This window comes from Gilliamella bombi, assembly GCF_900103255.1.
Classification (GTDB): Bacteria; Pseudomonadota; Gammaproteobacteria; order Enterobacterales; family Orbaceae; genus Gilliamella; species Gilliamella bombi.
In genome coordinates this window covers 1-57,671 of sequence record NZ_FMWS01000015.1, presented here as the reverse complement: position 1 = coordinate 57,671, position 57,671 = coordinate 1, and the positions used below count along the sequence as shown (strand labels likewise).

Annotated in this window: 47 protein-coding genes, 1 tRNA gene, 1 other RNA gene, 2 pseudogenes and 1 riboswitch (1 of these 52 running past the window's edge); of the genes and pseudogenes, 24 read left to right on the top strand and 27 right to left on the bottom strand. The window is 35.8% G+C overall.

The features are described 5' to 3' along the window. Positions 1-75: riboswitch (FMN riboswitch) on the bottom strand (it extends 103 nt beyond the left edge of the window). Positions 76-184: 109 nt separating this feature from the next. From B9N71_RS03595 to eco, 5 genes and pseudogenes are all read right to left on the bottom strand, one after another. Next, positions 185-943, bottom strand: a complete 759-nt coding sequence (locus B9N71_RS03595) for an ABC transporter permease subunit (RefSeq protein ID WP_143422020.1) — start codon at positions 941-943, stop codon at positions 185-187. A 243-nt stretch (positions 944-1,186) separates the two neighbouring features. Further along, a pseudogene (locus B9N71_RS03590) lies at positions 1,187-2,056 on the bottom strand (ABC transporter permease subunit); the annotation flags it as partial. 321 nt (positions 2,057-2,377) lie between these two features. Further along, positions 2,378-3,514: a putrescine ABC transporter ATP-binding subunit PotG gene (potG, locus tag B9N71_RS03585; RefSeq protein ID WP_081296719.1), complete on the bottom strand. Its 1,137-nt coding sequence runs from the start codon at positions 3,512-3,514 to the stop codon at positions 2,378-2,380. A 101-nt stretch (positions 3,515-3,615) separates the two neighbouring features. Further along, positions 3,616-4,725, bottom strand: a complete 1,110-nt coding sequence (locus tag B9N71_RS03580; RefSeq protein WP_085164164.1) for an extracellular solute-binding protein — start codon at positions 4,723-4,725, stop codon at positions 3,616-3,618. A gap of 339 nt (positions 4,726-5,064) precedes the next feature. Then, positions 5,065-5,559 carry a serine protease inhibitor ecotin gene (eco, locus tag B9N71_RS03575; RefSeq protein ID WP_085164162.1) on the bottom strand — a complete coding sequence of 165 codons (495 nt, stop codon included), beginning with the start codon at positions 5,557-5,559 and terminating at the stop codon, positions 5,065-5,067. Positions 5,560-5,659: 100 nt separating this feature from the next. On the opposite strand from eco, the gene ydiK reads away from it, so the two are divergent. Both ydiK and pssA read left to right on the top strand, forming a co-directional pair. Next, on the top strand, positions 5,660-6,712 hold the full coding sequence (gene ydiK, locus B9N71_RS03570; protein ID WP_085164160.1) for an AI-2E family transporter YdiK: 1,053 nt from the start codon (positions 5,660-5,662) through the stop codon (positions 6,710-6,712). A 181-nt stretch (positions 6,713-6,893) separates the two neighbouring features. After that, positions 6,894-8,249: a CDP-diacylglycerol--serine O-phosphatidyltransferase gene (gene pssA, locus B9N71_RS03565; RefSeq protein ID WP_085164158.1), complete on the top strand. Its 1,356-nt coding sequence runs from the start codon at positions 6,894-6,896 to the stop codon at positions 8,247-8,249. Between the two features lie 207 nt (positions 8,250-8,456). Here the strand turns inward: pssA and B9N71_RS03560 are convergent, their stop codons facing one another. After that, positions 8,457-10,007, bottom strand: a complete 1,551-nt coding sequence (locus B9N71_RS03560) for a hypothetical protein (RefSeq protein WP_085164156.1) — start codon at positions 10,005-10,007, stop codon at positions 8,457-8,459. Positions 10,008-10,416: 409 nt separating this feature from the next. On the opposite strand from B9N71_RS03560, the pseudogene B9N71_RS13305 reads away from it, so the two are divergent. Next, positions 10,417-10,599: pseudogene (locus tag B9N71_RS13305) on the top strand (transposase); the annotation flags it as partial. Between the two features lies 1 nt (position 10,600). On the opposite strand, the gene B9N71_RS03555 reads toward B9N71_RS13305, so the two are convergent. Beyond that, on the bottom strand, positions 10,601-11,755 hold the full coding sequence (locus B9N71_RS03555; protein WP_143422010.1) for a hypothetical protein: 1,155 nt from the start codon (positions 11,753-11,755) through the stop codon (positions 10,601-10,603). 398 nt (positions 11,756-12,153) lie between these two features. Here B9N71_RS03555 and B9N71_RS13700 point away from each other — a divergent pair, with 398 nt between their 5' ends. Further along, positions 12,154-12,282 carry a hypothetical protein gene (locus B9N71_RS13700; protein WP_503100223.1) on the top strand — a complete coding sequence of 43 codons (129 nt, stop codon included), beginning with the start codon at positions 12,154-12,156 and terminating at the stop codon, positions 12,280-12,282. A gap of 169 nt (positions 12,283-12,451) precedes the next feature. Here B9N71_RS13700 and truB read toward each other — a convergent pair whose 3' ends face one another. From truB to B9N71_RS03500, 11 genes are all read right to left on the bottom strand, one after another. Next, on the bottom strand, positions 12,452-13,360 hold the full coding sequence (gene truB / locus B9N71_RS03550; RefSeq protein WP_085164151.1) for a tRNA pseudouridine(55) synthase TruB: 909 nt from the start codon (positions 13,358-13,360) through the stop codon (positions 12,452-12,454). 64 nt (positions 13,361-13,424) lie between these two features. Next, positions 13,425-13,802, bottom strand: coding sequence for a 30S ribosome-binding factor RbfA (gene rbfA, locus B9N71_RS03545; protein ID WP_065560170.1), 378 nt, complete (start codon positions 13,800-13,802; stop codon positions 13,425-13,427). A 66-nt stretch (positions 13,803-13,868) separates the two neighbouring features. After that, on the bottom strand, positions 13,869-16,508 hold the full coding sequence (gene infB, locus B9N71_RS03540; protein WP_085164149.1) for a translation initiation factor IF-2: 2,640 nt from the start codon (positions 16,506-16,508) through the stop codon (positions 13,869-13,871). Positions 16,509-16,525: 17 nt separating this feature from the next. Further along, on the bottom strand, positions 16,526-18,001 hold the full coding sequence (gene nusA, locus B9N71_RS03535) for a transcription termination factor NusA (protein ID WP_034910699.1): 1,476 nt from the start codon (positions 17,999-18,001) through the stop codon (positions 16,526-16,528). Then, a complete protein-coding gene (gene rimP / locus B9N71_RS03530) occupies positions 17,994-18,479 on the bottom strand; it encodes a ribosome maturation factor RimP (protein WP_085164147.1) in 486 nt (161 codons plus the stop codon). The genes nusA and rimP overlap by 8 nt, the downstream gene beginning before the upstream one ends. A 191-nt stretch (positions 18,480-18,670) precedes the next feature. Further along, positions 18,671-18,747 (bottom strand) — tRNA-Met (locus B9N71_RS03525). Positions 18,748-18,965: 218 nt separating this feature from the next. Beyond that, the gene (gene trpA, locus B9N71_RS03520) at positions 18,966-19,772 is read right to left on the bottom strand and encodes a tryptophan synthase subunit alpha (RefSeq protein WP_085164145.1); all 807 of its coding nucleotides are present in this window, start codon (positions 19,770-19,772) and stop codon (positions 18,966-18,968) included. Next, on the bottom strand, positions 19,769-20,962 hold the full coding sequence (gene trpB, locus B9N71_RS03515; RefSeq protein ID WP_065590104.1) for a tryptophan synthase subunit beta: 1,194 nt from the start codon (positions 20,960-20,962) through the stop codon (positions 19,769-19,771). Before trpB ends, trpA begins: the two co-directional genes overlap by 4 nt. Positions 20,963-20,988: 26 nt before the next feature. After that, positions 20,989-22,371 (bottom strand): bifunctional indole-3-glycerol-phosphate synthase TrpC/phosphoribosylanthranilate isomerase TrpF, encoded by a 1,383-nt coding sequence (gene trpCF, locus B9N71_RS03510; RefSeq protein WP_065590105.1) that lies wholly within the window; start codon positions 22,369-22,371, stop codon positions 20,989-20,991. 15 nt (positions 22,372-22,386) lie between these two features. After that, complete coding sequence (gene trpD / locus B9N71_RS03505; protein ID WP_085164143.1) at positions 22,387-24,018, bottom strand: bifunctional anthranilate synthase glutamate amidotransferase component TrpG/anthranilate phosphoribosyltransferase TrpD; 1,632 nt, start codon at positions 24,016-24,018, stop codon at positions 22,387-22,389. Continuing rightward, the gene (locus B9N71_RS03500) at positions 24,018-25,580 is read right to left on the bottom strand and encodes an anthranilate synthase component 1 (RefSeq protein ID WP_085164141.1); all 1,563 of its coding nucleotides are present in this window, start codon (positions 25,578-25,580) and stop codon (positions 24,018-24,020) included. Before B9N71_RS03500 ends, trpD begins: the two co-directional genes overlap by 1 nt. A 360-nt stretch (positions 25,581-25,940) precedes the next feature. Here B9N71_RS03500 and B9N71_RS03495 point away from each other — a divergent pair, with 360 nt between their 5' ends. Together B9N71_RS03495 and B9N71_RS03490 are read left to right on the top strand one after the other, a co-directional pair. Then, on the top strand, positions 25,941-26,849 hold the full coding sequence (locus B9N71_RS03495) for an SPFH domain-containing protein (protein ID WP_085164139.1): 909 nt from the start codon (positions 25,941-25,943) through the stop codon (positions 26,847-26,849). Between the two features lie 107 nt (positions 26,850-26,956). Next, positions 26,957-27,421, top strand: coding sequence for an NfeD family protein (locus tag B9N71_RS03490; protein WP_065560179.1), 465 nt, complete (start codon positions 26,957-26,959; stop codon positions 27,419-27,421). Between the two features lie 53 nt (positions 27,422-27,474). Here the strand turns inward: B9N71_RS03490 and yqfB are convergent, their stop codons facing one another. The 5 genes from yqfB to B9N71_RS03465 form a co-directional block, all read right to left on the bottom strand. Further along, positions 27,475-27,783 (bottom strand): N(4)-acetylcytidine aminohydrolase, encoded by a 309-nt coding sequence (gene yqfB / locus B9N71_RS03485; RefSeq protein WP_085164137.1) that lies wholly within the window; start codon positions 27,781-27,783, stop codon positions 27,475-27,477. Positions 27,784-27,826: 43 nt separating this feature from the next. Further along, entirely contained in the window at positions 27,827-30,109 is a 2,283-nt protein-coding gene (gene bglX, locus B9N71_RS03480) for a beta-glucosidase BglX (RefSeq protein WP_085164136.1), read from the bottom strand. A 210-nt stretch (positions 30,110-30,319) separates the two neighbouring features. Continuing rightward, positions 30,320-30,811 (bottom strand): YajQ family cyclic di-GMP-binding protein, encoded by a 492-nt coding sequence (locus B9N71_RS03475; protein ID WP_065560184.1) that lies wholly within the window; start codon positions 30,809-30,811, stop codon positions 30,320-30,322. A 104-nt stretch (positions 30,812-30,915) separates the two neighbouring features. Further along, on the bottom strand, positions 30,916-31,740 hold the full coding sequence (gene dapD, locus B9N71_RS03470; protein ID WP_085164133.1) for a 2,3,4,5-tetrahydropyridine-2,6-dicarboxylate N-succinyltransferase: 825 nt from the start codon (positions 31,738-31,740) through the stop codon (positions 30,916-30,918). 730 nt (positions 31,741-32,470) lie between these two features. Continuing rightward, positions 32,471-33,802, bottom strand: a complete 1,332-nt coding sequence (locus tag B9N71_RS03465; protein ID WP_143422008.1) for a hypothetical protein — start codon at positions 33,800-33,802, stop codon at positions 32,471-32,473. Between the two features lie 715 nt (positions 33,803-34,517). On the opposite strand from B9N71_RS03465, the gene B9N71_RS03455 reads away from it, so the two are divergent. The 4 genes from B9N71_RS03455 to B9N71_RS03440 are packed head-to-tail and all read left to right on the top strand — an operon-like array spanning position 34,518 to position 36,297. Beyond that, complete coding sequence (locus B9N71_RS03455; RefSeq protein ID WP_085164125.1) at positions 34,518-34,994, top strand: prepilin-type N-terminal cleavage/methylation domain-containing protein; 477 nt, start codon at positions 34,518-34,520, stop codon at positions 34,992-34,994. Continuing rightward, positions 34,988-35,551 carry a prepilin peptidase-dependent protein gene (locus tag B9N71_RS03450; RefSeq protein WP_085164123.1) on the top strand — a complete coding sequence of 188 codons (564 nt, stop codon included), beginning with the start codon at positions 34,988-34,990 and terminating at the stop codon, positions 35,549-35,551. The genes B9N71_RS03455 and B9N71_RS03450 overlap by 7 nt, the downstream gene beginning before the upstream one ends. After that, positions 35,535-35,969, top strand: a complete 435-nt coding sequence (locus tag B9N71_RS03445) for a DUF2509 family protein (protein ID WP_085164121.1) — start codon at positions 35,535-35,537, stop codon at positions 35,967-35,969. The genes B9N71_RS03450 and B9N71_RS03445 overlap by 17 nt, the downstream gene beginning before the upstream one ends. Beyond that, positions 35,962-36,297, top strand: a complete 336-nt coding sequence (locus B9N71_RS03440) for a prepilin-type N-terminal cleavage/methylation domain-containing protein (RefSeq protein WP_051634165.1) — start codon at positions 35,962-35,964, stop codon at positions 36,295-36,297. Before B9N71_RS03445 ends, B9N71_RS03440 begins: the two co-directional genes overlap by 8 nt. A 22-nt stretch (positions 36,298-36,319) precedes the next feature. Here the strand turns inward: B9N71_RS03440 and B9N71_RS03435 are convergent, their stop codons facing one another. Next, positions 36,320-37,069: an alpha/beta fold hydrolase gene (locus B9N71_RS03435; RefSeq protein ID WP_085164117.1), complete on the bottom strand. Its 750-nt coding sequence runs from the start codon at positions 37,067-37,069 to the stop codon at positions 36,320-36,322. 136 nt (positions 37,070-37,205) lie between these two features. Here B9N71_RS03435 and B9N71_RS03430 point away from each other — a divergent pair, with 136 nt between their 5' ends. The 14 genes from B9N71_RS03430 (at position 37,206) to B9N71_RS03365 (ending at position 52,749) form a co-directional block, all read left to right on the top strand. After that, complete coding sequence (locus tag B9N71_RS03430; protein ID WP_085164116.1) at positions 37,206-39,143, top strand: exoribonuclease II; 1,938 nt, start codon at positions 37,206-37,208, stop codon at positions 39,141-39,143. 204 nt (positions 39,144-39,347) lie between these two features. Continuing rightward, a complete protein-coding gene (locus B9N71_RS03425; RefSeq protein ID WP_034910662.1) occupies positions 39,348-39,587 on the top strand; it encodes a YecH family metal-binding protein in 240 nt (79 codons plus the stop codon). A 202-nt stretch (positions 39,588-39,789) separates the two neighbouring features. Beyond that, on the top strand, positions 39,790-40,452 hold the full coding sequence (locus tag B9N71_RS03420; RefSeq protein WP_085164115.1) for a hypothetical protein: 663 nt from the start codon (positions 39,790-39,792) through the stop codon (positions 40,450-40,452). 18 nt (positions 40,453-40,470) lie between these two features. Beyond that, positions 40,471-42,033 carry a glucan biosynthesis protein G gene (locus tag B9N71_RS03415; protein ID WP_085164114.1) on the top strand — a complete coding sequence of 521 codons (1,563 nt, stop codon included), beginning with the start codon at positions 40,471-40,473 and terminating at the stop codon, positions 42,031-42,033. A gap of 35 nt (positions 42,034-42,068) precedes the next feature. Then, on the top strand, positions 42,069-44,429 hold the full coding sequence (gene mdoH / locus B9N71_RS03410) for a glucans biosynthesis glucosyltransferase MdoH (RefSeq protein ID WP_085164113.1): 2,361 nt from the start codon (positions 42,069-42,071) through the stop codon (positions 44,427-44,429). 64 nt (positions 44,430-44,493) lie between these two features. Next, entirely contained in the window at positions 44,494-45,468 is a 975-nt protein-coding gene (epmA, locus tag B9N71_RS03405; protein ID WP_244178510.1) for an elongation factor P--(R)-beta-lysine ligase, read from the top strand. A 62-nt stretch (positions 45,469-45,530) separates the two neighbouring features. Beyond that, positions 45,531-46,823 carry a DNA recombination protein RmuC gene (rmuC, locus tag B9N71_RS03400; RefSeq protein WP_370738297.1) on the top strand — a complete coding sequence of 431 codons (1,293 nt, stop codon included), beginning with the start codon at positions 45,531-45,533 and terminating at the stop codon, positions 46,821-46,823. 66 nt (positions 46,824-46,889) lie between these two features. Further along, the gene (xseB, locus tag B9N71_RS03395; RefSeq protein ID WP_034910657.1) at positions 46,890-47,135 is read left to right on the top strand and encodes an exodeoxyribonuclease VII small subunit; all 246 of its coding nucleotides are present in this window, start codon (positions 46,890-46,892) and stop codon (positions 47,133-47,135) included. Further along, positions 47,122-47,997 carry a (2E,6E)-farnesyl diphosphate synthase gene (gene ispA, locus B9N71_RS03390; protein WP_370738296.1) on the top strand — a complete coding sequence of 292 codons (876 nt, stop codon included), beginning with the start codon at positions 47,122-47,124 and terminating at the stop codon, positions 47,995-47,997. Before xseB ends, ispA begins: the two co-directional genes overlap by 14 nt. A gap of 27 nt (positions 47,998-48,024) precedes the next feature. Further along, positions 48,025-49,881: a 1-deoxy-D-xylulose-5-phosphate synthase gene (dxs, locus tag B9N71_RS03385; protein WP_085164106.1), complete on the top strand. Its 1,857-nt coding sequence runs from the start codon at positions 48,025-48,027 to the stop codon at positions 49,879-49,881. A 7-nt stretch (positions 49,882-49,888) separates the two neighbouring features. Beyond that, on the top strand, positions 49,889-50,173 hold the full coding sequence (gene zapA / locus B9N71_RS03380; protein ID WP_065589209.1) for a cell division protein ZapA: 285 nt from the start codon (positions 49,889-49,891) through the stop codon (positions 50,171-50,173). 65 nt (positions 50,174-50,238) lie between these two features. Continuing rightward, positions 50,239-50,419, top strand: a non-coding RNA gene (gene ssrS / locus B9N71_RS03375) — 6S RNA. Between the two features lie 29 nt (positions 50,420-50,448). Then, entirely contained in the window at positions 50,449-50,994 is a 546-nt protein-coding gene (locus B9N71_RS03370; protein ID WP_085164104.1) for a 5-formyltetrahydrofolate cyclo-ligase, read from the top strand. 294 nt (positions 50,995-51,288) lie between these two features. After that, on the top strand, positions 51,289-52,749 hold the full coding sequence (locus B9N71_RS03365) for a catalase (RefSeq protein ID WP_085164103.1): 1,461 nt from the start codon (positions 51,289-51,291) through the stop codon (positions 52,747-52,749). A 951-nt stretch (positions 52,750-53,700) separates the two neighbouring features. Here B9N71_RS03365 and rlmB read toward each other — a convergent pair. The 3 genes from rlmB to B9N71_RS13225 form a co-directional block, all read right to left on the bottom strand. Then, positions 53,701-54,462, bottom strand: coding sequence for a 23S rRNA (guanosine(2251)-2'-O)-methyltransferase RlmB (rlmB, locus tag B9N71_RS03355; protein ID WP_085164101.1), 762 nt, complete (start codon positions 54,460-54,462; stop codon positions 53,701-53,703). Between the two features lie 27 nt (positions 54,463-54,489). Next, complete coding sequence (rnr, locus tag B9N71_RS03350) at positions 54,490-56,949, bottom strand: ribonuclease R (RefSeq protein ID WP_085164100.1); 2,460 nt, start codon at positions 56,947-56,949, stop codon at positions 54,490-54,492. Between the two features lie 425 nt (positions 56,950-57,374). Further along, positions 57,375-57,671 (bottom strand): hypothetical protein (locus B9N71_RS13225; RefSeq protein ID WP_208610421.1); only part of this gene is annotated, 297 nt, incomplete at its 5' end.

Sequence of the window (57,671 nt, the reverse complement as noted above, 5' to 3'; positions counted from 1 at the left end):
ACAGTTAACAAAATAAATTAAGCGCTCGTGGGCTATACCACCGGTGGGGACTTACACCCCGCCCTGAGAATTTTGCCAAAAAATTGACGAATCACACTATAATACAAAATGATAAAAAAGACACGGAGTTTTAAAATGAAATATTGCCGCAAACAGCGGCAATAATAGAAAGAGCAGAGTTTAATTAATGCCTACGAGTTTCACTTATGCGACGCCGTTCGGCTTTACGCATCCATAGCCACGAAATAAAGCCAATAATACCAACAATTAGCAATATAATTGTTGCTAAAGCATTAACCTGAGGATCAACCCCTAAACGTACTTTTGAAAATATCAATTTAGGTAACGTCATAGCACCTGGTCCAGTCACAAAGTTAGCAATAACCACATCATCAAGTGACAATGTAAATGCTAAAAGCCAACCTGACACTAACGCTGGTGCGATCATTGGTAGTGTAATAATAAAAAATACCTTTAAAGGATTTGCACCAAGATCTAATGCAGCTTCTTCAATTGACTTATCTAATTCACGCAACCTAGCACTAATTACCACAGTCACATAAGCTGTACAAAATGTAGCATGAGCCATCCAAATAGTTATAGCGCCACGGTCTTTTGGCCAACCAAGTACCTGTCCCATTCCCACAAATAACAACAGCAAAGCCAAACCAGTAATAACATCTGGCATAACCAGCGGTGCTGTAGTCATAAACGAAAATAAATTAGAGCCTCGGAATCCTCTAAAACGAATGATAGCATAAGCCGCTAATGTACCAAGCACAACAGCAAAAGTTGCAGCACCTGCAGCAATAGACAAACTTAGCCCAACAGCTTTAAGTAATGTTTCGTTATTAATTAACTCAAAATACCATTTGACCGAAAAATCCGCCCAAACTGTCACCAAACGCGAGCTATTAAACGAATAAACAATCAAAATAACCATTGGGATATATAAAAACGAAAATACCACCAAAAAGATAAGTCCTTTCAAACACCGGAATAGCAATGCAATGGTAACTAAAACGGTAATAATGAAACTAAAAACAAAACAGCTATAGTAAAAGCTCCATTCACCCAAAAGCGATAATCCCGATGATGAAATTAAAATACTCAATAAAATCGCACCAAGCAATGACGAGATAAAAACAATCAAAGCCGATCGCATAATAACGGGCAAATTGTTCATCTATTTACCTCCCATTTGTCGATTTTGGAATTTATTGAAATAATAAATAGGCACAATCAATATCATCAACATCACACTAGCTACAGCCGAGGCAGCTGGCCAGTCATGATTATTAAAGAACTCAGTCCAAAGCTGTGTACCAATCATAATCCCTTCTGAAGGGCCTAATAATTCAGGGATCACATACTCACCTACAGCAGGAATAAACACCAACATCCCTCCAGCAATCACCCCATTTTTGGTTAAAGGTACAATGATCTTAAAAAATGTTTTTATCGGTTTACAACCTAAGTCTAATGCTGCTTCGATTAACGTTGAATCGACCTTACTTAACGACGTATAAATTGGCAATACCACAAATGGTAAATAAGAATAGACAATACCAATATATACAGCAAAGTAGGTTTTCATAATAATCAAAGGCTGATCAATAACCCCTAACCACATTAAAAAATGATTTAATAAACCATTAGGATTCAAAATGCCAATCCACGCATAAACACGAATTAAAAACGATGTCCATGAAGGTAAAATGATTAACAACAATAAAATATTACGGGTTGACTGTTTGCATTGAGAAATAGCCCAAGCCAATGGATAACCAATTAAAATACAAAGCACGGTTGAAATCGCAGCAATCTTAAGTGATTGCAAATACGAATCAATATAAATCGTATCGCTAATTAGATTTAAATAATTGCCAAAATTTAACGTAATATTAAGCAAACCATCGTCATAACTTAACAAATCAGTATAAGGTGGTACAGCTAAAGCAATTTCAGAAAAACTGATCCTAAATACGATTAAAAATGGTAGCAAAAACAGTAATAGCATCCATAAATAAGGGATCACAATTACGGTTAACCGTCCATAAAGAGTCATTAAATCCGAATCATCTCGTTGTTGACGCAATTTTTTATATGTATAAAAAATTACAACTAACCCTGCTGGAATAAATAAAATACTGCCAGCAATAATAAGCCGATAAGCAAATTTAGACGACCTATAATGCGCTAAAAAACAACCAAAGCATGACAATAAAAAGCTCAATGTCATTGCGGTAAATAGCGCATCTAAAAATAAATTGTCAAATGCACCTGTTGTTACAAAACGCCAATAAACATTGAGCAACACAAATGCATTTAACAACAATCCCAATACAATGGATCGCATTATGATATCCTCTTTTGTTTATTCAGTAAGCACAACACAACTGTCAACTTCCCAACTTAAGTTAACTATATCACCCCAAGTTGGCATTCCTTTACGATAACGATGCTCATTTTGCAATTGTGCAATAATAACTTGCCCACTTGGCAATTTGACATGATAAATCGATAAATCCCCAAGATAAGCGATTTCAACAACTTCACCTGTAGCGCAGTTATAACCATCTTCAGGTAATTGCTCACATAATTGGATTTTTTCTGGGCGCAGAGCAACTTTAATCGGCACACCTTCCACAGCTGGAGAATCATAATCTACTTTAAATGGATGTTTAATAGTAGGACAACTCAAAATCAAACCATCTTCTAACGTATCTTGCAAGATACCATCAAAGATATTAACCGAACCGATAAACTCAGCACTATAACGGCTATTTGGATGTTCATAAATTTCTTCTGGCTCACCAATTTGCACAAATTGACCTTTATTCATAATGGCAATACGACCAGCCATAGTCATAGCTTCTTCTTGATCATGGGTAACCATAACGCAAGTTGCCCCCACTTGTTCTAAAATGCTCACCACTTCAAGTTGCATTCGATCACGAAGTTGTTTATCAAGTGCACCCATTGGCTCATCAAGTAACAATAATTTTGGTCGTTTGGCTAAGCTTCTTGCTAAAGCCACGCGTTGGCGCTGACCACCTGATAATTGGTGTGGTTTACGTTTGCCAAATTGCTCCATATGTACAAGCGCTAACATCTCTTCAACTCGATGTTTAATTTCGCTATTGCTTAATTTATCTTGCTTTAAGCCAAAGGCTATATTTTGTTCAACCGTCATGTGAGGAAATAAAGCATACGATTGGAACATCATATTAATAGGACGATTATAAGGCGGAACCTGTGATAAATCTTTTCCATCTAAAATGATTTGCCCCGAAGTCGGTTGCTCAAAACCAGCTAGCATACGCAATAGTGTTGATTTACCGCTTCCAGATGCTCCTAATAATGCAAAAATTTCACCTTTATATATAGTCAAATTTACATCATCAACGGCATAATAATCATCATTAAAAACTTTTGTTAAATTTTTGATCTCCAATAAAGGAGTTATCATCTTTTTTTTAGGCTGTACCTGATTTGTTGTTTTATCGTTCACTCTTTTTTCCTCATAACAACAAGCCAAAAAAAACGAGACGGAAAGACTCACAGCCTCTCCGTCTTGGATTATTAGTTAAGATTCGATATACAAAATATCGATTATTTACCAGTTTTGAGCTTAGTCCACGTGCGGGTAATTATACGCTCAAGTTTTGGATCTTTAACTTTTAAAGTGAATAGTTTTTCCATCACTTCTGGTTTTGGATAAACTGCTGGATCATTTTTCACTTCTGGTTTTACAAAATTTTCATTAGCAACCTGATTAGCGCTAGCAAAGTTAACATCGTTAGTAACTTGTGCTGCAATTTCTGGTTTCATAACAAAATTTAAAAACTCATGAGCTTCATCTGGGTTTGCTGAATCTTTTGGAATAGCAAAGGTATCAAAAAAGACTAAAGCACCTTCTTTTGGTATTTGATAACCAACATGCACACCGTTATTTGCTTCGTTAGCTCTATCTCGTGATTGTAAAATATCGCCAGACCAACCCAAAATCACACAAATATCGCCATTAGCTAGATCGGTAATATATTGTGAAGAGTGGAAGTAACGAATATTTGGACGAACTTTTTCTAACAGCTCATAGGCAGCACCAGTATAATCCTTGGCATCTGTACTATTTGGATTTTTACCTAAATATTGAAGAGCACTAGCAAAAATTTCGGTAGGTGCATCTAAAAATGCCACACCACAATCTTTTAGTTTTTCCATATTCTCTGGTTTAAACACTAAATCCCAGCTATCAACTGGTGCATTATCACCTAGACGCTCTTTAACTTTATCAATGTTATAGCCAATCCCTGTTGTCATCCACACATAAGGGATAGCATATTTATTATCAGGATCATGTGTTGCCATTAATTTCATTAGATTAGGATCTAAGTTTTTCCAATTAGACAATTTACTTTTATCTAACGGAAGATAGATATCAGATTTAATTTGTCTAGCTAAAAAGCTATCTGAAGGCGAAACCACATCAAAGCCAGAATGACCTGCCATTAATTTACCTTCAAGAGCTTCGTTAGAATCATAAACATCATAAACTAGTTTAATACCAGTCGATTTTTCAAAATCCGAAATCGTATTAGAACCAATTTGCCCTGCCCAATTGTAAAAATGTACGACACGATCTTTAGCTATAGCAGATTGAGATAACGCTAGTGAAACACCAGCCACGATTGAAAGAATTGTTTTACGTTGAGTAAACATGCTCACCACTTCTCCTCTAGTTGTAGGGATATTACATGTTAGACACAAGCCCATTGCAAAGACACAACGGACCCCCAAATTTTACTATCGACATTGTTAACAATAATAAAAATTATCAAAGTAACAACCATCTAGCGAAACCGAGGTAATCAGGCAATCACAAGTCATTAATAACATAAATGAACTAGTAGAGCTAACCTTGCATTACGAGGGATAAAATACCTTTTTTTTTAAAGATGTCCACTTAAAAAATCAAATATTGAAAGTTTAAGGATTGAGTGGTTGTATTTTAACCACCCAAGGAGTAAGGAACAACCAATTAACAATTAGATAACAAAATTATTCAGCACTTGCTTGCATAATTTTAGCATTTGGTTGCCACACACGATATTTAACTTGCAAATCGTTCGGAACATAAAAGACTAACGGTAATTGGCTGTTATAGCTAAACAAACCTAAATTATGGTTGATTGTCACAAATTGATTTTTATTAGTACCTTCAGGGCAAGCCATTAATGTTGAAATGTTACCAACAGTCTTTTCAACTACGTAATAAGAGTATCCCCAACCTTTAAGCTCTTCTTGCTTAACTACACCACCTAAATTTTGCAAATTACAATCAACATTCATTTCTTTACCAATGATCACCTCAACTTTCGCATTGTTTTCATTAGCAATAGTTGGTAAATGAATAGCATAACGAGTATAGCCAACTTGAGCTGCAGGGAATGGCGCTATATCATTGACACTTTGTGCAACAGGTTGCGTTTTTTGTGAATTTGCGCATGCTGTTAATGCTACACCTAATAATGTTAATAACAATAATTTTTTCATTTTTATCTCCTTTAACTAATTAATCATAAACACCATCGTATTAATTTTCAGTGATAATGCGTATAATAACACCATCTAGATTAATAAAATTGGTGTAAAAATGCCAGCAGAAAAAAATACTACCGATTTACTTAAATTGATTTTAAACCTGTTAATAATTGGTTTACTAATCATTATTACCTATCGTGTTGTTGAAGTTTTTTTATTCGGTTTCTTCTGGGCGGTGATGGTCGTAATTGCCACTTGGCCCTTAATGATAAAAATACAACGAAAATTATTTAACAAACGCTGGCTATCACTACTAGTAATGGCTCTGATATTAGCCTTTGTTTGTATTATACCTTTCATATTAATTATTAGCTCGGTAGCACAAAACGGTCACCATCTTATTGAATGGGCAAAAACGCTATCTCACCAAAAACTACCAACACTTGACTGGCTTGAAAGCGTACCTGCCTTCGGCTCTGAACTACACCAAAAATGGTTAAACTTAATACAAACTGATGGCTCTGATTTAGTTTCAAGCATACAACCTTATATTGGCACCATGATAGGTTGGCTACTTGAGCAAGCCACCAATATTGGACTATTTATCTTTCATGCTGGTGTAATGATTATTTTTAGTCTATTACTATTTTTAAAAGGCGAAAGTATCACCAAATACGTTTACCTACTAGCCAACCGATTATCAAAACAATATGGCGAAATCACTGTCACATTAGCAGGACAATCCATTCGAGCTGTAGCTCTTGGTGTTGTGGTTACTGCCATTACCTTAGCCTTAATTGGTGGATTAAGTTTTATATTAACCGACATGCCGTTACCAGGTATACTCACTCTAATTTTATTTATTTGTTGTGTCGCACAAATTGGTCCCGTGATTGTAATGCTTGGGTGCATTTTTTGGCAATTTTGGGCGGGCAACACCATAGCTGGTATCGTATTAATTGTTGTGGCAATTATCTTAACCACCTTAGATAGCGTAATGCGAGCTTACTTAATAAAAAAAGGTGCCAATTTACCGTTTTTACTTATATTATTTGGTGTGATTGGTGGCTTACTTGGCTTTGGCATAATGGGATTATTTATTGGTCCTGTCGTACTAGCTTTAACTTACAAAATAATTCAAACTTGGGTTGATGAACAATCTTAAACAATTTATTATCACCCAGTAAGAAGCATAAGCGCATAAACAAGTTGCTAAATACGCTACATAACTTAAAGCAACTGAGCTAAAATGCATACAAATTAAAAGGAGTGTTATTTTTACTGGCTTAGCTTATATTAGAAAACAAGTTTCTAAAGTAACTTGACAGTTATAATGACAAAAAATCATGCGAATACCATTTATAAAATACAATCACCAAAAGCATCTTGACGAATTAGGTAAAATTCAGCAAGATGCCAAGCAATATCATATCTGCTATACCCCAAAAGCATATCGACTGGCTTTAATTGAAAGTATAAAAAGAGCTCAGCACCGAATTTATATAGTTGCGCTCTATCTAGAGCAAGATGAGGCAGGTCAAGAAATTCTTAATGAACTGTACCAAATCAAACGGCAACGCCCTAATTTAGATATCAAAATATTTGTTGACTGGCACCGTGCACAGCGCGGAAGAATTGGCGAAGACAAAGCCCATACCAACGCAAATTATTATTACCAACTAAAACAGCAATATCCAGATATTGACATTCCTATTTATGGTGTACCTGTCAATCGTCGTGAAGTACTAGGCGTACTGCATTTAAAAGGTTTTATTATTGATAATACTGTCATTTACAGTGGAGCTAGCATTAATAACGTATACCTACACAAGCGTGAAAAATACCGTTACGACCGTTATCACTTTATTACTAACCCACTATTAGCAAACAGCATGGTGCAGTTTATTCACGACCACTTTTTACCATATCAAGCGTTGCAACTACTTAATACTGGCACCCATAAAACCCGCAAACAAATTAAGTCTGAAATTAAAGAGCTACGCCAACACTTAATGAATACCAGCTACCAATATAACAGCAATACCGACAACAACACCTTATCGGTTGCACCAATAATGGGGCTTGGTCGCAATAACTCGCTCAACAAAATCATCCATCATTTAATCAACGTAACCGAACAAAAAATCATATTTTGCACGCCGTACTTTAATTTGCCTAACATCCTAGTTCGCGATATCATTCGTTTGCTTCGTAAAGGTCGCCAAGTTGAACTGATTATTGGTGATAAAGAAGCAAATGATTTTTATATTCCACCAGACCAACCTTTTAACATATCAGGTGGATTACCCTACTTATACGAAATCAATTTAAGAAGCTTTATTGAGCGCCTACAATCTTTTATTGACAAAGAGCAACTTATCATACGTCTGTGGAAGGATGGAGAGCAAACCTATCATCTTAAAGGTATCTGGGTGGACAATACTTGGGTACTTATAACAGGCAACAACCTAAATCCACGCGCTTGGCGACTTGATCTGGAAAATGGCATATTAATACATGATCCAAAGCAAGAATTAAGCCATAAATTTAACCAAGAACTTGACACTATTCGTCAAAAAACCACATTGATCACACATTTTCAACAAATCCAAGCGAGTCAATTTTATCCAAGTCAAGTTCATAAGTTGATAAAGCGACTGAGCCGCATTAAAGTGGATAGGATTATTAAGCGGTTGTTGTAAAGGTAAGATGTTTTGAAAGAAAAGGTTTCTTAAAAAACATAATAAAAACAATATTTTTTCAACTAATTTTGAGAAAAAAGCGCTTTTGCTGTTTAACAACAAAAGCGCAAATTTGATCTAGACTTCATATTAAAGGTCTACAGATAGGTGCGTTCTAATCATTGCAGTAAGGCAATATCGCCTTTAACAAGAAAAGCACATATAGAATTAAGGGGTAACACAAGCCATAAAGTGACTATTAGCTGTACTCTGCAGAAAAATTCCCCCATCGGCTGAATAAACACCATATAGACTGCCATTATATGAATTAGCCCAATATCCTGTATCATTAGCCCAGTTGTTACCAATACTGAGATTCCAATCACTACCTTCATAGAAATTATTCATAGTATTGGCAGTAAAACCCCACTCGTTAAATAGTCCGCCAACCCATTTACCGCTAATATCTTTATAACTGACTTTTCGTTGACAGTTATTAATACTTCTTCCAGGTAAACCTTCTGTCCAACCAGCTCCATTCCCATTGGTATAGTCATTTATATCGGGAATTCGATAACCATTACCTAAATTACGACAAAAGTTTTGAGCATCCGCATATCCATATCTTACTGTGATTCCTGGTTGAGAGATATACCAACGTTCTATCTTAAAGCTATACAGTAATTTTGTATGATTTACATCAGAGTAAAGCTTAAATAACGAAGGGGAAAAAGCCTTATTACTTGAATTTATGGAAGGGCCTTTTAATATAATCTTTAGTGCTTGTTCGCCACCAGGATAAAGGTTACCATCTCTAATACAAGTTCTACATATCCTATCAATGTCAATAGCCCAATGTTGTGTATTCTCTTTGCTTAACGATAATGATACACCACTACCGCTAACCGCACTCACCGTTGTACCATTTGCAGCTATAACTTGTTCAGGAGAGATTCCTCCCAATAATAAATAGAAATATAACCTATCAGATCCTGTCGTCGGAAAGTTTTCTGCTATATTGCTATTATTTGTGACTTTAAACCCTTTTAACGAAACCCAATTTGGACCATCCATATCCCAAATGGTAGTACCAAAAGCATGGTCATCGTAAGCTAAATTTGGTTGCGCATAGCAAGCAACTGGCCTATTCATATTGGCATTAATATAGTAACTATGCTCATTACCCGTAAAATTGCTACTATTGGGAACACCATACTGCGTCGATAAGGTGCTTGCAGTTGCTGTTAAGGTGAGTTTATAAGGCCCATCACAAAGATTTAGCCGTCTATTCGGATTTGCTTTAACTTCTCCTGTAATATCTGTACCATTTTTATCTTGCCATTTTATGGTTAAATTTCCTGTTGCATTTATATTATCATCGCCATCATCGTCTCGACCATAATTATAAGGTGAATCCATTAATTCGCTTAATTGAATTCTTGGGTAATTTACCAATGGTACTATTGCTTGTATATCAGCAAATGTATCTGTTATATTTGGCATTTCAATTGGTGCATCTACGTTAGATTGATCTATTACTGCATTGGGATAAAGTGCACTATTTGCTCCCTGAGGAATATAACTAATATTTGGTAGTCTTATACCCAATAAATCTTCCATACTAGCAACTTTAGTTACACCATCAATACTTAAATATGGTGCAGAGCCGTGAATGACCTGTGATGTCTTTGCCGATAACGCCTGCGAGCTCAGCGAATAAGGCAATAAAAGCAATGGAGCAAAAATCAGCGGTGACTTGGATAGCAATCTAGAAATCAAAGATATCCTTGCCAACAACTTTATCGATTTCGATAGATTTGGTGATAAAAATAAGAATCGAATCTGTTTTTGACTACTGTGAAATTGAAAAAGATTTAAGGCGTAGGGTTGCCAGTGCCTGGTGCCTATTATGATAGCGCATAACATTCTACCTGTCAAGTAATTTGTTGTTTTATTTGTGTTTTTATGATTATTTGCTTATTTAATAAGCTGTATTATACTAAATAATGCGTCGAAATTATAGCTGGTTAAACACTAAAGAGCTAGTATTTTGTTAATTTATTGTAATGTCTTGAATACGATTGAAACATTACAAAAAACTTAGCATAAATATTTTGTAACTATCCCCTGAAATAGTACAACCCAAAAGTAGAAAATTCTCTATGATAAAAATAAAGGGGATTTAATTATGAAAAAAATGACTGAACATCAAATCGTCGCTATTTTAAAAGAAGATGAAGCGGGTATTCCCGTTAAAGATCTGTGCCATAAATATGGCATGGGTAATTCAACTTTCTATAAATGACCGGAAAAATACGGTGGTATGGAAAGCTCAGATATTAAACGTCTAAAAGAACTAGAGGCGGAAAGTGCTACAAGCGACTCGTGCCATCCGTTTTCAGTCCAGTTTGTTTTTGTATTGCTATAAACTTCTTTTCTGACACTTCCACAATACATTCAGCTACTTTTGTATCCTCTTTTACATGGACGATAGATACTCTTAAGTAATTACCAAAATTGGTTTTTAATAAACTCTCATAATAAATACCGACGCACTGATTATAAGGCCACTTGTTATCATTTTCACATCGTTCAGCAATACTTTCTCTTAGTTCTGATGCATCAAAATCAGGGTCTTCTACCAAATTTGCTTGACCTGTTTTTGAACAGGTACAAATTAAACAGTCTTGCTGATCATTCGTTTGATTTTCACCAAATACTTCTAATGGAATCAGTAAAGATGGAGCGGGGGCTGGTTGATAAAGTTTTTTATAATTGACGGTAAAAGATTTTTGATTACATTTCATGATTAACCTATCATTACCAAATAAGCTAACATTTTCTATTGCTTGACATTGATTTGAGGCAAGTAAATAGTAAGCCAATTTAATTACTTTATCATAGGGGAATTGGGATGTATGTTGTTTTTGAAATTTAATAATACTATCACTAATATGGGATTTTAGTTCACTATTGTTCCTATCTAGAATAGGTATAACATATAGTTGATCATAATATTTACCATATCTGGTTCCATCAACAGGATCAGTATAGATAATGCTATAATCATTATCATTGAGTAAATTAACATAAGGATATTCTGGAACAAAATATTCTTCATAGTCATCTAACCCTCCGCCAAACCAAGGATTAATAAATGAAGAATTACCTTTTTTGGTAGCCAGCGCATAACTTAGTATGCTGTTATCTGGATTTTGGCAGGTTAAAATAATGTACATTTGGTCGTTGGTAACAAAAGAGTGTTTAAATTTATGACAAATTGGTTTGCCATAGTTGGGGTTGTAATAATAAAATTTTTTATCGGTTGTTGCATAGCCTTCAGCGAAATTCTCTCTTAACTTTTGAATCCGTTTTTCATCTGATGTCCCAGTATCTTGATAGAATGGTTTTAAAGTATCGCCAAGTAGTTTCTCTTTAAGGTTTTTTTTTGCCACTAAATAATTTTGCGTTTTATTTTCTATGATTGAGTTATTTATTGGGATAAAAAAGATAATCGCAAATAACATTGTAATTGTTATATATTCACCTTCCTTTTTGTTGGATTTGATTAGTAAGTAAGATACACCGACAAGAGCATTAAAAATAAATAAAACAATAATTATAAACGTTGTTATTTTTTGATCACTAAGTATAAGATTACTATCTTGACCAAGTCGAGAAAAAATAATAAGGCATTCAATTGTAAGTAAAATTGTAACAAAAATTCGCATATTCTAATTTTTTCAACTATTACATAGTTCCACATATTATAATGAAAATAATGATATTCACAAAATAGAATGAAGTAACCGTAAAATTGTGGTTAAACAAGGCATATTTTCTAAACTAAAAGAAATAAATATTGCAGCAAATTCTGCGGCAACAAAAGTATTTCCTAATATGTCGATTAAAACATTAAAAATGTATGAAAACAAATACACGTTTTCAAGTTGAAGGATGGCAAATGACTGCCCAACTTGAACAAAGCAAAAGAATAGAGATTTTTAATGAAAATATTGTTCATTTTGAAAAAGTAAATGTAACTATCCTCTAAAATAGTACAGCAAAAAGTAGTAAATTCGCTTTGCTAAAAATAACTGAGTACCAAATCGTCTTTATATTAAAAAATAATTTAGGCAAGAATTTTCTGAACCTAATTTAGAATCACAACTTCTGCTGTACTATTTGCTTGTTTTTTGCGGTTAGCTTTAAACTAAGCAAGACTACTTGATGAATGTTGCTATTAAACGCTTTGGCAATAATTTGTTATTTTGCATTATACCAGCGCCAATAAATTGCTTGCCTTGATAAATTCGCACTAAGGTTTCAACTTGCGTGGAGCTTTCAAGTTCAATGGTTCGTCCTAATAATATATCTTTACCTTGCGTATCGCTAAGGGTAACTTTTGGGCGATCTTGCAATGGGCTGTCAACGGGCATTAGTAGATCATCTTTAAGTTCGATATTTTGTAGCTGTTCTAAGGTGACCATGTTTTCAATCGGGTAATTGGAAACTTGTAAACGCCTTAAATAAATAACATGTGCTCCGCAACCCAATAATTCCCCTAAATCATCAATAATGGTTCGGATGTAGGTGCCTTTTGAGCAGTGTATTTCTAACGTTAATTCGTTTTTTATTGCATCAAATTGGATAAATTGATTTTCGTAAACGGTAATTGGTCTAGCTTCACGTTCAACCACAATACCTTGGCGAGCATATTGGTAAAGCGGTTTTCCTTGATATTTTAATGCCGAAAACATAGTTGGCACTTGTAAAATATTACCGCGAAAATGAGTTAAAGCTTGGTTGATTTGTGATCCAGTCACTTTAACAGGTTTGGTACATATAATTTGACCATCAGCATCAGATGTGTCGGTTCGTTCTCCTAGTTTGGCGATCACACGATAACGCTTATCTGAATCCAATAAATATTGTGAAAATTTGGTTGCTTCACCAAAACAGATAGGAAGCATCCCTGTCGCTAGTGGATCAAGAGCTCCCGTATGCCCTGCCTTTTTAGCATTAAATAACCATTTTACTTTTTGCAACGCATCATTTGATGTCATGCCTTGCGTTTTGTCTAGCAACAAAACGCCGTGAAGATCACGGCGAGTTTTTTTTATATTCATCATTTTTTATACTGAAACACATAGTTACCGGAAACTTTTTTACATAGTTCAGGACTATTTTTTAATATTAATCTTTATGACGCTCATTATCTTGTTTGATAACATCCGCCACCAAACTCGACATTTGCATACCTTTAACGAGCGACTCATCGTAAAAGAATTTTATCTCTGGAATGATTCGCAAACGCATCGCTTTGCCAATTAAGGTTCGAATGTAACCTTTAGCATCATTAAGTACCGTTAATCCTTGTTCAATAACTTGTGGATCATCGTCATTCAAAAAAGTCACAAAAACTTTGGCATACGAAAGATCACGCGAGATATCAACGCCTGAAACGGTTACCATACCAAGACGAGGGTCTTTGATTTCTCGTTGTAAGATAATTGCAATTTCTTTTTGTAATTCATGCCCAACTCGAGATGAACGATTAAATGCTTTTGCCATATCTATTTTCCTTATAAATGAATAAGCAAGGACTATACCTTGCTTATAACATCAAATACGTTGTAATTAGATCGTACGTTTGATTTCGATAGTTTCAAAAACTTCAATCGTGTCGCCAACACGAACATCGTTGTAGTTACGCACACCAATACCACATTCGGTTCCATTACGTACTTCGTTAACATCATCTTTAAAGCGACGTAATGATTCAAGTTCGCCTTCATAGATAACGACGTTATCACGCAATACACGAATTGGGTTGTGACGTTTAACAACACCTTCGGTTACCATACAACCTGCAATTGCACCAAATTTAGGTGATTTAAACACATCACGCACTTGAGCAAGACCAATAATTTCTTGTTTGTATTCTGGTGCAAGCATACCGCTCATGGCTTGTTTAACTTCGTCAATTAGATCATAAATAACAGAGTAATAACGTAAATCTAAATTTTCTGATTCAATTACTTTACGTGCTGAAGCATCGGCACGAACGTTAAAGCCTAAAATGATCGCATTTGATGCAGCAGCCAGTGATGCGTCAGTTTCGGTTATACCACCCACACCTGATCCAATAATTTTAACTTTAACTTCATCTGTTGATAGTTTAAGTAATGAATCAGAAATCGCCTCAGCAGAACCTTGAACATCTGCTTTTAGAACAATATTGAGTTCAGAAACATCGCCTTCTGTCATGTTGGTAAACATGTTTTCAAGCTTCGCCTTTTGTTGACGAGCAAGTTTTACATCACGGAATTTACCTTGTCGATAAAGCGCAACTTCACGAGCTTTCTTTTCATCGCGTACAACAGTAGCTTCGTCACCAGCTGATGGTACTCCAGACAAGCCAAGAATTTCAACTGGTATTGATGGACCAGCTTCAGTCACTTCTTTACCTAGTTCATTACGCATCGCTCGGATACGACCGTATTCAAATCCACAAAGTACGATATCACCTTTATGCAATGTACCTGATTGAACAAGTACTGTTGCAACTGAACCACGACCCTTATCAAGGAATGATTCAATCACAACGCCGCTTGCCATACCTGTTTCGTACGCGGTTAATTCAAGCACTTCAGCTTGTAGTAAGATGGCTTCAAGTAGTTGATCAATACCAGTACCTGCTTTAGCAGACACATGAACAAACTGAGTATCACCACCCCAATCTTCTGACATCACGCCATATTGTGCAAGTTCGCCTTTTACACGCTCTGGATCAGCTTCAGGTTTATCAATTTTGTTAACAGCAACAACAATTGGTACATTTGCCGCTTTAGCATGTTGGATTGCTTCTATAGTTTGAGGCATTACACCATCATCAGCAGCAACAACAAGTACTACAATATCCGTTGCTTTAGCACCACGCGCACGCATAGAGGTAAACGCCGCATGACCTGGAGTATCTAAGAAAGTTATTTCTCCATTTGGAGTTTTAACATGATAAGCACCGATATGTTGTGTAATTCCACCAGCTTCGCCTGAAGCCACTTTTGCTTTACGAATATAGTCAAGTAAAGAGGTTTTACCATGGTCAACGTGTCCCATAATGGTAACTACAGGTGCACGAGAAACTTTTTCTGCACCTGTATCACGATCGCTCATAAGAGATTCTTCGAGCTCATTTTCACGACGAAGTACTACTTTATGTCCCATTTCTTCAGCCACTAATTGTGCTGTTTCTTGATCGATAACTTGATTAATAGTTGCCATTGCCCCCATTTTCATCATAGTTTTGATCACTTCGGAACCTTTTACTGCCATTTTATTCGCTAATTCAGCAACGGTAATGGTTTCACCAATAACAACATCACGATTAACCGCTTGGACAGGTTTAGTAAAACTTTGTTGCAACGTGCTTTTACCTTTCTTTTTATTATGGCCGCCACGAGTCACAGCTCGAGCTTCTTCACGTTCCGCTTTGCCTTCTGATAGCTTGTTGCCTTTTTTCTGTTTAGTTTGTTTAGTATTTCGACCACGTCCACGAGCGCTTTCAACTTCACGATCAGTTTCATCTTCTGCTGCTCTAGCGTATTTAGAGGTTGTCACATGATAATCTTCATCTTCTGTATGATCACTATCATCAACTTCATTATATTGTTCTGCTAGCTTACGAGCTTCTTCAGCCATACGCTTGGCATCTTCCTCTAATTTTCGACGATTTTCTTCTTCCGCTTTACGTTTAATTTCATTCGCTTCAGCTTCCAATCGTGCTTTTTCTTCTTGCGCTTTTTTTACTTTTGGATCAACTGCTCGTTCTTGTGCCGCTTTCGCTTTTTCCTCTTGAGCACGCTTTTTCGCTTCTTCTTCAGCTTTCTTTTCTTTTTCTTCCGCTTCTTTACGCGCTTTTAATTCTGCTTCTTGGCGAGCTTTTAGTTCTGCTTCTTGGCGAGCTTTTTCTTGCTCCGCCGCAATTTCAGCTGGATCGCGTTTAACAAAAGTTCGTTTTTTACGAACTTCTACTTTTATTTCTTTGCTTTTGCCACCACCGCTCGACACATTTAAGGTTGAGTGCGTCTTACGTTGCAATGTTAACTTTGTTGGACCTTGCTGAGGTTTTAAATGAGCAAGCAAAGCTTCTTTCTCCTTTTGTGTGACAGTGTCTGTTGCAGATTTCTTCATACCTGCATCAGCAAACTGTTGCAAAAGTGTTTGCACTGGTGTATTGATTTCTTGAGCCAGTGTTTCTATTGATACTTTGGTCATGTATTACTTTTCCTCAATTATTCATCTGCAAACCAACAAATATTACGAGCAGCCATAATAAAATCGCCAGCTTGTTCGTTTGTTATACCTTCAATTTCAGCTAAATCATCAGTACCTTGTTCTGCTAAATCTTCCAAAGTAATGATGTCATGTTGTACTAATTGATAAGCTAACTCTTGTGTCATACCAGGTAGATTTAGCAAATCTTGAGCTGGTTGTTTTTCGCCACTATTTGCTAGTGCAAGTGTTGTTAATGCATCTTTTGCTCGCGTTCTTAATGCTTCAACAAGATCTTCATCAAGTTCTTCAATTTCAAGCAATTCGTCAACTGGCACATAGGCAAGTTCCTCAAGTGAGGTAAAGCCTTCTTCAACTAATAGCTGTGCAAGCCCTTCATCAATATCAAGATGTTTCATCAAATTATTGATTGCAGCAAAAGATTCTGCATGATGTTTTTCTTGTAAATCTTCGTTACTCATCACATTTAGTGTCCAGCCAGTAAGCTGTGAAGCTAAACGGATATTCTGACCATTTCGACCAATGGCTTGTGGTAAAGTTTCAGCATTGACGGCTACATCCATGGTGTGTTTGTCTTCATCAACAACAATTGAAACAACATCTGCCGGCGCCATAGCATTAATTACGTATTGTGCAGGATTATCGTCCCATAAAACAATGTCAATACGTTCTCCACCAAATTCATTAGATACTGCTTGTACGCGCGCACCACGCATACCAACACAAGCACCAACAGGGTCAATACGACGATCATTACTACTAACTGCGATTTTAGCACGTGAGCCAGGATCACGAGCCACGCCTTTGATGTCAATCATCTCTTCACCAATTTCAGGGACTTCAATACGGAATAACTCTTCCATCATTTCAGGGTTTGAACGGCTAATGCATAATTGTGCAGGTTTATTATTTTGTTCTACAAGATATAAAATACCACGGACACGATCGCCTATGCGGAAGTTTTCACGCGGTAACATATCATGGCGTGACATCATTGCGTCTGCATTGTTACCTAAATCAAGAATCACGCTATCGCGATTGGTTTTTTTGACAATTCCAGTCACAATATCACCAATACGATTTCTAAACATGTCAATGATCATTGCACGCTCAGCTTCGCGTACCTTTTGTACAATAACTTGTTTTGCTGTTTGTGTGGTTATACGGTCAAAAGCAACGGATTCAATTTGCTCTTCAACGTAATCGCCAAGTTTAACAGATGGGTCTTCGTATTGTGCAGCGTCTAATGTCATTTCTTTAGTTGGTTGCGTAACTTCATCAACAACAAGCCAACGGCGGAAAGTGTCGTAATCACCTGTTTTATGATCTATTTTAACAACAACGTCAATATCAACATTATGCTTCTTTTTTGTGGCCGTTGCTAATGCGGTTTCTAAAGCTTCGAAAATTTTATCACGCGTAAGTGCTTTTTCGTTTGATACAGCTTCAACAACAGCTAAAATTTCTTTATTCATCCTTTACATCCGTACTCTGTTTAAGGTTAAAATTAGGTACAATATTCGCTTTTTGAATATTACTAAAAGCAAATACTTCATCTTTATCATCTACAGTTAATGTAATCATTTGGCTATCGATAGACTTAATTCGTCCTTTCCATTTGCGGCGATTAGCAACAGGTATACGTAGACTGACTGTAACTTCTTCACCAATAAACCGCTGATAATGCTCAAGCGTAAACAAAGGTCTGTCCATTCCTGGTGATGAAACTTCAAGATTGTAAGCATCTTTGATCGGGTCTTCTACATCAAGCACCGCACTGATTTGACGGCTTGCATCAGCACAATCATCAACCGTAATACCATTTTCACTATCAATATAGACTCGTAGTATAGGATAACGACCACGAATATATTCAACTCCGACTAATTCAAAACCAAGTGCATTAACTGGCTCTTGGATAATATCGGTTAATTGTTGTTCTATATTAGCCAAACAAACCTCCACAGCAGAAAATAAAAAAGGGCATAAAGCCCAACATTCTTTTTAAACTTACGCTTAAATCACTACACGAAAAAAAGCCTCGACATGCGAGGCTTACATTCAAAAACTAACTATAATGAAGCCACTTTATTCGAACTTTCAGACAATAACAGGATAGATTGGTTTATGAATGAAAATTTAAGTGGTTGCGGGGGCTGGATTTGAACCAACGACCTTCGGGTTATGAGCCCGACGAGCTACCAAGCTGCTCCACCCCGCGATAGATGAATGAGAATTATACGGCATTTTAAATAAAATGCAACTGCAAATCACACTGATTTTATCAGTAAACTTAAAATTATTAAAAATATGTTACACGTCAATTTTAATATATATACCACTTAACTTAAGCATAATTGTTTAACTTATATTGGCACAATAATTCCATTTTCAAGCCTATTATTGTGCCCACTATTTAGTACTATAAAGTAATATAAATTACTTGCTAGTTGCCTGTTTCATTGATTGAACAAATTTGGTTAATTGGCTAAGCATTTGTTCGGGATTGTCGAGGTTTTTCTCAATAATTTTTACTGTTGCCGATCCGCTAATTGCCCCAACTGCACCGGATTTAATCGCTTCGCTAACTTGAGTTGGTTCTGAAATACCAAACCCTTGTAACGCAGGTGGAGCGCCAAACTCAACTAATTTTTTGATCAGATGGGTAAGCGGTTTGTTAGCTCGATTTTCAGTACCAGTAACACCTGCTCGTGATACCAAATAGGTATAACCTTTGCCTTGCTTAGCAATACTTTGAATGACTTTATCATCAGCATTTGGTGGACAAATAAAAATCGGTGCTATATTGTATTTTTCGGCGGCCACTGTAAATTCTTGTGCATATTGAGCTGGCAAATCAGCAATCAATACTGAATCAACTCCCGCTTTGGCACACTTGGCATAAAAGTCGTCGATACCATTTTTGAAAACTAAATTAGCATAAATAAGTAATCCTATTGGAATATTGGTGTATTGCGCTCTGACATTGGTTAAAATTTCAAAACACTTTTCAACTGTTATTCCTGCTTTAAATGCCCGAATATTGGCATTTTGAATAGTTGGACCATCGGCCATAGGATCTGAAAATGGGATCCCTAGCTCTAGTGCATCAGCGCCAGATTCAATTAAAGTGTGAATGATTTTAAATGACAGTTCTGGCGTTGGATCACCAACTGGAACAAAAGGAACAAAAGCACCTCGTTTTTCGGCTGTTAATGTTGCAAACAGTTTTTGATAACGGCTCATTCTATTTCTCCTTTTGCTTTTAAAATATCATAAACGGTAAAGATATCTTTATCGCCACGCCCTGACAGGTTAACTATTAGTAGCTGTTCTTTAGTTGGATTTTCTTTTATCATTTTCATAGCATAAGCTAATGCGTGTGATGATTCTAACGCAGGAATAATACCTTCATGCCGTGATAACGCTTTAAATGCATCAAGCGCTTCATCATCAGTAATTGAAACATAATCAGCACGACCAATACTATCTAAATACGCATGCTGTGGACCAACTGATGGAAAATCTAACCCTGCCGATATTGAATAGGATTCTTCAATTTGTCCTTCTTCCGTTTGCATCATCGGTGATTTCATACCGAAATAGATGCCAAGCTTACCATGCTTTAACGAAGCGCCATGTTCGCCACTTTCAATCCCATGACCTCCTGGCTCTACACCAATTAATTTGACGGATTTATCATCAATAAAATTAGCAAACATACCAATTGCGTTTGAACCACCACCAACACAGGCAATGACTGCATCAGGCAAACGTCCTTCTTTTTCAAGGATTTGTTGTTTAGCTTCACGGCTGATCATCTGTTGAAACTCACGTACAATAGTTGGAAAAGGATGCGGACCTGCTGCCGTACCTAACATATAATGCGCTTTTTCATAACTGCCAGACCAATCACGTAATGCCTCGTTACACGCATCTTTTAAAGTCGCTGAACCAGTTTCAACTGGGATGACTGTTGCGCCCATCAACCGCATTCTAAATACGTTAGGTGCTTGGCGTTTAACATCTTTTGCACCCATATAAATTCGGCATTTTAAGCCAAGTAGTGCGCAGGCTAAAGCTGATGCAACACCATGTTGCCCTGCACCTGTTTCGGCAATGATTTCGGTTTTTCCCATTCTTTTTGCAAGTAAGGCTTGCCCTAATACTTGGTTGGTTTTGTGCGCACCACCATGCACTAAATCTTCTCGTTTTAAATAAAGCTTAGTTTTTGTTCCTGCAGTTAAATTTTTACATAATGTCAGTGCGGTTGGTCTACCTGCATAATTAACTAATAGGTCATTAAACTCTTTCTGAAAGTTTGGATCGTTGATTGCAGAGATGAAGGCATCCTCAAGTTGCTCAAGTACTGGCATTAATATTTGCGGGACATATTGCCCACCAAATTCGCCAAAGTAAGGATTTAATTTAGACATAACCATTCCTTTTTTAAATTAAAAAATTAAATTTGTTCAAATACTGCTTGGATTTTCTGTTTATCTTTAACTCCTGGTGAAACTTCAACCCCTGAATTAAGATCAACACCAATCACATTCGTCGCTAAAGCTGATTTAATATTTTCTGGATTAATGCCTCCAGCTAAAATGACATTATTTAGATCTTGATTATCAAGTAGCGACCAATCAAAGCTTTTTCCTGTACCGCCTGCACCATGATCAAAGATATAACGAGACACTAATGGATTGGCATGTTCAGGTACAGCACCATCAATACTTAATGCTTGCCAAATTTGACAAGTTTTGGGTAATTCTTGGCGCAATGTTTTGATATAGTTTGCATCTTCATCTCCATGCAGTTGCACTGCATATAAAGATAACTGTTTTGCTATTTGGCATACGGTTTCAATATCTTCATTTCGAAATACACCAACCCAATTAAGTGGCGCTGCTGCAATAACTGTTCGAGCTTTAATTGGCTGTATATAACGTGCTGAATTTGTGACAAAAATCAAACCACCATAAACTGCACCAGCTTGATAAGCACTAACAGCATCTTCGGGACGTGTTAAACCGCATACTTTATTTTCGCCTAACATCACCTTACGAATTGCCAAAGTTAAGTTTGGTTCAGACATTAACGCACTGCCAATTAAGAATCCATCTGCAAAACGACTCAGTTCTTTAACCTGATTGTGAGTATAAATACCCGATTCACTAATAATAATGCGATCGTTAGGAATTGATTTGGATAAGGCCTTTACCCGATTTAGATCAACCGTCAAATCCCTTAAGTTACGATTATTAATACCGATTACTTTCGCACCCAGTTGGATGGCTCTTTCAACTTCGTTTTCAGTACTAGCTTCTGTCAATATCCCCATATTGAGCTTATGAGCAATGTTACTTAGATGACGATATTCATCATCCGTCAATACAGATAGCATTAATAGTACTGCGTCAGCTTGATAATAACGCGCTAAATAGATCTGATATTCATCAATAATAAAGTCCTTACAAAGCACGGGTTGTGTGATTTCATTACGAACTATGGGTAAAAATTCAAAGCTACCTTGAAAATATTTTTCATCAGTTAATACTGAAACTACTGATGCATAATCTTTATAAACTTTAGCAATAGCGGCTGGATCAAAATCATCCCGAATCAATCCTTTTGATGGCGACGCTTTTTTACACTCTAAAATAAAAACCGTTTTAGGTTGATTTAACGCTTGATAAAAATTGCGATCACTAGGGAATATCGCTGATTTAAAGGTATTAATTGGCTTTACTGCTAACTGCTCAGTTAACCATGTTTGTTTATCTTCAATGATTTTTTTCAATACTGTTGCCATTTCAACATTTTTTACTAATGCTGCAATTGCCATGTTATTCTCCACTTATTATCTTGCTGCTAGTTGTTGTAATAATGCATAAGGTTTACCACTTTGCATCATTTCAATTGCCCGTTGTGCATTTTGTTTTAAATTTGACTCGCCAAATAAGCTCATTAACATCGCAACATTAGCGGCAATTGCTGATTGGTGTGCTGGTTTTCCGTGACCTTGTAAAATGGCAATTAACATATCACGATTCTGCTCAGGTGTACCCCCTTCAATATCTTTTAAGGTAAATGTTGGCAAGCCAAAATCGTCAGGTTTAAGCGTAAAATAACGAATTTCACCATCTTTAACTTCAGCAACGTCAGTTTTACCATGAATAGCAACTTCGTCCATTCCTGCACCATGCACCACATAAGCATGTTTATAATTAAGCATTTTTAATGTTTCAGCAATCGGTTGGATTAAATCTGGATGATACACGCCTAATAAAATACGTTTAGGACGAGATGGATTAATCAATGGTCCTAACACATTAAAAATGGTCCGAGTTTTTAATTGTTGGCGTATTGGTGCTGCATGGCGAAAACCTGAATGATATTGCTGGGCAAATAAAAAGCACACGCCAAGTTCATCTAATGCCTGACGAGATGTTTGTGCTGACATATTTAATTTAATGCCTAAGGCAGAAAGCACATCGGAAGAGCCTGATTTACTTGATACACCACGATTACCATGTTTAGCCACTTTATAACCTAATGCTGCAGCCACAAAAGCACTAGCTGTTGAGATGTTAATGCTATTGGTGCCATCACCCCCAGTACCAACAATATCAGTAAAATCATAATCTGGAGAATCAAAAAGATCGGCATTCTCAAGCAATGCTAAAGCTGCCCCTGCTATTTCATCCGGTTTTTCACCACGAACTTTCATACTAATTATTGCGGTAGCCAATACAGTTGGTTCAATCTTACCTTGAATAATTAAATTAAATAGTATTTTACTTTCCTCTTGTGTAAGGGTTTGCCCTAAATATAATTTATTAACAATAGGTTGAATATTATACTCTTGCTTATCAACAATAGCTTCCTGTTTTGGCTTCTCTTGTTTTTGTGGAGGATTTAGTGCCCATTTAATAGTTTGTTCTAATAATTCTACACCTTGAATGGTTAATATCGATTCTGGATGAAATTGAAAACCACAAACCCGATCCTCATCATTACGAACTGCCATTACAATATTATTGCAAAGCGCATTGATGGTTAGTGTTTTTGGAATATTTTCACCTTTTAAAGAGTGATAACGAGCCACCGGTAGCGGATTTGGTAATCCTTTAAACATCGCTTGCTCATCATGCTCAATTAAAGATGCCTTACCATGCAAAATATCGCCAGCTGGCACAATCGCTCCACCATAGGATTCCACAATAGCTTGATAACCAAGGCAGATACCAATAATAGGCAATTTACCTTTTAAACGTTTTAACAGTTCTGGCATGCATCCAGCGTCACTTGGTGCTCCTGGACCTGGTGATAACATTAAAATAGGGTTTTGCATTTGTGACAATTTTTCAATAATTACATTTGCAGGGATAGTATTTCGATAAATCGTCACACAATGCTTACTATTACGTAATTGATCGACCAAGTTATAAGTAAAAGAATCAATATTATCAATAAATAAGATATTAGCCATTAGAATACACCTTCTACATTATGCGCTGCCATGATAGCTCGAATAACTGCACGTGCTTTATTACGTGATTCATCAGATTCTGATTGTGGCTTTGAATCTAGCACCACACCACTGCCTGCTTGTACTGTCGCTATGCCATCTTCGACATAGGCACTTCGAATCACAATACAGGTATCAAGATCGCCATTCGCGGTAAAATAGCCAACAGCACCACCATAGCTACCACGTTTAACTTTTTCTGATTCAGCAATTAATTGCATCGCACGAACTTTGGGTGCTCCTGTTAATGTTCCCATATTCATAGTGGCTTGATAAGCATGAAGCGCATCTAAATCACTGCGTAACTGACCAACCACACGCGAAACTAAATGCATCACAAAAGAGTAACGATCCACTTTTAACAAATCTTTGGTATAACGGGTACCGGGTTTACAGATACGCGCTAAATCGTTGCGTGCTAAATCAACTAACATCAAGTGTTCGGCTAGTTCTTTTTTATCGGTACGCATTTCGAGTTCTAATCGACTATCTAAATCATAATCAATATCGCCATTAGCAGTTAAACCTCGTGGACGAGTACCGGCAATTGGGTAAATTTCAACTTGATTAGTTGCTTTAGTATACTTAAGTGCACTTTCAGGTGAGGCCCCAAATAACACAAAATCACTATCTTGCATATAAAACATGTAAGGGCTTGGATTATTGTTTTTTAATATCTGATAAGCCGATAATGGCTCAGGGCAAGGTAATTTAAAACGCCGTGAAGGTACTGCTTGAAAAATTTCCCCCTGCTCAATTGCATCTTGCATTTTTTTGATAACTGTATTGAAATCATCATCACTTTTATTACATGTCACATCGATATTAGTAAGGGACTGAGTATGAATGGCTTTCATTGTGCTATTTAATGTTGCTTGTAAATTAGTTAACCGTTGCGTTAAGCGCTCAGTTTCTTTTGAATCAGAAGTGAAAACCGTCGTTTTTAAAATGGATTTATGATCTTTATGATTTATTTCTAATATTGTTTCAGCTAAATAAAAACAGAAATCTTGACAACGCTGCTCTGTAGGTAAATTAGGTAAGTTTTCAAATCCAGCGACAAGGTCGTAACAAAATAGCCCACCAACAAAAATCGCATCTTGACCACATTGTTCAGGGATATTCACAATAGTCAATAATGTGCGTAATGCATCAAAGACTGATAGCGACTTTAATCTTGAATCTTCATCTTGCATACTATCAATAGTGGGAAATACCAATTTAAGTGTTTGTTCATCCACTTGTACATTATCTAACTTGTCTGTAAAAGCCTGTTGTAATAAAGGTAATAGCTTTTCACCATTTGTGGTCAATGCCTTAAAAGTCACTTCATTATTTATTGCCGAAATACGTAATGCACTATCGACAATCATGACACTTTTAATTCCTTGCTTATTATCAATTTCGGCTGATTCTAGTAACAACGTTGCCGGTTTACTATCGCACAATTGATAAAACACTTGAGTTGGATCTTGATAATAACCGATGGTTTGGGTTATTTGTGTTAATGTCGGCTTATTCATTGTTGGCTCTCTACATTTAAATTTTTATTTAGCTGATTCGTTTAACATCCAAAAACTAAAAAACCCGCATAAAGCGGGTTGTGTAAAAAAGACAATACATCATTACATCACCCGCAAAAGGTAACGCACCACCAACCAAAGCGGGTGAATTGACGAGTAATAAGATGTAAATATTGTGCTTTCATAATTTTTATCGATTAAAAATAAATTTTGTACTATTAAACTAGTTTACTAGCGCACTGTCAAGAGATTATTTATTTTTAAAAACAAACTTCTCATTTATAACTAGGCAAAAAATTTAATAATCTATAAAATGGTTGACTCATTTTTATTATAAAAAATTATAAGGATTTTTGAACTATGCCAGTATTTTATATCGTCATTGGTGTTATTGTTTTGCTTGCGTTAATTACTGTCTTAAAGGCAATTACAATTGTTCCCCAAGGTTATCAATATACTATTGAACGTTTTGGTAAATATACCCATACACTTGAACCCGGTTTAAATATCATTATTCCGTTTATGGATGGTGTTGGTCGTAAAATTAATATGATGGAGCAAGTACTCGATATTCCATCACAAGAAGTCATTTCAAAAGATAATGCTAATGTGCAAATTGATGCTGTTTGCTTTATCCAAGTACAAGAAGCAGCAAGGGCTGCATATCAAGTAAATCAATTAGAGCGTGCTGTCATTAATTTAATGATGACTAATATTCGTACTGTTTTAGGTAGCATGGAATTGGATGAAATGTTATCACAACGTGATCATATTAACTCTAAGTTACTAAGTATTGTCGATGAGGCAACAAGTCCATGGGGAATCAAAATTACCCGTATCGAAATTCGAGATGTTCGCCCACCAGCAGAATTGATTGCTGCGATGAATGCGCAAATGAAAGCAGAACGTAATAAACGTGCCGAAATTCTTGAAGCAGAAGGTGTTCGTCAAGCAGCGATTTTACGCTCTGAAGGTGAAAAACAATCTGAAATATTAAAAGCAGAAGGTGAAAAACAATCTGAAATATTAAAAGCAGAAGCGCGTGAACGTGCTGCCGAGGCAGAAGCAAGAGCAACTCAAATGGTATCCGATGCTATTGCTGCAGGTAATATTAATGCTATTAACTACTTTGTTGCCCAAAAATATACTGAAGCATTACAACAAATTGGTTCATCGGATAATAGTAAAGTGATTATGATGCCACTTGATGCGTCAAGTTTAATGGGTAGTATTGGTGGTATTGCTGAATTGATTAAAAACACGAAATAAAAAATCAATTTTTATACTTAAACATAGTGTTTCCTGAAACTTTTCAACAAAATCTATAAACGCTATGTTTAAGATTTTTACTGAATGTATTATAAAGGTAATCAACAATGACTGATTTTTTTATGGTTTTCTATAGTTCGCCCCATTGGGTATTTATTGCTTTAGGCGGTATTTTGCTGATTATAGAATTACTTGGTACTGGTGGATACGGGCTTTGGAGTGGGATAGCTGCTATTATTGTTGGTTTAATTGCTTGGATTTTACCTCTTTCTTGGCCAATTTTATGGATTTTATTTGCAATTCTAACGCTTGTATCTGCTTATCTTTGGTGGCTTTGGCTCAAAAAGCAAGGTAAAGATAAATCAAGTAAAGGCGAAATCAATCAACCACAACAAGATTTAATTGGTATTAAAACAGTTGTCACAGATGCTATTGTTAATGGCTCAGGTCGAGTAAAAATCAAAGATGGAACATGGTCGGCAAGATGCGTTGAAGATCTTAATGTTGGGCAGCGTGTTGAAATTATTGCTGTGGATGGTTTAATTTTAGATGTGCTACCTATAAATCAATAGTTTTTTGCTAGTTATAAAAATAAATAGGGCGCATTAACAATGCGTCTTTTTTATTATAAGAGCGAAAAATGAATTACAAAAAAATGATTTTCATTGGGGTATATGTCAGAAATTACTTTTTTCAAATCACTCAAACTCATATTCTCTTGTTGGGCATGGTTTTCGGTAAGTTGATCAAATGTAATTTGTGTAATGTTAACTATTTTAATTGTACAAAAATACTCATCAGTTTCAAAAGTTCCAACACGAAGCTTATCACCAACTTTAAAATGTGATTCACTCTTATCTCGAATGGTAATGACTTTTAAACCAGCTAAAATATCAGACTTAAAACGTTGATAAAAAGTAATATCATTTTGCACAGCATTATCCTATGTGAAAATTACCCAAATTACTTAACAAGTATTAATCAAGCAAAGTAAATGTTTGCTTGTCCTGAGTTGTCGAATCACTACCGATATACACATTAAATTTTCCTGGTTCGGCAACATATTGCATTTTATTGTTCCAGAATTTCAGCATATCATATTTAATCACAAATTTTACTTGCCCCTTAGTGTGCGGTTTTAAAGTAATATTATCAAAACCAATTAACTCTTTCACTGGGCGGCTAACCGACGCTGTCACATCTTGCAAATAAAGCTGGACGGTCTGCATACCTTCTCTATTCCCTGTATTTTCAACATTAACGGTGACAATAATTTCACCATCTCGATTCATTTTAGTACTTGATAACGAAAAGTCCATCGCAAAATTGGTATAACTCAAACCAAATCCGAAGGGGAATAACGGCTCATTAGGACTATCAAAATACGAGGTTGTATATTTGCCCATATTTTCCGTACCACGAGGACGGCCTGTATTCAAATGGCTATAATAGACTGGGATCTGCCCAACATTATAAGGAAAAGACATGGGTAATTTACCCGAAGGGTTATAGTCACCAAATAGTACATCGGCAATGGCATTACCTCCTTCAGTTCCTAAAAACCAAGTTTCAAGCATAGCATCAGCTTGAGCATACTCTTCAGATAATGTTAAAGGACGACCATTCATTAAGACAATGACCAAAGGTTTACCTGTTTTTTTCATTGCTTTAATTAATTGTTTTTGAGTTGCTTGCAAAGATAGATCTGTTCGACTTGATGACTCATGAGCCATACCTTCTGCCTCACCAACAAAGGCAATAACAATATCAGCTTTTTTAGCTATTTTCACCGCTTCTGCAATCATTTTATCGGCTGGTCGATTATCAAATTTAGTTGTTTCTCCGTATAAATTTAAAAACCGATATAAATTTTCATCATCAGAAAGATTGGCACCAAATGCATAGCTAATTGATTCAGGATTTTTAACTGCATTTTTAATACCTTCTAATGGAGTTACCGCTAAATTAGCACGCCCAGCTCCCGACCAACTCCCCAAAATATCACGTTTTGAATCAGCTAATGGACCAATCACCGCAATTTTCTTATTTTTAGCTAGCGGTAATATCTCATTCTCATTTTTTAATAACACAATACTGCGGCGTGCCACATCACGAGCTTCTTCACGATGTAATCGATTATCAGCAAACATTGTATCGATATCTAATTTTGGATCTAAATTACGATTAGGATCACTAAATAACCCCATATCATATTTAAGTTCAAGTACATGACGACAAGCTTGATTTATTTCATCTTCTGTAATGGCACCTTCTTCGACTAATTCAGGTAAAAATTGTAAGAAATATTCATCATTCATACTTATATCAATGCCAGCTTTAATCGCAACACGTACAGCATCTTTCGGATCACTAGCTACGCCATGATTAATAAGTTCACGAATAGCCCCATGATCACTGACAACAACACCATCAAAATGCCACTGATTCCGTAGCACTTCGGTTAACAACCAATGATTCCCCGTTGCTGGAATACCATTAACGCTCACTAACGAAACCATAACTGCCCTGCTACCTGCATCAATTGCTGCTTTATAAGGCACAAGATATTCTTGGAACATTTTGCGTTCGCTCATATCCGTACTGTTATACTCACGCCCTGCTTCAACTGCGCCATAAAGTGCAAAATGTTTTACTGATGTCACCAATGATTTTTTATCGGCAAGCGATTGCTTTTGCATCTTTTCAACAAAAATCCGCCCAGCTTCTGAGGTTAAATAAGGATCTTCTCCAAACCCTTCAGACACACGCCCCCATCTAGGATCACGTGTAATATCAACCATTGGCGCCCAAGTTATATTTAATCCATCCGAGGTAGCTTCGTCAGCTGATACTTCAGCAGCTTTTGCAATTGCACTACGATCCCAAGTGGATGCAATACCTAAATTAATTGGGAAGATAGTTCTATGTCCATGAATTATATCAAAACCAAAAAATAGAGGAATTTTATTGCGAGATTTTAGAGCACGCTCCTGCATTTGAGAAAGGTCAGGTTCGACAACAGTATTAAAAATGCCACCAATTTCACCTGCTTCAATTTTATCAAGTACTTTATCTAACGTTAGATCACCACCAACACTAATTAGGCGCAATTGTCCCGCTTTTTCTTGAAGCGTCATTTTTGATAATAGATTATCAATAAAAACTTTCCTTATTTCCTTTACTTCGCTATTAGGTTCTTGTGCAAACAAATGCCCAGAAAAGATAAGAAAAAATAAATATATAGCTACTTTTTTCATCATAATAAATATTGTTATAATTAAGAGGATAGACAAGCAGACAACATAACGTATTTACAAAAAATTTCGTTTTTTATCTACTTACATTCAGGTTTAAAACATCATAATAGTTATTGCATCCCCTTATTCAAACACTGTCTTTTCTGAAATTTTTTACAAAGTTTAAGGGATAATATTGCCGACAATTGTTGGCAATATCAACTCAATAACACATTAATCTCTAAAATTGGTAAATTGAAACGGTTGACCAAATTCGCTATTTTTAACTAATGCCATAGTAGCTTGTAAATCATCGCGTGATTTACCTGTAACACGGACTTGTTCACCTTGTACTTGAGCTTGTACTTTAATTTTGCTGTCTTTGATCGCTTTTACAATCTTTTTAGATAGCTCTTTATCAATACCCTGCTTAAGCTTAACCGTAATGCTATAAAGTTTACCGCTGTGCTCCATTTCTTCAGGAATTTCAAGTGCACCACCGTCAATACCACGTTTAGCTAGCTTATCACGCAGAATATCGAGCAGTTGCTGTACTTGGAAATCAGATTGGCTTGTTGCTTTAATCGTTTCATTTTTTTCATTTAATTCAAACGATGCTTCAACATTTTTAAAGTCCCAACGAGTAGCTAACTCACGAGTGGCATTTTCAACACCATTTTTAACTTCTGGCATTTGAATTTCTGAAACGATATCAAAAGAAGGCATAAATTCTCCTCTTCTAATGGTTATAAAACTAAAATTATCTAGTTAATAAATAGAATAATCGTCGCCTAACAATAATTTAGACGACTTTAAAATATAAGCGTGAATTAATCGATAGTACGAAGCAATTCATTGATACCTACTTTACCTAAAGTTTTAGCATCAACTTTTTTCACAATAACTGCACAATAAAGACTATATTTGCCATCTTTTGTTGGTAAGTTGCCAGAAACAACTACTGAACCAGCTGGTACACGTCCATAGTGAATTTCACCAGTTGCACGATCATATATTTTAGTACTTTGACCAATAAATACACCCATTGAAATTACGCTACCTTCTTCAACAATAACGCCTTCAACAATTTCGCTACGTGCACCAATAAAACAGTTATCTTCAATGATAGTTGGGTTAGCTTGTAACGGCTCTAAAACACCACCAATACCAACACCCCCTGATAAATGAACATTTTTACCAATTTGCGCACAAGAACCAACTGTCACCCATGTATCAACCATTGTCCCTTCATCAACATAAGCACCAATATTAACATAAGAAGGCATTAATACAGTATTTCGAGCAACATAGGCACCTTTGCGAGCAATAGCAGATGGAACAACACGGAAACCTTCTTGTTGGAATCTTGCTTGATCATATTCAGCAAATTTTAATGGCACTTTGTCATAATAGTTAGTTGGACCGCCATCAATCAGTTGGTTTTCGTTAATACGGAAAGAGAGCAAAACCGCTTTTTTTAACCATTGATGAGTTACCCAATCACCATTGATTTTTTCTGCGACACGCATTTTACCACTGTCTAATAAAGCAATGCATTGGTTAATCGCATCACGTGTAACTGTATCAACATTTGACGGTGTAATCTCAGTACGACGTTCAAATGCTGCTTCAATAATAGTTTGTAATTGTTGCATCTCAAGTTTCCTTTAATTTATAGTCCGTTAGCAAATAATAATTAGATGGACAGTATAATATAATCTTTCTTGCTTTTTAAGTGGTTTAATCAAAACACCACAATCAATATCCAAGCAATCAAAAACAATCGAAATCTTAGTAAAGTCATAGGAAATCACAAAAAAACAGAAAAATAAAAGCTTTAATAAAAATCAATACCTTTTCTAATCACTTTTGGGATGTAATTGCACTGCTTTTTAACACAAAACAACTCACAAAAACCACCTAAGGCTATGTTATTTGTCTTATTCTGGCGTCAGACAAATTTGTCTGGAACAAATTTGAACATCTGAGCACAGCGAAGATGGCCTCGAAAAGGCGAGTATCAGGATGATACGAGTAGTGCCGTAGGCCACATTCTGTAACCAAAGCGTGGGATTGCAAAGGGAATTCGCTTTAATTCCCTTTGCTCGGACGTGGTCACTGTGGCTATTTTGTTCACCTAAGGTCAAAACGTCCGAAACCTTGCCGAACTAAAATAGACCACAGCTTTAAACCGCCACAGCGTAATACTGGACTACCTGCCACGCTTTCAGCGTCGGCGGCGGGGGGGCGGCGCGATTGCGGCTTCGCCGCAACAGCGCAACCCTAAGGGAAAACGCCCCAACTGACGCGAGGGCGTTATTCTTTGTTAGATTGTCCTCTCAGGCACCATAACCGCCCCCGCGGCCCAGGATTAAGAAACAAAAGCTAAGGTGCGGTGCAAATACCATAGCCGCTGCGCCTTATGTTTATCATGTTGCTATCGTCTTTACCGATGATGCCGGTCCCCGAGTCGACAGTTGAGTAACCGTCCGCAAAGTAGAATGAGCCGACGAAGCCCGCATCAGAGTAACCGTTCATGTAGCCCCACTCCGTGAAAAGCCCTGCTCCTATGTAGCGCTTGTACCGGCTGACACCACGTACCGAATTGCTTAAATCCCTTGCCTTTGGCATGCTATACCCCAACCGCTTACACCATGTTTTATGAGTTGAAGATTTTTTGAATTCACTACCCCGATTGACAAACCACTGCCTCAACACAAATCCATAGCTCACCTTATTACCACGACTATCCCTTCCCACCAATTCAAATGTCTGCGGCAAAGATGGCTTTATAAGCGGACTAGGATCAGCTGACTGCATTTGAGCGCTATCCGCACTAGGACCTCTTAATGTTATCCGTGTTACATAACTGGATTTATCTATAATCCATTCATCAGCTTGTATGGTCTTTCCTCTTGGGGATGTGAATGTACCAGAACGTGGCCTTGTCCAACTCACTGTTGCCGTTATATCACCACTCGTGATAACTGACCAACTCAACTGACTTGCATCAACTCCATCTATGAGCAAATCAAAATACAACCCATCAGCGCCCGTTGTAGGAAAATTTCGGTCGTAAGATGATGAACTCGTTGACTGAACTAAAAAGCCCTTAGTAGGATTCCATATATTAGATGGACCTGCGTAGTCGTCTGTACCAAATTTTAGATTCAGCCTTACTGAACAAATAACTGGCTGCGGTGAGTTCGGATTAATATAATAATCTACCGTAGCTCCACTAAAACTGGTTCTATTAGGAACACCATAACGTGTCTGTAAATATCCCCCTGTACTACTTAATGTTACCCTATAAGGAGCATTACATATACTTAATGCATCGTTACGATTAACTCTATTGTCATTTTTATCCCTAAACAATACCGATATACTCCCCGATGCGGTAACTCCATTTGTACCCTGACCATCTCCATCATCATCTCCCCAATAATTATACCTAGTGACTAAATCACTTAAACTCACTGAATTCACTGATGATGGAATTACCATATCTATATCTCCCAAAGTACTTCCTGCATAAGGTAAAACTATTGGATTTGTTGAGCTTGATGGATTAGTTGATGGTGTGAACCTTGTGCCATCCCGCAACTTAATAAACAAGAAACTATCCGTTGAAGTTGTCCTTGTTTGACCACCGTCTAACGTTAAATATGGTGCACTACCCTCAATATACCTTGATGTAGACGTCGTTAATGCCATAGAGCACTGTGTATATGGCAACAAAAACAATGGCACGAAGAACAACAATAATTTAGTTAATCTAAATAATCTAAGTAAGTTTGATAATTTAGATAGAAAAGGTAAGTGCCTCGGACTTGACAATAACTCTGCCGATAAACTCGGCGACTTCACTAAGCTCGATAACTTCGGTGATAAAAATAAGAATTGAGTCTGATTTCGACTACAGTGAAATTGAAAAAGATTTAGAGCATAGGTTTGGCCGGCCAGTTGCCAGTTGCCAAATAATGGTAGCGCATTTCAGTTATCATGTCAACTAATCCATTGTTTTATTTGTATTTTTTATAATTAACCGCTCAACTAATGAGCTTTTCCTTGTTTTGAAAGCACTCAAATTATAACCGATTGATTAATAATGCGCTAGTTTTTTGTTAAATATTTGTAAAGTTTTGCTAAGTTGATAAGGTTGAGCTTTTGGTGGCGTGTTTTGAGAAATGGTTTTGGTGGTGTTTTTGAATAAAAACCACCAAATGAAAACTTTAATAAAATCAATACCCTCCCTGATTGATTTTTGGCGTAATTTTTAAATAAACCTTTCATCAAAACAAAAAGCAAAGTATTAACGAAAAAAGCACAATTTATTTGAGCAATGTATCACAAATCTAGAATGTCAAATAACCAATTGTTTAATTAAAATGTACTCTGCAACTATCGTGATAGTTACCAAGACAATATTATGCAAAATTGGGGATTTTCATTACTAGAATTGTTAATAACTATTTGTATTAGTGCTATTTTAGTCACAATAGGCGTTGAGCATTGGAAAGAGCAACAGCTGCGTAATGAATTAGCTTATACAACCAAACAGTTAGCTTATTTTTTGTATGAAGTTCAAATAAAAGCGTCGATTAAAAATGAGAATTACATTATTCACCAATTTACTTCACCTTGGTGCATTGCAATCACTAACGATGAAAAACCTACATCATGCAGTGAAGGAGTACTTTATTTTATCAAACCTGATAATTCTGTTGAAATTAGTGAATTATTAAACAATAAAAATGCTTTGATCTTAGGTCGTCGCAACTTAGCACAAACAATGTCTTTCCAATTAAAAAATAAGATAGGTACTAGCAGGATTTTTATTTCTTTATTTGGACGCATTCGATTCTGTGCAGAAAATAGCTATATAACAGGGTTACCTCGATGTTAAAAGCATCTGGATATTCCTTATTTGAAATGCTTATTAGCTTAATATTATCAAGTCTAATTTTCATGGGTATAACCTCGTTTTACATTCAATTACAAACAAGTATTATGCAATATTATCAAAAAATACGTTTACAACAGGCAATTGAACTTGGATTAGCTGGTATGAAAAAAGACATAAGACGAGCTGGTTTTATTGCTAATGACCCCAAAAAAATAACAGCTAAAGCTATTAAAATCGATAAACAAGGAAAATGTATTGTTCTTCGATACGATAGCGAAATTCGCAATTCTTGGGTTTGGGACAAATTTACCCCTATAAAGTCAGATGTTTTTACCTATCGCTATAAAGAAAACAATATAGCCTATAAAACAGGAGCAATAGATTGTTTTGGAACTAAATGGGAAAACTTATTTGATTCAAACGAAATCAAAGTAACCGATTTTACAATAAAACAGCTACCCGATGCCATTAGTCTATCTGTTACTGCTGAATTAAGAAAAAACAAGCAGATTAATTATCACATAACTGAAATAATCAAAAATGAAAACCTATTTTAAACAAATGTATACTTCATCTGGGTTTAGCACTATTTTAATGGTAATTATTTTGATGATTGTGGGATTGGTGCTATTAATTGGTTTTAATATACTTATTACCTCGTGGCAAAAAACTATCTTAATGGAAAGTCAATACTATCAACAATTTAATCAAGCTAGTTCATCTTTAACTTGGGCAATAACCCAAAATTGGCAAACTCCTAAAACAAATTGGTATTGTATGACTGAACCCACTTATCAATTAAAAGCATGTATAAAAAAGTCTTTATTAAAAATTGATAAGTATGTGTTAGTAAGGGGCGAAGCTAAAGACTTCTATTTATATACACTCGCACATTTTGATAATAATCGATTGATTGTTGAAAAAGGTCATTGGCTCGATTATTGCCCAGAAAAAAGGGCTATTTATTGTGAATAACAAAAAGAAAAAAATAGCTGGCTTTAGTTTAATTGAAGTTATGATAGCAACGCTATTATTTTCAATTATTATGTTAGGATTTGTTAATTACCAACAAGCATTGTTTTATAAACATCACTACTTTACAAACTACTTACGTGCCAACAAAATTGCTTTTCAGCTACTTGATAGCTACCCTTATACCACAAACCAAATTATTCCTTCTGGTTGGCATTATAAGCTCACCAGTAAAACTTATAATGCTCAGTGTAAAATGGTTGTTATAACGGTTAATGCACCTAACAAACAAGTTGCCAAGCAGCAACGATTATTTTGTAATTCACTCTAAATGTTTGCAAGTTAAATACCATTCATCCCTCTATCCAGTTATGTAGAAGTTGCAAAACTTGTGACGTTTTTTCAGCGTGAACATTATGCCCAGCACCTTCAACTACTTCAATTTTTGCATTAGGAAATTGTTCGAAAATCGCTGGATAAGCTTCATTTGTAATATAAGTAGAGTTACCTCCCCGAATAAATAACGTGGGTTTTAAGCAAGGAGAGGTATTTTGCCAATCGCATATATGAGCATATTGTGAATTAATTGCTTCAATATTAAACAACCATTTATCATTCTTAAACGATTTTAGTAAAAAAAGAATGGTTGGCATGTTAATACCTACTTGTTCCATTAAATTGATGATCTGCTTTTTATCGGTAATTTTGTTACTAAGGCAATACATTAACACTCTTAAAATAGTGGCATTGGCCGAACGGTGATATTTTATAGGCGCAATATCTATAGCAACAATTTTTTGGATAGAATCTGAAAGCATTTGCGATAATTGCAAAGCAACTTTCCCACCCATTGAGTGGCCAACTAATATTATATCTTTTAATTGTAAATTATAACAAAGTTCAGCCACATCTTCAGCCATAGTTTGATAAGTTATCTTATCAGACCAAGGGGAATGCCCATGATTACGCAGATCAACTTGCACGGTTTGATAATACTGCACAAAATCCTTCGCTAACATATTTAAATTATCTAAACTCCCAAATACCCCATGTAAAAACACTATCGGCTGTCCATCACCCTGTAATTTATAGTTTAATTTCATACTTTAATTCGACCAATTATTTTAAGTGGCATTATTATACGTCTATTTTCAATACCATCACCGATTAATTCAATAACCACAATTTGCATAAATATGATAGAATTTAATACCAACTTTTTAACTAGTGTTAGGCCATATGTTTCAAAATAACCCTCTACTCGCACAATTAAAACAAGAACTCCATGAGCAAACACCACGCGTTGAAGGCACTATTAGAGCTCATGAAAAAGGATTTGGTTTTTTAGATGTTGATAATAAAAAAAGTTATTTCATCCCTATTGCTAAAATGAAAAGAGTTTGCAATGGTGATAAGGTATCAGGGACTGTAATAAGTAATAACGATAAAGAGTCTTTTGAACCTGAATCATTAATTGAAAGTGCATTGCAAAAATTTATTGGCAAAATAGGCTTTCAAGATCGTGCAATGGTTATTTATCCTGAAAATATGTCAACTAATCTAGCCATTCGTTGCAAAATAAACAAGCAAGTTAGCGAAAAACTAAAAGAAGGCGATTGGGTTGTGGCAACGCTTGTTTCTCACCCTTTGCAAGAAGAACGGAATCAATTTCTTGCCGAAATTGTTCGTTTTGTTGCTGAAAGCAATTCACCTTATCAACTTTGGCTAAAAACGTTAGCGCGCTACGATTTAGAAACTCATGCCCCACAGTTCGATTCATTATCAATTAACGATACTGAACTTGATAACCGTCAAGATTTAACCGATGTTAACTTTTTCACCATCGATAGCGAAGATACAGAAGATATGGATGATGCTATTGCGATATCAAAAGGTGAACAAGGAGATTATCAATTGATGGTTGCCATTGCCGATCCTACCGCTTATGTATTACAAGATAGCGAACTTGATCGTATTGCCAAAATCAGAAATTTTACCACTTATTTGCCTGATTTTAATATCCCTATGCTACCCAAAGAGCTTGCCAATGATTTATGTTCATTAAAAGCAAATCAAAAACGTCCAGCAATGATATGCAAAATGAGTATTGACGAAACGGGCAATATTAATAGCGATGAGATCACTTTTATACCAGCTTGGATTGAATCAAAAGCTAAATTAACTTATAACAATGTTTCTAATTTTTTAGAAAATAATGAAGATTTAGAAACTAACAATCCAATTATTAAACAGCAACTTAAACATTTAGCTGGCTTAGCAAAAATTCGTATGACATGGCGGCAAAATCATGCTTTAGTTTTTAAAGATAATGGAGATTATCGTTTTGAACTTGATGAAAATCGCCAAGTTAAATCAATAATTAAAGAGTCTCGTCGGATTGCAAATCAAATAGTAGAAGAAGTCATGGTTTTAGCAAACCAAGCTTTAACATTGCAATTAAAAAATAAAATTGGTTTTGGAATTTTTAATATTCATTCAGGTTTTGATAATAAATATATTGAACAAGTAGTGACTTTTTTAAATGACAACGGAATCACTGAATTTGATAAAGAATCATTATTATCTTTCGATGGTTACGTAAAGTTGCGTCGTATAATCGACAACACTCCATTTTTGTCCACAAAACTTCGTAAGTTCCAAAGCCCTGCTGATTTTTCAACTGAACCTAAACCACATTTTGGTTTGGGATTTGATGCCTATGCAACATGGACTTCACCAATACGTAAATATGGTGATATGGTCAACCATCGATTAATCAAAGCATTTATCCGATCACAAGAATTAGTCGCACCCGATAAAGATCAATTAAAAAACATGAATGAAAGACGCAAAACATTACGCTATGCAGAACGTGATATGGCTGAAAACCTTTATGCTCAATACTTATCAAATAAAGTAGGTGAAAGTTTTTCTGCTGAAATTATCGATATCAATCGTGGTGGTGCTCGAGTTCGTTTATGTGATATAGGCGCTTTTGCATTTATGCCACTTTCAATGATTCACTCAGTCAAGGAAGAAATTATCTCGTTACCTGAGGAAGGAATCATCAAAATTAAAGATGAAGTTTGCTACAAACTTGCTGATACTATATCTGTTGTTATTCACCAGGTTAAAAGCGAAAATCAATCAATCATTACAAAATTAGCCAACAATTAAAAAATAAAAGAAAGATTATTCTTGCTTGAATTTACAGCTTTTTTGCTGTTATTTCTTCCCCCGATGTAAATCAGGGGGAATAATTAAAACTTTATTATATTTTTAATATCAAACCTCTTTTTCTTATTAAAAATATCTGTTATCTTTCGGGACTAAAAATAATGAATTAATCATTAAAATGAACAATAATTCAGGGAGGCTATAATGTCAATTCATGGACACGAAGTATTGCATATGATGAATGGAAACAATTATACCGAATCTTCTTTACTTGATGCTATCAAAAGTAAGTTTGGAGAAGATGCCATATTTCATACTTGTTCAAAATCCAACATGAATGCCGAGCAACTAATCGCTTTTTTAAAAGCAAAGGGGAAATTTAAACCCTCAGTTGATCATGAAACTAAATTTACGGTCGATAATAAAAAAATATGCAAACATTAGAGAGAAATGACCGTATATAAAGTACAATTTTTATAAATTTAATTTAATCTGCTAGTGTTTTTTAAATTAATAAGAGTATATAATTTCGCGCTATAACAATAATCGTTATAAGTGGCTGTTGTTACTAATAACGTGACTAAATTAGTGGCAAAGTTGCTCGCTTTAAAATTAACCTAAAGAATATGCTCATGGAATTTGATAAATGAAAGTAAGTAATATCCTTATATGCACCTTTGTCGCTATTCTTGTCACAAGTTGTGCAAAAAAAAATTTACCTTTAAAAAATAATGAACCAATTTCCGAAACAGAGCAACTATCTCTATTAAAACAACAAACTGAAAATAACGACCCTTATGTTGTTGATGCTAAAAATCAACTAATTCGGTTTGTTGGTGATAAAAACTTCGATAACTACATTATTAAACAAGGTATTCTAAATTGTAAAGGCAATAACAATCTCTCCTCTTGTGTATTGAATTTTTATTTAAATGAACTATATAAATTAAAGTATCATGTGCAACTCAAAAAAGTAGTTGAGGAAAACCAAGCCGAACATAATATGGAACTAAGTAAAATAAAAGCAACTGAAAACAATATAAAAAGTTATTGCCAATATTCAGCTGATTTCGTTGCAGCAATTTATACAAAAGATAATGCAAAAATAACACAATATTTTCGACCACAATTTAGAATGTCAGAACAAGATATCTCATCCTTAAAAGCAAAGATTACTAAAGATGACTATTCTTACTTCCTAATAAACGAAAACCCAAGCATTCTTCAAGAAATGAAAGTGGATTACGTTGAGAAATGCTTAGATGATCCAAAAAACAATATTATCAATTATTTCAATATTTTTAGATAATACTAACGCGAGTCTTTTATGTGCAATTTATTTCCAATTCATAAGTTTAATAAAACTTTAATTTGCAAGGTGCTTTGCTTAGCTTCAGCTACTTGTATTAGTTTTTCTGCATGGGCTTTTTCGCTTGATGATGTAGTTGAAAAAGCTGAAAAACTATCTAAAAAGGCTTATGTTCAACCATCTAAAAATATTCCTAATGAATTAGCATCTTTACAATTTGCTGATTACCAAAAAATTCTATTTAATCATAAAAAAGCTTACTGGGGTGATCAAAAAAGCCGTTTTAAACTTGAGTTTTATCACGAAGGAATGTACTTTGATGTTCCAATAAAAATTAATGAAATTGTTAATAACCAAATAACTCCAATACAATATGATCCTAGCTATTTTGATTTAAGCCAGATTAATCTTGATAAACTAGATACTAAAAATTTGGGTTTTGCTGGTTTTAAAGTCCATTACCCAATTAATAATCCAACAAAAACCGACGATGAAATATTTTCAGCTCTTGGTGGCAGTTATTTTCGTGCGGTAGGTAAAGATCAACGCTATGGTCTTTCGGCAAGAGGGCTTGCCATTAACACTGGAGAAATGTCTGGTGAAGAATTTCCACGTTTCAAAGAGTACTGGATTGAAAGACCAGAACCAAATCAAAAACATTTAGTTATCTATGCATTACTTGACTCACCAAGCGTAACTGGTGCTTATAAAATTACATTGATTCCAAGTATTGATACTACTGTTACAGTTCAAGCTAAGGTCTTTTTCCGCGATTCTGTAAAAAAACTTGGCATTGCCCCACTAACCAGTATGTTTTTATTTGGGCCTAATCAACCATCACCATTGTTAAATTATCGACCTGCAATGCATGATTCTAATGGACTATCAATATTAGCAAATAATAACGAATGGATATGGCGTCCATTAAATAACCCTAAACGTCTATCGTTTTCATCGTATAGCTTAGAAAACCCAAAAGCTTTTGGCTTAATTCAGCGTGATAAAGGTTTTGATGATTATCAAGATCTCGATGATCACTATGAAAAACGACCAAGCGTTTGGACTGAAATTTTAGGCGATTGGCAAAAAGGACGAGTCGAATTAGTTGAAATCCCTACTGCTGACGAAACTAACGACAATATTGTTGCGTTTTGGGTACCTCAAAAACAATACAAAGCAGGCGATGTGCTTGATATTAAATACCGCTTACATTATTCATTAAATGAAAATAAGCGTTACCCGAATGATGTCGCAAGGGCAGTTAGTACGCGTTTATCTCTAGGCGATATAAAACAAGCTAATTTAATTCGTAAACTTGATGGTTCTAATGCCTATGTAATTGACTTTGCTGGGCCTGAGTTATCAGAAAAATCACCAGTTAAAGTCATTTCAAGTATTAATAATGGCTCTATATTAAGTTCTGAAGTGCAATACAATCCAGAAATTAAAGGCTGGCGAGTCATTGTTCGCTTCAACGTTGAAGACAATAAAAAAGCAACCGATATTCGTGTACAACTCGCTTCACAAGCAACCAATGAAGTGATTTCTGAAACTTGGAGCGGGCAATACCCAGCACAATAGTAATGTAATAGTCATTATTATTATAAGATAAAAATATGAAAAAAGATTACTTTACAAATCTACCTGATGCTGAAGCTTGGCGTCAAAAATATGAAAATAATACAACATCACCTGATGATGTTGAGTTCTTAAAATATCGCTTGAATCAGATTGGCGATACTAGTTCTTTTATTGATGACCGAAAACAACAACCAAGTTATCCTCAAGTTGAACGCGTTTCAATTCAACCTCAAATCTGGAACCAGCGCTATATTGCCAAGTCAAAACATAACTTTAATATTTTAGCTATAATTCGACGCTTTATTATGTTTGCGCTGATTGTAGTACAAACATATTATGGAACCACTTATCTATCTTCTTTATTACCATACCAAAGTTGGCAAAAAATCAATTTTATGACTAATTGGGATATCAATCCTGAATTAGCCATCTACAGCATAATACCTTATATCATACAAGGGGCGATTATTATCCTGTTTGCTATTTTGTTTTGTTGGATCTCCATTGGATTTTGGACCAGCATTATGGGCCTAATTTTAGCCGTCATGGGTAAAGACCGTTACACAATCCCTATACCCAATGAACCAGCGTCGCATATCAATACAAACCATCGAACCGCTCTTGTTATGCCAATTTGTAATGAAGATGTTGCTCGAGTATTTGCTGGGTTACAAGCAACTTATCAATCTTTAGCTGAAACAGGCCACGCAGCTTGTTGTGATTTTTATATATTAAGTGATACTAACGATCCCGATCTATATGTGAACGAACTTAAAGCTTGGGCTGAATTTAATGCAGCAAAACAAAACAATGGTTGCAACGTTTTTTATCGCCATCGCAAACGCCGAGTAAAACGTAAAAGTGGTAATATTGATGATTTTTGCCGTCGTTGGGGGCACCAATATGAATACATGATGATCCTTGATGCCGATAGTATCATGACAGGTGATTGTATTTTAAAAATGATCGCCATGATGGAAATGACACCTAAAGCAGGTATTTTACAATCACCGCCAAAATCAGTCAGAATGACCACACTTTATGGACGTATTCAACAATTTGCCAATCAGATTTATAGTGATATATTTTGCTCTGGCACACACTTTTGGCAACTAAGCGAAGCACAATATTGGGGTCACAATGCAATGATTCGCTTAAAACCTTTTATTGAGCATTGCATATTATCTCCATTGCAAAAACGTAAGGGTCCAATTCATATCTTATCGCATGATCTAGTTGAGGCGACGCTTATGCGTCGTGCTGGTTATGGCGTCTGGATTGCTTATAATATGAATGGAAGTTATGAAGAGCTTCCTGGTAATATGATTGAAGATTTAAAACGTGATAATCGCTGGTGTATGGGTAACTTAATTAATTTAAGGCTAATCTTCAAAAGCGGTATTAAATTGACCCATCGTTTAATGTTTGCAACTAGTGGCATGGCTTATATTTCTTCATTATTGTGGCTAGTGTTTTTAATATTTTCGACACTATTATTATTGGTGTTTAATATTTCTGAGCCTCAATATTTCTTCCAACCTAACCAATTTTATCCGACTTGGCCAAGGTGGGATGAACAATTAGCCATTCAACTATTATCAACCACAATGGTTTTACTGTTTGCACCTAAATTCTTCAGCTACGGTATTATTATAGCCAGAACTGGGGCAAAAGATGTTGGCGGTATATTTAAATTAACTTTATCAATACTGATTGAAATGATTTGGTCAATGATTTTAGCGCCAATACGCATGATCTTTCATAGTAAATTTGTACTTAAAGCATGGATGGGCAGTAAAATTCAATGGAAGTCACCATCCCGAAGTGACGACGCTCTAACATGGGGGGAGTCATTTTATTTTTGTTGGCCACTGTCATTATTAGGTATTATCTGGTTAGGAGTAATTATCTGGTTAAATCCACAATTTACTTATTGGTATATAGCCATATTAATACCTTTAACCATTTCACCTTTAGTAATTAGAGTATCTGGGCTTTCAAGTATCGGCATGAAGGCAAAAAAAGCAGGACTATTTTTAACCCCTGAAGAAACGCATCCTACAAGAGCTGTTACTCTTACAGGCGAATATTTAATTAAAACTGAAACTGCATTTGTTGAGCATGGCTTTGTTATGGCGTTGGTCGATCCTATATATAATGCGCTAACTTGCGCTTTATCGACTTCAAGACATAGAGTTAATAATAAAAACCAACAAAAACGCAATGAGCTTATTGAACAATATCAACACATAGACTTAGAAAAAATGAGTAAAGAAAAGCAGTTAGCGATTTTAGAAGACCCAATTATTCTTTCCGCATTACATCGTCATATTTGGCAACAACAAGAAAAATACGACAATTTGTTCTCAATATGGCAAAATGAACGCCAGCAATAAGAAATAGGGCTTTTGCCCTATTTCACTTCTTTTTAGTAACTAATCAAAATCCATGGATATTTTTATGACTTGGCAACCTTCTGCACCTATAAATAATTTACTTAAGCGCGCGAAAATTGTTTCTCAAATTCGTCAATTTTTTGCTGATCGCTGTATTTTAGAGGTCGAAACACCTACCTTAAGCCAATATGCAGTAACAGACGTACATTTAAGCTCTTTTCACACTAAGTTTTTAAAGCCTGGTGAAATCGATGATCAACAAGGGCGAAACATGTCATTAATTACTAGCCCTGAATATCATATGAAACGCTTACTAGCTGCTGGTAGTGGACCAATTTATCAAATGTGTAAATGTTTTCGTAATCATGAAGAAGTCAGCCGTTATCATAACCCTGAATTTACCATGTTAGAATGGTATCGCATCCAATTTGATATGATGCAAATGATTAATGAAGTCGATGATCTATTACAAACCATTTTAGATTGTGAACCTGCTGAACGTATTTCTTATCAAAAAGCGTTTCAAAGGCATCTTAATATTGATCCTTTGGAAGCCGATCACGCAACCTTAGCTAATGCAGCAAATCAGCTTGATATCGGACTTAACACAGATAATTATGATAAAGATGGATTGTTACAATGCTTATTCACTTTCGGTGTTGAACCACATATTGGTCAAGACAAGCCTATTGCTGTATTTAACTTTCCAGCATCACAAGCTGCATTAGCCGCTATTAGCCCAGAAGATCATCGTGTAGCTAGCCGTTTTGAGTTCTATTACAAAGGTGTTGAACTTGCTAATGGCTTTAAAGAATTGACTAATGCACAAGAACAACGAATGCGTTTTGAACAAAATAATTTAGATCGTGCTAACCAAAATCTACCTACACAAAATATTGATATTGAGTTACTAGCCGCAATGGAAGCAGGACTTCCAGACTGTGCTGGCGTTGCTGTAGGATTAGATCGTTTAATTATGCTCGCCCTAGAGAGCAACAACTTAGATGATGTCATTTCATTTACTTTTGAAAGGGCTTAATTATGTTCAATGCTTTAGGATTAACCGAATGGATTGCCATTATTATTGGGATTGTTGCCTTAATGTTATTTATATTTGCTATAAAATCTCAATCAACAATTAATAATTTACAGCAACTATTCGATCTACAACTAATTCAAAAAAAGGAAGAAAACCAAACTTTAGTAATTCAAGTAAAACAACTTGAGCATGAATTAGAGCAGTATCGACAACAAAATCTAGCGCAGAATGTTAAAATTAGTGAACTCAAAACGCGTTTAGAAGAAACGTTAAGTGCAACACATGAACGACAAACCATACTAGAACAAAGCGAACAACGGCTTACGACTCAGTTTGAAAACCTAGCCAATCGTATTTTTGAACAGAGTGGTAAAAAGATTGAACAACAAAATAAACAGAGCCTTGATTTTTTACTTTCACCACTTAAAGAACAGTTAGAAGGCTTCAAAAAGCAAGTTCAAGATAGTTTTGGGCAAGAGGCTAAAGAGCGCCACACACTGACGCATGAAATCCGTAACTTGCAACTACTTAATGAACAAATGAGTAAAGAAGCAACCAATCTAACTAATGCGTTAAAAGGTAATAACAAAACCCAAGGAAACTGGGGAGAATTTATCTTAAGTCAAATTTTAGATAATTCAGGATTACGTTCAGGTTATGAGTACGAAACACAAGTTAATCTAACCAACGAAAACAATCAACGATTACAACCCGATGTCATTGTTCACTTACCGCAAGGGGGTGATGTAGTTATTGATTCAAAAGTAACCTTGGTTGCCTACGAACGCCATTTTAATAGTGATGACGAAAACGTTAAAGCAAAAGCAATGGCCGAACATTTAACGGCTGTGCGTAACCATTTAAAACAACTTAGTCAAAAAGATTATCATAAACTTATTGGCATTAATTCATTAGATTATATTTTGATGTTTATTCCTGTCGAGCCAGCATTTTTAAGTGCAATAGATAATGACCCAACATTAATTAACGATGCGCTGAAAAGTAATATTATGATAGTAAGCCCCACTACTTTATTAGTTGCATTACGAACTATCCATAATTTATGGCGATTTGAATATCAAAATCGTAATGCTGAACTTATTGCCGATAGAGCAAGCAAATTATATGACAAAATGCGTGGCTTTGTTGAAGATATGGAAAATCTGGGCAATTGTTTAGACAAAGCTCAACAAACCTATCAAAATTCCATGAACAAATTATGTAAAGGTCGTGGCAATGTAATTGGACAAATTGAACGATTTCGTGAAATGGGTATCGAAGTTAAAAAACCGATTAATCCAGATATTACCTTATTATCAATCGATGAATTGAATAACGAAAATGAGAGTAAATAAACAAAACCTAGATTCACGATTATGGGAAATAAGTGTATACTCATCGCACGCAAAGAGGAATTGAATATGGCAAAAAAGCAAGACAAAGAAGTAAGTTTCGAAGAGACACTTAAACAGCTCGAAACCATTGTAGCTCAATTAGAAAACGGCGATCTACCATTAGACGAAGCACTAAATGAGTTTGAAAAAGGGATCAAATTAGCAAAAGCAGGACAAAAACAGTTACAGCAAGCTGAGCAACGTATTCAGATTTTATTATCTGAAAATAGTGACGCCGAACTGTCAGAATTCTCAAATGATGATAATGAATAGTTTAAAGCCATTACAAGAACGAATTGATTCGTTTTTAACCACCTATATTTCACAAATTGAACCATCTCAACTTCAACAAGCAATGGAGTACAGCTTGCTAGCTGGTGGAAAACGAATTCGACCTATTTTAGTCTATTTAACAGGACAAATGTTTAATTGCCCCCTTTCTAAGTTAGATGAAGCCGCTGCTGCGATTGAAGCAATTCATACTTATTCATTAATTCATGATGACTTACCTGCAATGGATAATGATGACTTACGCCGAGGAAAACCAACCTGCCATATCCAATTTGGTGAAGCTCAAGCAATACTTGCTGGTGACGCCTTACAAAGTTTAGCCTTTTCAATGCTAGCAAAAAGTAAATTAATCGATGCTGAAACTAAAATTAATATGATAACTGAACTTGCCCATGCCAGTGGCGTTAATGGCATGTGCCTTGGTCAATCACTTGATTTACAGGCCACACATCAATCAATTAGTCTTGAACATTTGCAAAAAATACATTGTTATAAAACAGGAGCATTGATCAAAACGGCAATCCGTTTGGGTGCTTTTGCATGCGGTGAAATAGCTAAACCTTATCAGCTAATGCTCGATCGCTATGCTGAAGCAATTGGGCTAGCATTTCAAATTCAAGACGATATTTTAGATATAATTGGCGAGCAATCTATTATGGGTAAACCACAAGGTTCAGACCTTACTCATGAAAAAAGTACATACCCTGCATTAATTGGGCTAGATAGCGCAGTAAAACTAACCCAGCAACTCTATCAGCAAGCTATCGATAGTCTAAAACAAATACCTTATAATAATCAGCCATTACAGGAACTTGCTGGTTATATTATTAATCGCAATAGTTAATAACTAGCTAAAATACAGCATTACATAATGAATTTAGATAATTACCCTTTGTTAAAACAAATAAACTCGCCTGAGGATCTAAGACGTTTTCCTCAGTCACAGTTATCGTCTATTTGTCACGAGCTTAGACAATATTTACTCGCATGCGTAAGTCAATCAAGTGGTCATTTAGCATCGGGACTAGGTGTTGTTGAATTAACAACAGCCTTGCATTATGTTTATCACACACCTTTTGATAAAATTATTTGGGATGTTGGTCATCAGGCTTACCCTCACAAAATTTTGACTGGTCGACGAGACCAAATGCTCACTATTCGTCAAAAAGGGGGACTTCATCCATTTCCTCATCGTAATGAGAGTGAATATGATGTGCTAACCACAGGTCATTCTTCAACTTCAATTAGTGCAGCACTTGGTATTGCAATTAGCGAACAAAAAAAACAATCAGGTAAAAAAGTAGCTGCCATTATTGGTGATGGAGCATTAACTGCTGGTATGGCATTTGAAGCAATGAATCACGCTGGTCATGTTAAGCCAGATATGCTAGTGATTGTCAACGATAATGATATGTCAATTTCTGCAAATACTGGAGCACTTAACCAACATCTAACTCAAATCTTATCAAGTAAAGCCTATACATCTTTTAGGGAAAATAGCAAACGAATATTAGCTAATATTCCACCATTAAAAGAACTTGTTAAAAAAACTGAAGAACACTTAAAAGGATTAGTCACACCAGCTATCTTATTTGAAGAACTTGGATTTAATTATATAGGTCCTATTGATGGACATGATATTAATGGATTGGTCGCAACTTTACAAAAAGTTCGCCAATTAAAGGGGCCACAACTGCTTCATGTAATAACACAAAAAGGCAAAGGCTACGCACCAGCTGAAAAAGATCCGACTTTATGGCATGGCGTACCAAAATTTAATCCAAATGATGGTATATTACCTACTACTCAAAAAGTTGCGCCAACATATTCGCAAGTATTCGGCGATTGGTTATGCGAAATGGCGCAAAATGATAAACGTTTAATGGCAATAACCCCAGCAATGGGAGAAGGTTCAGGTATGACAAAATTTGCAAATAGTTATCCTGACCAATTTTTTGATGTTGCAATAGCCGAACAACATGCGGTAACCCTTGCTGCTGGGTTTGCAATTAGTGAATTAAAACCTGTTGTAGCTATTTACTCAACTTTTTTGCAACGCGCTTACGATCAAGTAATTCATGATATTGCTATTCAAAACTTACCTGTATTGTTTGCTATCGATCGTGCAGGAATTGTCGGCGCCGACGGTGAAACTCACCAAGGTGCATTTGACTTAAGTTATCTACGCTGCATACCCAATATGGTCATTATGACACCGAGTGACGAAAACGAATGTCGACAAATGCTCTACACAGGCTATTTACATAATGGTCCTGCAGCAGTACGTTACCCCCGTGGTGAAGGCACTGGAACGCCATTAATCCCATTAACAGCAATTCCTTTGGGACAATCTAAATTGTGCCGGCAAGGTGAAAATATTGCTTTACTAAATTTTGGCGCTTTACTTACCGAAGCTTTACAAGCTGCAGAACAAATCAATGCTACAGTTATCGATATGCGTTTTGTTAAACCATTAGATGAAAAAGTCCTTTTGCACATTAGCCAAACTCATAATATACTTGTCACCATCGAAGAAAACAGTATCAAAGGCGGAGCAGGTAGCGCCGTCTGTGAATATTTATTATCGAAAAAAATAAAATGTGATATTTTAAATATTGGACTCCCTGACAAGTTTATTTCTCAAGGCTCTCAAAGCGAAATAAGGCAAGAAATAGGACTAGATAAAAAACACATTATCGATAAAATTAATCGTTTTATGAATCAATAGGTTAAATATGGAAACTCAAGCTGTCACTATTCAAATTTTTGGACGAACATTAAAATTTAATTGTCCTGTTGATGAAGTCGACGCACTTAACAATGCCGCAAAAGATTTAGATGCGCGCTTAACAAATTTACGAGAAAAGTCTCCACATGTTGGCAGTGATCAACTTATTATGACTGCCGCTCTAAACATTTCTTACGAACTCTCAAAAGAAAAAGAAAAAAGCAGTGAATTTGGCGATCGGTTAAAAATGTTACAACAATTACTCGATTCTGCCCTAAATCCTAATAATTAACTACTTGAATTGTAAATTTAATACAAATAGTATTGTATGATCCGTCAAATTTTGTATTATAGCATACGACTCTGAGATGATCGCCATATGGGTTAGTCCCCTGAGCCGATATTCTAAACTTAAGAACGGAGTGACTTTTAATTGGTGTGTATGCCTTACTTGTAAGGAAACCTAAAAATTAAAACACAATGTTCACCTTGAACCTTGGGTTCAAGGGTTACGACCCTAACGACATCTTGGAGCGCTCTTTTACTTTTAAACAACAGTGACAACTGATGAATATAAGGCAAATCATTCGTCAAAAACGGCGACAATTATCTCCCAATGAACGTGAGATTGCACAACACGCTATATATCAAAAAATTGCCTGTCACCAAGCGATTAATACTGCAAGAAATATCGCCATATTTTTATCATTTGATGGCGAAGTCGAAACCCAACCTATAATTAACTATTTATGGCAACAAAATAAATCCGTCTATTTACCTGTTATCCACCCTTTTGCAACCAAAAACTTACTCTTTTTAAAATATACCAGTCAAACTCAACTCGTAAAAAATAACTTTGGTATATTAGAACCAAAGTTAAATGTATTAAATGTACTTCCTTACCATCAACTCGACATTGTTTTTACGCCACTAGTTGCTTTTGATCAACGAGGTTATCGTATGGGAATGGGAGGAGGATTTTATGACCGATTACTAGCAAATTATCAAACTCAACAAATTTTACCAATTGGGCTTGCTTTTGCTTGCCAAAAAGTCCAACATATTGAGAACAAACCTTGGGATATTCGATTGCCCGAAATTATTTACGCTTGAATTTATTGATAACAATTTAAAAAATTGTCAAAATTTTCATAATTATCAAAAAATAAATGATTTAGTGTATTATTCCATTGAGAACCTTAAATTTAGAAATACACAAATTTATAGATATAAATTAGATGTTGTGAGTTTAAATATATTTTAACGTATTGAAAACCCCCAATATCCAGCTTTTTACTATGCACTACCGTCCCATATATATGTTTTAGTAATTTTAAATTCAAAAATTAATTAATTGATTATTTTAATTTACAAAAGCGCTTTAATATACTAGAAAGGAGTGTTGCAATGTCAGAAAAAAAAGAACTAACCACCAATAACGGTGCCCCAATAGCCGATAATCAAAACTCTCGAACTGCTGGCCCTCGTGGTCCAGTATTGCTTGATGATTATCAACTCATTGAAAAACTAGCCCATTTTAACCGTGAAAATATTCCTGAAAGACGTGTACACGCCAAAGGCTCTGGCGCACACGGTACATTTACGGTAACAAATGATATCACTCAATATACTCACGCCAGTATATTTGCTAAGATAGGTAAACAAACCCCTCTTTTTGCAAGGTTTTCAACAGTTGGTGGAGAACGTGGCTCATCAGACACCGCCCGCGACCCTCGTGGATTTTCGGTAAAATTTTACACTGACGAAGGCAACTGGGATATAGTAGGCAATAATACACCTGTATTTTTTATACGTGATGCATTAAAGTTTCCTGACTTTATTCACACTCAAAAACGTGATCCCAAAACCAACTTAAAAGATCCACAAATGATGTGGGATTTTTGGTCTTTATCACCAGAATCACTTCATCAAGTCACTATTTTATTTTCTGATCGCGGAATCCCTGATGGTTACCGCCATATGCACGGCTATGGTAGCCATACTTATAGCTTAATCAATAAAGATGGCGTTCGCACTTGGGTTAAATGGCATTTCAGAACTGAGCAAGGAATAAAAAACATTCATCCTAAAAAAGCAGCAGAAATGGATGGAACTAATCCAGATTCAGCACAAGAAGATTTGTTCAAAGCCATTGAGCGAGGAGATTATCCAAAATGGCGACTTTACATACAAGTAATGACAGAAGAACAAGCTAACAACCATCCTGAAAACCCATTTGATGTTACTAAAGTTTGGTCACAAAAACAGTTCCCATTAATCGAAGTCGGCGTAATGGAACTGAATCGTAATCCAGAAAACTATTTTGCTGAAGTTGAACAAGCAGCATTTGAACCAAGTAATGTAGTACCAGGAACGGGTTTATCAACAGATAAAATGCTTCAAGGTCGAATTTTTGCTTATGCCGATGCGCACCGCTATCGTATTGGTACTAATTATCAACAATTGCCGATCAATGCTCCAAAATGCCCTGTTCATAATTATCAACGCGATGGCGCAATGCGCTTTTATAGTCCAGATAATGCGCCTAACTATGAGCCTAATAGCGTCGATAGCGCACCAAAACAACAACCACAATATGCCGAACCGCCAATGCATGTACCAGCTGGCACAATGGACAGGCACGATCATCGTGTTGATGACGACTATTACTCACAACCACGCGCATTATTTAATTTAATGCAGCCTGAGCAAAAACAGCTGCTTATTGATAATATCGTTGGCTCTATGAAAAACGTAAATCGAGACATTCAAATCAGACAGCTCAAACACTTCTATAAAGTGCACCCTGACTATGGAACTGGAATTGCCAAAGGATTAGGCATTGATATTGACCTAATAAAAAGTTAGTACTTAAAATAAAATGCCGACAATTTTAGTCGGCATTTTTAATTATTGGCTGTAACTAAATACACAAATATAAATTGATCACATTATAAAATTTATAAAAACACTTCATTAATTTAGCAAAGTCACATATTATTAGCATAGATTACAGTAAAATCATATAACTTATTGAAGTTAAAAGGATTATCCGATGAAAATCATTAATCTAATTGTTATATTGTTGTTTAATTGCGTCGGAGGATTGCTAAGTTATCAATGGTGTTATCGTTTTATCAAAAGACAATACCATACACCTGAATATTATTATTTAATGTATTATGGATTGTGTTATTTCTGTTTTATTCTTATTTCAATCTTCATTTTAAACAAAATAAAAAAACCGTCAGGTTTAGTCTTTTGTGGTTTACTTATTGGCATTTTAATTAGCCTTATTTTTATGATTATCCCTCGGTTAATTCGATATCCTTATTTATATCAGCGTTATTTAATCAATTCGATTGGTATTGATTTGCTGGTATCAGCATGGATCACGCTTAATTTTATAATATACCCAGCTATTTTATTGTGCTGTCACTACTCAATTTTTTGGATTGAAAAAATATATAAGAAATGTATTTTCAAGCAATAATAGATGTTTCCCCATAGATAAAATATTAGGCAGTACGCACGAGTATAAATAAAAATAAGATCGCAACTTGTTAAAAAGCATTTAACGATCTAAAAACCAATATTTTTTTACTGAAACGTAGGGTTACCTGAAACTTTTTGACAAGATTATACTCACTTGTTTACTTAATTTTTTAAAGACAAATGAAAAATTCATGCTAATAAAAAAGATGCTTGCTAATATATTTTTACGATTGTTTTAATTAACCGTATTGAAGTTCAACTAATCTATTGATTTCGTATGAAACTTAAATAGTTAGGTAGCCAATACGGTTATAACCATCTAAATTAGGTTCTGATAGCTGATTTTTGCCGAACAATTTCAAATAAACAAACACCAGTTGCAACCGATACATTTAGTGATGACACAATTCCTGCCATTGGAATGCTCACCAATTCATCACAGTGTTCTTTGGTTAAACGACGCATACCTTCACCTTCAGCACCCATTACCAATGCAAGTGCGGTCTGTGTTGATGTTTTATAGAAGTCTGTTTGATAAAGCGTTCTATCAGCTTCTCCAGCGGTGCCCACAATCCAAACTTGGTACTCATCTTGCAGCATTCGCATTGTACGAGCCAAATTGGTCACCCTAACCACAGGCACGCTTTCAGCTGCACCACAAGCAACTTTTTGTGCCGTTGAATTGAGCGGTGCGGAACGATCCTTTGGTACAATAATAAAATCGACACCAGCAGCATCAGCAGTTCTTATACATGCACCTAAATTATGCGGATCAGTTACACCATCTAAAATTAAAATAACTGGATTTGGCTGTTGTTCCATGAGCAAAGGTATATCATTTTCTTGATAACCTCGATTCGGCGTAACCATGGCTAAAATACCTTGATGTACACCATTTTTAGATTTTTCATCTAACCATTGGCGATTAGCAACTTTAACAGGCAAACCAAGTTGCTCTAATTGACGCACAACGGCAAGAAGGCGTTTATCTTCACGCCCTTTAATAATAAATACTTCAATAATTCTTTCTGGCGAACGTGCTAATAATGCTTCAATGGCGTGCAGGCCATAAACTGTTTCACTCATTTATTTGTTACTCTTTTATTTTATTAACTATTTAGTTTTATTCGTTGATTTAGATTTACTACGTTTTTTACTTTTGGCTTTCACTTCAACTTTAGCACTTGCTTTCATGCTTGATTTAGCGTTCGATTTTGCCTTTTTTGGGGTACTTGATTTAGTACTTGGTTTAGTATTTTGCTTAGTATTTGGCTTCGCGCTACTTTTTTTACTGGTTGATTTTTTGCCTTTTCGTTTTATTGGTAAATCGGCAATTTGATCGTTTTTGACTTGTTTGGACTTATCTTTTGCCGTTTTACCCTGACGTTTTGGCTTATTATTACTGCCAACCAATGAAAAATCAATTTTACGTTCTTCTGGATTAACATTATCGACTTTCACTTGCACTTTATCGCCTAAACGATAAGTAAAACGTGTATTTTCACCAACTAGGCGATTGTGCGAGGCATCAAAAAAATAGTAATCATTTTCAAGCGATGACACATGCACTAAACCATCGATAAATAGATCGTCCAACCGCACAAAGAAACCAAAATTAACCACGCTTGAAATAGAGCCGTTAAATACTTCACCTACATGATCTTGCATGTAATCACACTTAAGCCAATCCACCACATCACGTACGGCCTCATCAGCTCGTCGTTCGGTCATTGAACAGTGTTCACCAAAGTAAAGCATTTCATTTGTATCATAACGATACCCCCCTGTTTTACTGGTTTTATGTTTTTCATCAGCTAAAATCCATTTGATAGCACGATGCAAAAGCAAATCAGGATAACGGCGAATTGGCGAAGTAAAATGTGCATACTCCTCAAGTGCCAAACCAAAATGTCCTCGATTTTCTGGAGCATAAATAGCTTGTTTCATAGAGCGTAAAATCACGGTTTGCAACATATCATGATCAGGGCGTGTTTCAACCACTTTCATTAATTCAGCAATATCTTTAGGTTTAGGACTTGCACCACCACCAAGTGATAAACCAAGTTCACTTAATACACTGCGCAAGTTACTCATTCGATCTTCATCGGGTCTGTCATGTACACGGAATAGTGATGGCACTTGGGCACCAATCACTAATTTTGCCGCTGAAACATTGGCTAAAATCATACACTCTTCAATAATTTTATGTGCCACATTTCGCTGTGCCAGTTCAATACTTTCAATACGTTTATCGGCATTAAAAACAAATTTCGGCTCTTCTGATTCAAATCCTATTGCACCACGGGTAACCCGTGCTTTATCAAGCACATTATAAAGTCCATAAAGATTTTCAAGATGAGGGACTAATTCATGATAGTGTTCACGAAGTTCTTCATCACCATCTAAAATCTTAGCCACTTTAGTATACGTTAACCGAGCATGCGAGTTCATTACCGCTTCATAAAACTCAAACCCCGTCAACCGCCCACGATTAGACACCGTCATTTCGCAAACTAAACATAAGCGATCAACTTGCGGATTTAACGAACAAAGCCCATTAGATAATGCTTCTGGAAGCATTGGTACAACTCGTGAAGGAAAGTAAACCGATGTACCTCGTAAACAAGCTTCTTTATCTAACGCCTTACCTGGTCTAACATAATAACTCACATCTGCAATAGCCACCCATAACCGATAGCCACCACCACGATTTTTTTGGCAATAAACCGCATCATCAAAATCACGGGCATCTTCACCATCAATTGTTACCAAAGGTAATTGTCGCAAATCTCTTCGCCCTTTTTTGGCGCTTTCTGGCACTTGTTCGGTGAATTTGCTTACCTCTTTTTCAACAGCCTTTGGCAATTCATAAGGGATTTCGTGATTCCGCAGAGCAATATCAATCGCCAAATTAGTCCCCATTATTTCACCGAGCACTTCTTTTATAATGCCAACAGCTTTTTGACGGCGTTCAGGGCGTTGTTGTAACTCAACCACCACCACCGTTCCCATACGAACCGTGCGGCTAGGTTTACCCGCAATTAAAATATCAAAGTTTAAACGGCTATCATCAGGGACAACAAAACCAACACCTTGCTCAATAAAATACCGCCCAACAATTTGATTATTGCGTGGCTCTAAAATTCGCACAACACGAGCTTCCATTTTTCCGCGATATTTAGTTCCCATTGGCTGAGCTAAGATTACATCGCCTTGTAAAACTTTTTTCATTTGCTCCGGTGATAAAAAATAGTCTTCAGGACTTCCTTCAACGCGTAAAAAACCGAATCCATCACGATGCGCAATCACACTGCCTTTAACCATATCAAATTTTTCAGGCAAGGCATAACATTTACGGCGTGTAAAAACTACTTGTCCATCACGCTCCATTGCGCGCAAACGACGATGCAATGCCACTTTTTGCTCTTCATTTTTAATATCAACAGCTTGAGCAATTTTTTCTAAACTAGCAGGCTTTGCTTCTTGTTTAAGGTAATCTAAAATAAGCTCTCGACTGGCAATTGGGGAATCATACTTCTCGGCTTCGCGGTCAAAAAATGGATCTTTTATCATAAAAGGAATACCCTGTGACTAATATTAACTGTAGCATAACACAGAGTCGTATAACTTAAAATGAAGATTCAATTTATAACCAAGAATCAAAATCTATAAAATAAATTATAAAAACATAAAAAAATATCTAAATCCGCATCAAAATAACGTATTGAGCCTTAATGTCACTGCTAAAGAGTCATAATTCAATAGATAATTGTTTTACAATACTACATAAATCGTATTATGTTGATTTATATTAATGATAATTTTTAAATCAATATTATGAAAATAGTTATAGAGATGTTTGGTTTAGGGCATTTTGTTTTTGCCAAATAAAACGTCCTAAACCTCACTAGGTTAGAATAAGTCATAACTCTCAGTTATTTACACCATAAGCTCCCTTTCGTCTCAAGATCTAAAGATTAAGAACTAAACGCTAAAAGCTAAGGTGCGGTGCAAAGGCCCCAGTAGGAGACGCTGGCAATGAAGCTGCCGACGACGCCGTTGAACGAGTAGACATGGAACTGGTCGTTGCTACCTGTAGCGTCGCTCGTCCAGTAGCAGTTGCTGACGAAGCCCGCATCAGTGTAGTAGCCCATGTTGCCCCACTCCGTGAAAAATCCAGCGCCTATGTGACGCTGGTAATGATTACCTGATGAACTAGGTGCTGCACCTAAATTATTATAGTTTGAATTGGTTAAATCTCTTACCCGTGGCATTCGATAACCCAAACTATTACA

Coding starts and splice junctions, on each gene's coding strand:
- B9N71_RS03595 (WP_143422020.1), bottom strand. CDS start 943: ATGGTTATTTTGATTGTTTATTCGTTTAATAGCTCGCGTTTGGTGACA.
- B9N71_RS03580 (WP_085164164.1), bottom strand. CDS start 4,725: ATGTTTACTCAACGTAAAACAATTCTTTCAATCGTGGCTGGTGTTTCA.
- eco (WP_085164162.1), bottom strand. CDS start 5,559: ATGAAAAAATTATTGTTATTAACATTATTAGGTGTAGCATTAACAGCA.
- ydiK (WP_085164160.1), top strand. CDS start 5,660: ATGCCAGCAGAAAAAAATACTACCGATTTACTTAAATTGATTTTAAAC.
- pssA (WP_085164158.1), top strand. CDS start 6,894: ATGCGAATACCATTTATAAAATACAATCACCAAAAGCATCTTGACGAA.
- B9N71_RS03555 (WP_143422010.1), bottom strand. CDS start 11,755: ATGTTATTTGCGATTATCTTTTTTATCCCAATAAATAACTCAATCATA.
- B9N71_RS13700 (WP_503100223.1), top strand. CDS start 12,154: ATGAAAACAAATACACGTTTTCAAGTTGAAGGATGGCAAATGACTGCC.
- truB (WP_085164151.1), bottom strand. CDS start 13,360: ATGATGAATATAAAAAAAACTCGCCGTGATCTTCACGGCGTTTTGTTG.
- rbfA (WP_065560170.1), bottom strand. CDS start 13,802: ATGGCAAAAGCATTTAATCGTTCATCTCGAGTTGGGCATGAATTACAA.
- infB (WP_085164149.1), bottom strand. CDS start 16,508: ATGACCAAAGTATCAATAGAAACACTGGCTCAAGAAATCAATACACCA.
- nusA (WP_034910699.1), bottom strand. CDS start 18,001: ATGAATAAAGAAATTTTAGCTGTTGTTGAAGCTGTATCAAACGAAAAA.
- trpA (WP_085164145.1), bottom strand. CDS start 19,772: ATGAGCCGTTATCAAAAACTGTTTGCAACATTAACAGCCGAAAAACGA.
- trpB (WP_065590104.1), bottom strand. CDS start 20,962: ATGTCTAAATTAAATCCTTACTTTGGCGAATTTGGTGGGCAATATGTC.
- trpCF (WP_065590105.1), bottom strand. CDS start 22,371: ATGGCAATTGCAGCATTAGTAAAAAATGTTGAAATGGCAACAGTATTG.
- trpD (WP_085164143.1), bottom strand. CDS start 24,018: ATGGCTAATATCTTATTTATTGATAATATTGATTCTTTTACTTATAAC.
- B9N71_RS03500 (WP_085164141.1), bottom strand. CDS start 25,580: ATGAATAAGCCGACATTAACACAAATAACCCAAACCATCGGTTATTAT.
- B9N71_RS03495 (WP_085164139.1), top strand. CDS start 25,941: ATGCCAGTATTTTATATCGTCATTGGTGTTATTGTTTTGCTTGCGTTA.
- B9N71_RS03490 (WP_065560179.1), top strand. CDS start 26,957: ATGACTGATTTTTTTATGGTTTTCTATAGTTCGCCCCATTGGGTATTT.
- bglX (WP_085164136.1), bottom strand. CDS start 30,109: ATGATGAAAAAAGTAGCTATATATTTATTTTTTCTTATCTTTTCTGGG.
- B9N71_RS03475 (WP_065560184.1), bottom strand. CDS start 30,811: ATGCCTTCTTTTGATATCGTTTCAGAAATTCAAATGCCAGAAGTTAAA.
- dapD (WP_085164133.1), bottom strand. CDS start 31,740: ATGCAACAATTACAAACTATTATTGAAGCAGCATTTGAACGTCGTACT.
- B9N71_RS03465 (WP_143422008.1), bottom strand. CDS start 33,802: ATGGCATTAACGACGTCTACATCAAGGTATATTGAGGGTAGTGCACCA.
- B9N71_RS03455 (WP_085164125.1), top strand. CDS start 34,518: ATGCAAAATTGGGGATTTTCATTACTAGAATTGTTAATAACTATTTGT.
- B9N71_RS03450 (WP_085164123.1), top strand. CDS start 34,988: ATGTTAAAAGCATCTGGATATTCCTTATTTGAAATGCTTATTAGCTTA.
- B9N71_RS03445 (WP_085164121.1), top strand. CDS start 35,535: ATGAAAACCTATTTTAAACAAATGTATACTTCATCTGGGTTTAGCACT.
- B9N71_RS03435 (WP_085164117.1), bottom strand. CDS start 37,069: ATGAAATTAAACTATAAATTACAGGGTGATGGACAGCCGATAGTGTTT.
- B9N71_RS03430 (WP_085164116.1), top strand. CDS start 37,206: ATGTTTCAAAATAACCCTCTACTCGCACAATTAAAACAAGAACTCCAT.
- B9N71_RS03425 (WP_034910662.1), top strand. CDS start 39,348: ATGTCAATTCATGGACACGAAGTATTGCATATGATGAATGGAAACAAT.
- B9N71_RS03420 (WP_085164115.1), top strand. CDS start 39,790: ATGAAAGTAAGTAATATCCTTATATGCACCTTTGTCGCTATTCTTGTC.
- B9N71_RS03415 (WP_085164114.1), top strand. CDS start 40,471: ATGTGCAATTTATTTCCAATTCATAAGTTTAATAAAACTTTAATTTGC.
- mdoH (WP_085164113.1), top strand. CDS start 42,069: ATGAAAAAAGATTACTTTACAAATCTACCTGATGCTGAAGCTTGGCGT.
- epmA (WP_244178510.1), top strand. CDS start 44,494: ATGACTTGGCAACCTTCTGCACCTATAAATAATTTACTTAAGCGCGCG.
- rmuC (WP_370738297.1), top strand. CDS start 45,531: ATGTTATTTATATTTGCTATAAAATCTCAATCAACAATTAATAATTTA.
- xseB (WP_034910657.1), top strand. CDS start 46,890: ATGGCAAAAAAGCAAGACAAAGAAGTAAGTTTCGAAGAGACACTTAAA.
- ispA (WP_370738296.1), top strand. CDS start 47,122: ATGATAATGAATAGTTTAAAGCCATTACAAGAACGAATTGATTCGTTT.
- dxs (WP_085164106.1), top strand. CDS start 48,025: ATGAATTTAGATAATTACCCTTTGTTAAAACAAATAAACTCGCCTGAG.
- zapA (WP_065589209.1), top strand. CDS start 49,889: ATGGAAACTCAAGCTGTCACTATTCAAATTTTTGGACGAACATTAAAA.
- B9N71_RS03370 (WP_085164104.1), top strand. CDS start 50,449: ATGAATATAAGGCAAATCATTCGTCAAAAACGGCGACAATTATCTCCC.
- B9N71_RS03365 (WP_085164103.1), top strand. CDS start 51,289: ATGTCAGAAAAAAAAGAACTAACCACCAATAACGGTGCCCCAATAGCC.
- rlmB (WP_085164101.1), bottom strand. CDS start 54,462: ATGAGTGAAACAGTTTATGGCCTGCACGCCATTGAAGCATTATTAGCA.
- rnr (WP_085164100.1), bottom strand. CDS start 56,949: ATGATAAAAGATCCATTTTTTGACCGCGAAGCCGAGAAGTATGATTCC.